Raw genomic sequence first — 57,671 nt, forward strand, 5'->3', positions numbered from 1 at the left:
GATGCGGTAGACACGCCTGCGCGCAGAGGAAGCTGCCGCGCGCGTTGACCTGCTGCATCAGGTCGAAACGCTTCATCGGTGTGTCGAGCGTGCCGCGCAGCCAGATCGCGCTGGCGTTGTTGACCAGGATGTCGATGCCGCCGAAGGCGTCGATGGTCGCGGCCACGGCGGCATGCACCTGCTCCTCCTCGCGGATGTCGCACTTGAGCGCCAGGCCGTGTCCGCCCGCGGCCGTCACGGCCTCGGCGGCGGAATGGATGGTGCCCGGCAGCTTGGGATTGGGCACATCGGACTTCGCCGCGATCACCACGTTGGCGCCGTCGCGCGCGGCGCGCAGCGCGATCGCCAGGCCGATGCCGCGCGAGGCGCCGGTGATGAAAAGGGTCTTGTTGGCTAGGGACATGCGTCGGCGTCCGTTGGCGAGAGTCGGGGAAGCGTACATGCTTTTGCGCATGGCACCGTCGACACCTCGGGTTTTCAAACATCGGCGAAACCATACGTTGACCGTCAACAAAGGACGGATGGAAGGAGCCCAGGTCCTTCGCCATGGGTCGCAAACGCCGGACGCTCATCGCCGGCTGCCATAATCGCCCGCCATGAATGGATGGTTCGACAGTCTCGTCGCATGGATCGGCACGCATCCCCTCGCCGCCGGCCTGGTGATCTTCGCGATCGCGTTCGGTGATTCATTGCTGATCCTCGGCGCTGCGGTGCCGTCGATCCCGTTGCTGTTCGGTGTCGGCGTGCTGATCAGCCTGGGCGAGATCTCCGGTCCCTACGCGGTGCTGTGCGCGGCGCTGGGCGCATTCATGGGCGATGCCGTCAGTTACTGGATTGGCCATCGCTGGGGCCCGAAGCTGCGCGGCGTGTGGCCGTTCTCGCGCTATCCGCAGTTGCTCGATCGCGGCGAGGTGCTGTTCCGCCGCAATTCGACCAAGAGCGTGCTGGTGGCGCGCTTCGTCGGCGCAATCCGGCCGTTCGTGCCGGCGGTGGCGGGGATGCTGCGCATGCCACTGCGGCGCTATGTGCCGGCCAGCCTGCTGGCGGCGCTGCTGTGGTCGATGCTGTTCCTGGCGCCGGGTTGGCTGCTCGGCCATGCCTACGACGCGGTCGCCGCCGTGGCCAATCGCCTGGCGCTGGTGCTGGGCGGGCTGCTGGCGGCGCTGCTGCTGATGTGGGCGGCGGTGCTGTACACGTACCGCTGGTTCGCCGGCCATGCCGATTCACTGCTGGCGCGCGCCCTGCGCTGGACGCGCGCGCACCCGCACCTGGGCCGCTACGCGGGGGCGCTGATCGATCCGAACCGGCCCGAGTCGGCCTCGCTGGCGATCCTGGCGGTATGCCTGCTGGGGATCGGCGTGGCCTGGTTCGCCCTGCTCGGCACGGTGCTGATGGGTAACAACGAGCCGCTGGGCCTGGATCGCGCCGTGTTCGAGACGATGCTGGCGCTGCGCAATCCGCTGGCCGACCGGCTGATGGCCGCGCTGGCCTCGATCGGCGATGCGATGGTGCTGATCCCGGCCATCGCGCTGACGCTGGGCTGGCTGCTGTGGCGCCGGCGCTGGATCGCGGCCGCGCACTGGCTGGCGGCATTGGCGTTCGGGCTGGTGCTGACGGCGTTGCTCGGCGCCGTGGTCGACATGCCCAATCCGCCGACCGCGCCGCGCGGCTTCGGCTTCCCGTCGATCGCGGTGACGATGACCACGATCACCTTCGGCTTCTTCGCCGTGCTGATCGCGCGCGAACTGCCGGGGCGGCAGCGCGTCTGGCCGTATGTACTCTCGGGCGCCGTGGTCGCGGTACTCGGCTTCGCGCGGCTGTACTTCGGCGCGCACTGGCTGAGCGACGTGGTCGGCGGGATGCTGTTCGGCATCGTCTGGCTGCTGGTGCTCGGCATCGCCTATCGCCGGCACGTCGCGCGCTCGTTCTGGATGGGCCCGCCGGCGTGGATCTTCTATCTGACCTTCCTGGCAGCGGCGCTGTGGCACGCGCCGCGCGCGGTGGACCGCGTGCTGGCGCGCTTCACCCCCGGCGCGCCGCACATCGTGATGGACGCCGGGACCTGGTGGAGCACCGGCTGGACCACCCTGCCGGCGGAACGCGAGCGCGAGGCCAACCAGCGCTGGCCGCTCGACCTGCAAGTGGCCGGGCCGCTGGAACCGCTGCAACGGCGCCTGCAGGCCAATGGCTGGGGCGTGCAGCCGCAGGCCGGCTGGCTGGAGACGCTGCACCTGCTCGACGACGACACGCCGCCGGAACTGCAGCCGGTGCTGCCGGCCACGCTGGATGCCGAGGCGGAGGTGTTGCTGCTGCGTCGTCCCGGCAAGGACTCGCACGAGACCAAGGTCCTGCGCCTGTGGCGGGCACCCGCGCGGCTGCGCGACGGCACGCCGTTGTGGATCGGCAGCACGCAGACGCTGCGTTACGCCGAGCCGTTCGGCGTGTTCGGCCTCTGGCTGCCGCAGGCGGCGCCTGTGGGGTATTCCAGCCGCGCGCACGACGAGGTGCGCGCCGCGCTGCGTGATCTGGATGCCATGCAGGCGCCGCATCCCGAGACCGGCATGCCGGTGTTGCGTGTGCGCACGCATGATGGCGAGTAACGGCGGCACCACATCGTCGCCCCAGCGAAAGCTGGGATCCATCGGGACTTTGCCACTTCAGCGCGAAGATCAAAATGGGTCCCAGCTTTCGCTGGGATGACGATCCGGGGGGGCTTCGAATACCGCGCAATGCCCCGCGATGCGTGACGGTCTCAGGACAGCAACGCGAGCAACTGATCCAGCCGCGCGTGCGGATCATCATCCTGCAGCAGCTGCTGCCGCTGCATGTCCGATAACGGCAGCACTTCCGCCAGCCGCCAGCCCACCCATTCCGGATCGTCGAACTGCTCGCGCGAGGCCTGTGCGTATTCGCCGCCGACGCGTTCGAGGATGCGCTGCAGCACCGTGGTCAGCAAGCCGTGTTGCGGCTGCAGGGGGTCTTCTCCGGCGACACCGTCGCGCCATTCCACATCCGCCACCAGCAAGCCGTTGTCGCGCACGCGCGTGCGCCGGACGTGGAAGCGCCGCACGCCGCGCACGCGCAGGGTAAGCAGGCCGTCGTCGTCGGTGCCGAAATCCTCGATCCGCGCCTCGGTGCCGAATGCCGCCGGCGTGGCCGGCGCGCCTGCTTCGTTGCCTTCCAGGATCAGGCAGATGCCGAATCCGCTCGCATTCCGGCCGCATTCGCGCACCAGGTCGAGGTAGCGCGCCTCGAACACGCGCAATCCCAGCGTGGCGCCGGGCAGCAGCACGGTATGCAGGGGGAACAGCGGCAGCGATGCGGTCGTCGGCACCTGCCCCAGTGTACGGATGCGGAGGCGGGAATCCACGCCGGGAAGGTTTCGCCCGCGTAGGGCGGGCCTTGGCCCGCCATGATGATGTGCCTGTTCGCGACGGCGTTCGTTGAAAGCGTCGCTAACGTGAAGAGGGTAATGGCGGGCCAAGGCCCGCCCTACGCGGATTCCCGCAGCACAGCGAGGAAACGCCGCGGGGCACCGTCGAATCCGCCGTTGGACATGAACACGACGTGGTCGCCCGCGCGCACGAGCGTGCGCAAGGCCGCGATCAGCGCATCCACATCGGGCACCGCGACGCCCTGCCCGCGCAACGCGGAGACGACCTTGCCGGCATCCCAGGCGAGTTCCGGCCGGTGCAGGAACACCACGGCATCGGCGCCGTCCAGCGATGGTGCCAGCGCATCGGCGTGCGCGCCGAGCCGCATCGAATTGCTGCGCGGTTCCATCGCTACAACAATCCTGCCGCCCGCGCTTCCCACCTTCGCGCGCAAGCCGGCGAGCGTGGTGGCGATGGCGGTCGGATGATGGGCGAAATCGTCGTACACGGTGACACCCTGCGCGTCACCCAATACTTCCAGCCGGCGCTTGACGCTGCGGAACCCCGCCAGCGCCGGCAGCACCGCCGCCACGTCGACGCCGACCGCATGACAGGCGGCCAACGCGGCCAGTCCGTTCATGACGTTGTGGCGGCCGAGCAGCGGCCAGCGCACCTCGCCGATCTCCACACCCTTGTGCAACACTGTGAAGGCGCTGCCGTCCTCAGCGATCAGGCGCGCGCTCCATTCGTAATCGCCGTCGAGGCCGAAGCGCTCCACCGGCGTCCAGCAGCCCATCGCCAGCACTTCGGCCAGGCGCGCGTCCTCGCCGTTGACGATCAGGCGCCCGCGCGCGGGCACGGTGCGCACCAGGTGATGGAACTGGCGCTGGATCGCCGCGACGTCGGGAAAGATGTCGGCGTGATCGAACTCGAGGTTGTTGAGGATCGCCACCAGCGGCCGGTAGTGCACGAACTTGCTGCGCTTGTCGAAGAACGCGGTGTCGTACTCGTCCGCCTCGACCACGAAGGCCTTGCCGGCGCCCGCGCGCGCGGACACGCCGAAATCCTCGGCCACGCCGCCGATCAGGAAGCCCGGCTCGCGCCCGGCAGCCTGCAGCAGGTAGGTCAGGATCGTGGTGGTCGTGGTCTTGCCGTGGGTGCCGGCGACGGCGAGCGTGTCGCGCCCCGGCAGCACGCGCTCGGCCAGCCACTGTGCGCCCGAGGTGTAGCGCAGGCCGGCGTCGAGCACACACTCGACCGCCGGATTGCCGCGCGAGAGCGCATTGCCGACCACGATCTCGTCGCAGTCTGCGGCGATGTTCCCGGGCAGATAGCCCTGTTTCAGCGCGATGCCGAGCGTTTCCAACTGCGTCGACATCGGCGGGTAGATCGCCTGGTCGGAACCTTCGACATCGAAGCCGAGTTCGCGCGCAAGCGCGGCGACGCCGCCCATGAATGTTCCGGCGATGCCCAGGATGTGGAGTTTCAAGGGTTAGACATTCCCAAGCGGTTGCACGCGTTCTGATGATGGCCGGGCGTTCGCGCCCGCAGCCGACGCCGATAGGGCATCGGCTAAGCGCTGGGGCTTACCCGATTTCCTTCGCCGGCGCGATCGTTTCGACGATCCGGGTGAACACCTCGTCCAGCGACCCGACCCCGTTCACCACCGTGAGCTGGCCATGGGCGCGATAGAACTCGATCACCGGCGCGGTCTTCTCCTCGTACACTTTCAGGCGCGTGCGCACCGATTCGGGAGAGTCATCGGCGCGCCCCTCGGCGGCGGCACGACCGGCGATGCGCTCGACCAGCAAGTCCATCGGCACTTCCAGCTGCACCGCGTAATCCATCGGCTGGCGGATGCGTGTCAGCAGGCCGTCCAGCGCGTCGGCCTGGGCCAGGTTGCGCGGATAACCGTCGAGGATGAAGCCGTTGCGGGTATCCGGGCGGGAGAAACGGTCCTCGAGCATACCGAGCAGGATGTCATCCGAAACCAGTTCGCCGCGGTCCATGACGGCCTTGGCTTGCTGTCCGAGCGGGCTGCCGGCGGCCACTTCCGCGCGCAGCAGATCCCCGGTGGAGATGTGCGGGACCTGCAGATGACCCTTGAGACGTGCCGCCTGCGTGCCCTTGCCGGAACCGGGCGCGCCGAGAAGTACCAATCGCATCGCTTGCTCCAAAAACACTGAATTCAGGTTCGCCGCACGGCGCGCATGGCGCGGCCCCAGGCGAAAACCGTGTCAGCTTACCCGAAATCCCCCTGCAACCTCTCTGGAGCCTGTCTCCGGGCCCGGCCGGCCCCGACGCCATGCCGACAACCCCGCCGGGACGACGAGACATGGAACACGGATGACGGCACACGATCACAGAGATTTGGAGACGCATGATCGCAAGACGCGGACGCGTTGCATGCGTTCGATCTTCGATCTCGTCACAACACTGCAAAGATTCCCGTATGCGCGAAGCGCACGCATCGCGCTTGAACACGTTCTCATCACGCTTGCGAAACAATCCTCTCGTGATGCCGTCGATGCACTCGACGCAACCACCCATCGTTTTCGCGCGTGCAATCACGAGTCTTTCACGGTGGTCGCACGTAAAAAGAAATTACAAATCCCAATACCCTGACGTTTTTGATCGACGTCTCGATGTAAACGGAACGACGAACAAAAATTCGACCGCTTCCGATGTGGAAGCAGGTTGGTATTAGTCAGGAAATCTCGATGCGTCACGCTTCGACGCGATGCTCGCGATTATTGCTCCGGCGCGCCAATGAGCTTTGTCCGGGGAAAACGCGGTTCCGGGAGGGGACAAGCGAGAGGTCGGATTCGGCGGTGCCTGAGGCATGGCCGAGATACTCGGCGTCCATGGACAGGCGCCCGCGTCCGACCGTGACGACGATTCCAGTCTGAGGGGGATACAGCAGATGAGTGGGCTCCATGAAAGCGCCCTGCCTTTGACGACCGCGCAGCGCGGTGTCTGGGTCGGAGAAAAAGTCGGCGCGAGCGATGCCGTGATGAACATCGCAGAAGCCGTGGAGATCTTCGGCGCGATCGATCCGCTGCATTTCCAGCGTGCCCTGCAACAGGTGGCGAGCGAGGTGGAACCGATCCGCCTGCGCATCGTCGAACGCGACGGCAAGCCGCAACAGATCGTGCGTCCCACCTACGATTGGGAATTCCCCTTCATCGACGTCAGCGCCGAAGCCGATCCACGGGCGGCGGCCGAGGCCTGGATGCACGCGGAACTGAGCCGGCCCGTCGACCTGGGGCAGGATCCGCTGTACTTCAGCGCGCTGCTCAAGCTCGCCGAGGACCGCTACTTCTGGTACCACCGCGCGCATCACGCGATCTTCGACGGATACACCGGCAGCATCGTATCGATGCGCGTGGCCGAGCTGTACTCGGCCTATGTCGAGGGCATCGCTCCTCCCCCTTGCGAATTCGGCACGCTGGCCGAACTGGTCGAGGCGGAAACCGCCTATCGCGACTCCGATCGCCTGCGCCGCGACCGCACCTATTGGCACGAACAACTCGCCGGCCTGCCGGAGCCGGCAACGCTCGCGCGCAAATCCGCGCGCAAGGCCGGCAGCCTGTGCCACAGCAGCGGCTACATTCCCGTCGCCACCGCCAACGCACTCGCCGAACTCGGCAAGCGCGTCTCCGCCAGTTCGCCGCAGGTGCTGATCGCGCTGATCGCGGCCTACTACCATCGCGCCACCGGCGTGGACGATCTGGTCTTCGCCATGCCGGTGTCCGGGCGCGTCAATCACACCCTGCGCCGCTGCCCCGGCATGGTGGCCAACGCGGTTCCCATTCGCCTCAACTTCACGCCGGAGATGAGCGCGCTCGACCTGTTCGGACAGGTCTCGCGCACCGTGCGCCAGGCGCTGCGGCATCAGCAGTATCGCTACGAGGACCTGCGTCGCGATCTCGGCCTGGTCGGCCAGGGGCAGCAGATCGCCAGGCTCGGCATCAACATCGAGCCGTTCGATTACCAGATCAGCTTCGGCGGCGTGCCGGCGACCTCGCACAACCTGTCCAACACCACCCAGGAAGACCTGATCGTCTTCGTGTTCGACCGCAACAACGGCAGCGATCTGTGCGTGATGTTCGACGCCAATCCCGCGCTCTATTCGATCGAGGAACTGCACGAGCATCGCCATCGGCTGATGCGCCTGATCGACGCGGTGCTGGCCGATCCCGAGCAGGCGCTGCGGAAGATCGACATCCTCGGCGAAGCCGAACGCCATCGCCTGCTGGTCGAATGGAACGATACCGCCGCGCCAGATGCCGACCTCGACACCAGCCTGCCCGCCATCGTCGCCCGCCATGCGGCCTTGACGCCGGACGCGCCGGCCGTGGTCTTCGGCAGCACGGTGTTGAGCTACCGCGAACTGCACGCACGCAGCGTGCGCGAAGCGCGTCGCCTGCTCGCCGACGGCGTGCTGCCCGGCGACATCGTCGCCGTCGCCCTGCCGCGCAGCGAACAGATGCTGATCGAGCTGCTGGCGATCATGCGCACGGGCGCGGCCTACCTGCCGCTGGATCTCGACGCGCCGGCCGAGCGCGTCGCCATGATGCTCGACGATGCCTCACCGATCGCGCTGATCGCCGAACCCGACACCTGCCAGCGACTGGCCCGGCTCGACATGCTCATGCTCACCCCCGAGGAGGAGAGCGGCATCAAGGGGGGGCTGGCCGACGAGACACTCCCGGGAACATCCCTGATCGAGCCGGATCTCGCGCTGCCCGAGACCACGGCCTACATCCTCTACACCTCCGGCTCCACCGGCCGTCCCAAGGGCGTGGAAGTCAGCCATCGCAATCTCAACAACTTCCTGCTCGGTGCGCAGCATGTGCTCGGCCTGAGCGCGAATGACCGGTTCCTGGCGGTGACGACGATCATCTTCGACATCGCCGCGGTGGAACTATTCCTGCCGTTGCGCGTGGGCGCGCGCACGGTCATCGCAAGCTACGAGGCCGTGCGCAGCCCGCCATTGCTCGCGCGCCTGATCCAGGAGAGCCGCGCCACCTATCTGCAGACCACGCCGTCCTTGTGGCGCGTGCTGCTGACCTGCCCGCAGATGGAGCTGGACGACATCCACGTGGTGGTCGGCGGCGAGGCGCTGAGCTCCGACCTGGCCATCAAGCTCAAGCGCGAAGCCGCGCGCGTCACGCAGATCTATGGGCCGACCGAAACCACCATCTGGTCGACGACCTACGAACTGCCCGACGATTCGCTGCAAACGCTCGCCGAAGGCATTCCCGCGCCGATCGGCCGCCCGCTCGTCAACACGCGCCTGTACGTGCTCGACGCCAGCGGACAGCTGGTACCCACCGGCACCATCGGCGAGCTGTACATCGGTGGCAGCGGCGTAGCCAAGGGCTATCTGAATCGTCCGCAGTTGACCGGCGAACGCTTCCTCCCCGACCCCTTCGCCGCCGACGGCAGCCGCATGTATCGCACCGGCGACCTGGTGCGCTGGCGCGACGACGGCCTGATCGAATTCATCGGGCGCGCCGATGGCCAGGTGAAGATCCGCGGCCATCGTGTCGAGCTTGGCGAGATCGAGCATCAGCTGCTCGGCCACATCGCGGTCGGCGAGGCGGTGGTCACGGCGCACCACGATGCCGAGGAAGGCACGCACCTGGCCGCGTATCTGGTGCCGAAGTTCGGTGCCACCGTCGATCCGGATGCGGTGCGCACCCATCTCGCGAAGCATCTTCCTGGGTACATGATTCCCTCCAGCTTCACGCTGCTGGACGTCCTGCCGCTGACGCCGAGCGGCAAGCTCGACCGCAAGGCGCTGCCGGCGCCGGAACGCGTCCGCCGCGCGACCTATGCGCCGCCGGTGACGGACGTGGAGAAACAGCTCGTCGCCCTGTGGCAGGACATCTTCGGTCTGGAACGCGTCGGCATCCACGACAACTTCTTCGAGCTGGGCGGCGATTCGCTCACCGCCGCCGAGATGATCGCGCGTTCCTCGGAGTACTTCTCCGCGGAGCTGCCGCTGGCGAGCTTGTTCGAGGCTTCCACCATCGCGCAGCTGGCCACCTATCTGCAGCGCGCGCAGCACGAGGACGATCCGCTGGCGACGGTGCTGCCGCTACGCGCGTCGCCGCACGAGCGTCCGTTGTTCTGCCTGCATCCGGTGACCGGCCTGAGCTGGGGCTTCTCCAGCCTGCTGCGGCATCTGGACAACGAACTGCCGATCTACGGCCTGCAATCGCACGGCCTGCGCGGCGACGCGGTCTTGCCGGGCAGCATCGAGGAGATCGCCACCCACTATCTCGCACAGATGCGGCAAGTCCAGAAGCACGGGCCGTACCGGTTGCTGGGCTGGTCGATGGGCGGCCTGATCGGTCATGCCATCGCCGCGCAGTTGGAAGCGGAAGGCGAAAGCGTGGAGTTCCTGGCGATGATGGATTCCTATCTTTTCGCCGCCGCGCCCACGATGGATGAAGCACAGGAAATCCAGGCCGCCCTGCACTTCCTCGGCTTCCATTGCCATGCCGAGACGAACCCGCCGCCGCACATGGAAGCGCTGGCCGATCTACTCTATCAGGAATATGGCGTGCACTCGCAACCGCTGGTGCAAGGACTGTTGAAGCGCAACCCGAGGCTGCTCGATCACGTCACCACGGTGACGCGCAACAACCTCGCGCTGGCGCGTCGCTACCGGCCGTCCCGGATCGATGCCAGCGTGGTGTTCTTCCGCGCCACCGACCATCAGCACCACGATGCGATCGACAGCATCCTGCAATACAACCCAGGCGCATGGCGTTCCTACATCGGCGGGCGCTTCGAGGTGCACGAGATCGATTGCCATCACCAGAAGATGCTCGATCCGGTGCCGGCCGCGCGGATCGGTCGTGTCCTGCGACGTCAGTTCAACCATCAGCGCGCGATGGCCGACGTCGCGGCGCCGGTGCTGCCGGAAGTGTCGTGGCAGGAGCCCATCCCGGCTTTCGGCTGACGTCTTCACATTCCAGGCAACGACATGACCGCACCGATCGCGATCTTCACCGTCGGCACGCAGGGCGATATCCGCCCTTGCGTGGCGCTGGGCCTCGGGCTGCAGCGTGCCGGCTTCCCGGTGCGCATCGTCACCGACAAGAGCTTCGAGCCGCTCGTGCGCAACAACGGGCTGGACTTCTTTCCACTGACCGCCGATTTCCAACAACTGCTGGAAGCCGATCGCAGCATTGCCGACAAGGGCCTGGATCTGCGCCAGATGGCGCGAATCTTCCGCGACAGCTACGCCAACTGGGCCAAGGACTGGGTGGCACAGGGACAGGCGGCGATCGAAGGCGCCAGCCTGATCGTCGGTGTCGGCAACGTCACCCTGCTCGCCAAATCATTGGCCGAGGCACACGCACTCCCGTTCATCAGCATGCAGTTGCAGCCGTCGCTGATGCCGTCGGGAATCCTGGCGCCGATGGTCCTGGCCGGCTCCGGACGCAAACTGCCGGCGAGCGTCAACGTGAGCATCTACCACCTGCTGCGCGTGCTGGTGTGGCGGGTGATGAAGCCGGCCATCAACGATATCGTGCGTCCGCAACTGGGGCTGACTCCGCACCCCTGGTACGGACCTTATTTCCATCGCGGCCGCGAACTCCTCAACCGCGTGATCTACGGATTCAGCCGCCACGTGGTGCCACGGCCCGCCGACTGGCCGCATACGGCGCAGATCGCAGGTTACTGGTTCCTGCAGGAGCCGCAGTGGCAACCTTCCGAAGCGTTGCGGAATTTCCTCGACGCCGGCCCCAAGCCGGTCTACATCGGCTTCGGCAGCATGGTGAGCAGCAACGCCACCGCCTTCACCGACACCGTGCTCGAAGGCGTGCGCAGGAGTGGCCAGCGCGCGGTGCTGGCGACCGGGTGGGGCGGGCTGGAGGGCGAGGAAGGTCCGCAGGACGAGAAGACCTTCTTCATCCGCAGCGCGCCGCATGACTGGCTGTTCCCGCACATGTCGGCGGCCGTGCATCACGGTGGTGCCGGCACGTCCGCGGCGGCCGCACGCGCGGGGATTCCTTCGGTGATTGTGCCCTTCTACGGCGACCAGCCGTTCTGGGCGCGCAGCCTGCACAACCAGGGCGTGGCGCCGCCCGCGCTCGATCGCCAGCACCTGCACCCGGAAACACTGGCCGAGGCGCTGACGGAAACCGCGCGCCCCATCATGCAGGACGCCGCGCAACTGCTCGGCCGCCGCATCCGCGCCGAGGATGGCGTGGCCGAGGCGATCCGCTACCTGCGCACCTGGGGACTGCTGCGCCGCGGCACGGCGGTGCTGCAACGGAGCGCCGCATGAAGCTCGGCTGGCGCAACTTGACGGGCGGACTGGGCGTGACTGCCTTGTTGCTGGGCAAGGCGGCGCTGGCGCGCCGGCCGGCTCCGCTCACCCTGCACGAACGCCTGGCCATGCTGCCCAGCGAAGGGGCCCCGGTGGACGCCGAGGTGACCATCCGCTGGAACTCGCACCAGGTGCCTTTCATCGAAGCCGCCAGCGACACCGATCTGATGGCCGCGCTCGGCGCGGTGCATGCTCATTTGCGACTGGGCCAGATGGAACTGGCGCGGCGTATCGCCTTTGGCCGCGTCTCCGAGATGATCGGTTCGATGGGCGTGGAGGTGGATCGCGCGCTGCGCCTGTTCGATTTCGGCCGCGCATTGCCGCAGATCCTGGACGCGATGTCGGAGGAGGAGCGCGGCCTGGCCGAGCATTTCGTCGCCGGCATCAACCACGTGCTGCTGAACAGCCGCGAAAAGCCACTCGAGTTCGAGTTGCTGCGCATGAAAGTCGAACCCTGGACGCTGGTGGACCTGCTCACCTATCAGCGGCTGACCTGCACCGACCTCAGCTGGATGATCTGGATGCGGCTGCTGCCGTTGCGCGAACGCCTGCCGTCCGAGGTCTGGCAGGCGCTATGGCCGCGACTGCTGACCGGCGGCATGCCGGCCGCGGCGACCGCCAGTTGGCATGAGCTGGATGGCCGCGCGGTCACCACGATGCTGCGCGGCGGCAGCAACTCGGTGGCCGTGGCGGCGCGGCGCAGTCGCAGCGGCGCGGCGCTGATCGCCAGCGATCCGCACCTCTCCCTGCAACTACCCAATGTCTGGTTGATCGCCGGCATGCGTTCGCCCGGATTCCACTGCGTCGGGCTGATGATGCCCGGGCTGCCGTCCATGCCGCTGGGCCGCAATCCCTGGATCGCCTGGGGCGGCACCAGCCTGCACGCGCAGAGCAGCGACCTGTTCGACGTTTCCACCCTTCCGGCGGGCGCGATCCGCGAACGCGAGACCATCGTCCACGTGCGCGGCGGCCGGTCGCGTCGCCTGCGTCTGCGCGAAAGCGAGTTGGGCCCGATCGTCTCCGACGGCATCCTGTTGTCCTGCAAGCAGCCGCTGGCCCTGCGCTGGATGGGCCATCACCCCAGCAACGAACTGGGCGCCTTGCTCGGCGTGGCACGGGCACGCGATTTCGAGTCCTTCCACCAGGCGCTGCAAGGCTACGGCGTCTCTGGCGTCAACTTCGTGTTCGCCGGCCACGATGGCCGGGTTGCACACGTCCTGGGCGCGCATCTGCCACGTCGCACCTCGGTGCCGCCAGCGGATCTCGTGCTACCCGCGCAAGCCGCCGCCCAATGGAATCAAATCGAGAACACCGCCAACCTGCCGACGCGCATCGATCCGCAGGAAGGCTTCGTGGTTTCGGCCAATCAACGCCCGCATCGGAGCGAGTTTCCGGTCGGCTATTTCTTCGCATCCAACGACCGCGCCGACCGCCTGGCCGCCCTGCTCGACCGCGACCGGCCGCTGGCCGCAGAGGATATGTACCTGATCCAGCGCGACGTTTCCGGAACAGGCAGCCTGCGTCTGCGCGAACACCTGGCGGCGGCCTTGCCGGCGCGAGTCCGCAATCCGGGACAGCAACGCCTGCTGGATGCCCTGCGGCAATGGGATGGCGAATACGGTCGCGAGTCCGCGGGCGCCCTCGCCTTTGAACTGCTGCTGGCGGGGACGGCCCGGGGCCTGGGCAATCGCCACCTGCTGCCGGCCTATCAAACCGTATGGACGACCCGCTCGTTGCTGCTGGAAGACCTGAAGGTGGCGAGCGGCCCCGAATTACGCCGCGCGACCCGGCGCGCGTTGCCGGTCGCGGCACGACAGCTGCGTCAGCACAAACGCTGGGGCGCGGTGCATCGCGTCCGGTTGAAGCACATGCTCGGCAGCCTGCCGGGACTGGGGCGCAGGCTGCATGCACCCGCCTTCGAGGGCGAAGGCGGCAACAACACCGTGCAGAAGAGTGCCCACCCACTGCAGGCCGGCGCGCACGAAGCCGATTTCGGCTCCTGCGCACGACATGTCTCGGACCTTTCGGACCTGGACGCCAACGAGTTCGCATTGCTCGGCGGCCAGGATGGATGGGCCGGCAGCGCCAACTATCTCGACCAGATCGCCCTGTGGCGGCGCGGCGAATACATCCGGGTCCCGATGCGTGAATCCAGCGTGCGCGCCGCATTTCCCCACACAACCGTGTTACGGCCGGCCGCGCTGCGCCAGGCGGGACAGGCATGAGACGGCCCCTTACCCTGCCGGAACGCGTGATGTATCAGGACGGGCGCGCTCCCATCGCGATCGTGCTGCCGATCGAAATCCACGGACAGCTCTCCGAGGAACGGCTGCACAACGCGCTGGCGGGATTGCAGGCCAAGCACCTGCTGCTGCGCTGCCTGATCGAATACAAGGATGGACGCCCCTGGTTCGAGGAGCAGGAATCCCCGCCGCCGATTCCGCTGCGCATCCTCGCGCGCAAGAACTCGGATGATTGGGTGCGCGAATGCGGCAACGAGGAAGCACGCCTGTTCGACGCCGGCGCCCCGCTCGTCCGCCTCACCTGGCTGCGCGGCGAGGATGCGAGCGAATTGCTGCTGACCTGCCATCACTGCCTTTGCGATGGCGCATCGGTGGTGACGCTGCTGCGCGAACTGCTGCTGTTGCACGACACGCCCGAACACGACATCGGGCGCGACGATTCGCTGCACACCTATGCGGAACTGCTGCCGGACGCGGTGCTGCAGGATCGTGGCCTGCAACGCCGGATACGCTGGCTGGCGACGCTGCTTCGGCTCGTGATCCGGATTTTCCCTGCCGGACGCGCGCTGGCCTACAACAACAGATACACGCTGCGCTGGACACTGGATCAATCCACGTTGCAGGCGCTGAACCAACGCTGCGAGGCCGAGGGCATCAGCGTGTTCGGCGCGCTGAGCGTGGCGCTCATCCTGGGCTTTCGCGATGTGTGCGGGGCGCGCGGCGTCAAGAAATTCACCGTGCCGGTGGATGCGCGCAAATTCCTGCCGAAGTTGCAGGCCGATCACCTGTTCCTGATCGCCCCGACCATCGACGTGACGCTGGAGACGCCCGAGGCCGACAAGATCACCGAAGCGGGTTTCTGGAACCTCGGGCGCGCGCTCAAAGCGGACATGTGGCAAAAAATCGGCCGGCTCGGCGCGAAGTTCTACCGGCATCTGCTGGGCATGGAATATCTGCACGCGGTCTACGCCAAGATGATCGCGCTAGCCGCGTCGCGCCCAGCGGCGTGCAATGTCAGCCTCAGCTATCTCGGTCGCCTGGACATGACGCAGGATCGCCGCGATTTCCGGATCGTGGCGGTGCACAGCCCCTCGGCGGCACTGACACCCGCGCCCTTGATCATGATCAGCCGCTTCGCGGGGACCCTGGATTTTTCATTCGTCGCCGACGAGCAATGCCTGCCCCGCTCGCAGGCCATCGCCATCCGGGACATGGCGATGAAGATACTTCACGATTGCGCGCAGCTGCCAGCCGAAGCCGAGTCCAGGATCGAACCGGCGGCCACGCCGTCGCTTCCGGTTCCGATGGAGGTGACCGCATGAGCGCGAACAGCTTCGGCCTGATCTTCGTCCTCTATCATCCGTCCGAGGAATTCCTGCATAACCTGCGGAAAGCCCTGGCGGTGTGTCCGAACGTGGTCGCGGTCGACAATTCGTCGGAAGCCGACACCGGCCTGCATGACACGCTGCGGCGCGACGGCGCCACCGTGATCTTCAACCGCAATCGCGGCGGCCTCGCCGGCGCCTACAACCGCGGCGCGGAAATCCTGCTGGCGAAAGACTGCGACGTGATCTTCCTGCTCGACCAGGATTCGGACATCGATGCGTCCTTCTTCGAGAAGATGATGCAGGCATGTTCCGGGCTCGACACCGACACCTTCCTGGTCGGCCCGAAGATCCACGAGATCAACCTCGGCAAATGCATGCCGGTGTTTCCGCCCGGACCTCGCTTCCCCAAGCCCAGGCGCATCGATCACGAGACCGAAGGCCTCTTCCCCACGTTGTTCATCATCTCCTCCGGTTCGGCCATTTCGGCGCAGGCCTACCGCAAGCTGGGCGCCTTCCGCGAGGACTATTTCATCGAGTACATCGACATCGAATACGGCCTGCGCGCCTCCAGCCACGATGTTCCCGTCTACATGAACGCCGCCGTCACCATGCGCCAGACCACCGGCCACATCGTGCGCCACGGCAAGCTGTTCACCACGCACCACCCGGCCTGGCGCCGCTACTACGGCGCGCGTAACGCGGTTCATGCGCTGGCGCTGTACAAATCGAAGTGGGGCCTGCATTGGCTGACCGGCTTGCTGGCTTTCCACCAGGCGCTCTGCGTCCTGCTGTTCGAACCGCAGAAGCTGCGGAAGATCACCGCGATCCTGGTCGGTTATCTGGATGGGCTGTTCGGCAGACTCGGCCCCTTCGAAAGCAGGCATCCGAGGATCTTCTCGTTCTGCACGGGCGCCGCGCCGGAAAAGCCCGCCCCCGACAGCGCCCCGACGATCACGGTCGAGTCTTCGCAGACAAACGAAACATGAAACGAAAACTCTCCACGATCGAGCGCCTGATCGACGGCAACCTCTGCTGGCGCATTGCCCTCGAAGGCGATCTCACCGCAGAACAGCTGCGCGCATCCCTCGACAAGGTGCAGCGCAAGCACCCGGCGCTGCGAATGCTGATCCGCGAAGCGGGTGGCGAACTCTTCTACGAGCTCGAGGCCGCGCGGCAGATTCCGTTGCGCGTGGTCGAATGGGTCTCCGCGGAGCATCGTGCCCAGGAATGCGAAACCGAAGCCTATGCGCCATTCCCGCCCGGCCAGCCGCAGCTGCGCATGGTCTGGTTGCGGCGCGCGCACGAGGTTCCCGGCGTGCGCGACGAGTTGCTCCTCACCAGCCCGCACCGCGTCTGCGACGGCATGAGCATGTTCATCATCCTCCGTGAACTGCTGCAGGGATTGCACTCGGATCAGGAATTGATTCCTTATCCCGCTCCCACCATCCAGGACATCATCGGCGGCTTCCACGACAAGCATGCCTGGAAACGAAAGCTGCTGGCGCGTGCGATCAATGCGCTGTTCGCGCTCATTCCGTCTTCCCGGCGTCCGCTCGTGAATCGCGAGCATCGCCTGGAATGGGCAATGAGCCATGACAACTCGGAGCGCCTGAGACGACGCTGCAAGAGTGAAGGTGTCCTGCTCCATGCCGCGATGCTGGTCGCGCTGGGCGAGGCCCTGTCCGTGCTCGGCAAGCGCGCGCCCGAATGGATCGAGAGTCCGGTCGACGCCAGGCGCGGACGGCTGCCCATGCTGAAGGACGACATGCTGTTCTTCGGCGGCGGCTCCTTCAAGGTCTCCGCGCGACAGGACACCGGGCGCGACTTCTGGCAGCGCGCGCGGGACACCGGCGAGGTGATGGGCCGGAAGATCGAACAGGACATCGCCGACATTCCCGGCAAATACCAGTTCTGCGAAATGCTGGTGCCGCCACCGGCCGGAAAGTTGCGTTCGATCGTGCGCCTGGGCGATGCGGTGAGCCGCACCGGCTGCTGGAACCAGATCACGTTCTCCAATCTGGGCAATGTCGCGCTCGACGACGCGGCTTCTCCGCTGGTGGTGAAAGACTTCAGCCTCTACGCGCACTCGTTCACGATCAGGACGCTCGGCATCATCGTCTATGGCCTGCATGGCCAGCTGCGTTTCGTCTACACCGGCAGCGAGACCTGCCTGGACCTTGGACAGGCCGAAGCGCTGGGGCGCGCGTTCATCGCTTCGCTGGACAGATGTGTCGCCGACAGTGATGCCGTCCAGCGCGAATCCCCGGCGCGGGAATCCCTGAGCCTGGGAACCGGCACGCCAACGCTCGGCATGACCAGCCACCACCGCGAGCAGGCGAAGTCACCAGAACTTCTCTCGTGATCCTAAACATGCTTTTACAAAGCACGCTTTTACAAAGCATGCTCCTACAAGGCACGTCCTTACGAAGCACGTTCTTACGAAGCACGTCCTTACTAAGCACGAACTTGTTAAGATCGCCGCTCTCACTCCTGGCGCGGCTTTCCGGTTCCGGGCCGCGCACCGGCTCCTAGCCGCGCCCAAACGCGCGGTTCCAGGTGGACCGGCCATTCGGGGCCGCGATGCACGCCTCGCAGGCGAATAGCCAGGCCCCCACCTCATGTCTTCCGGAACCCTGCTCTACGCCCAGTCCGGCGGCGTCACCGCCGTCATCAACGCCACCGCCTCCGCCGTCATCACCGAGGCGCGCGCCCGCAAGGTGAAGGTGCTCGCCGCGCGCAACGGCATCCTTGGTGCGCTGCGCGAGGAGCTGATCGATACCTCGAAGGAATCCGCCGCCGCGATCCGCGCGCTCGCGCACACGCCCGGCGGCGCCTTCGGCAGCTGCCGCGTCAAGCTCAAGTCGCTGGAAGCCGATCGCGCCCGCTACGAACGCCTGCTGGCAGTGCTGAAGGCGCACGACGTGCGCTACTTCCTCTACAACGGCGGCAACGATTCGGCCGATACCGCCAACAAAGTGTCGAAGCTGGCCGCCGAGTTCAACTATCCGCTGACCTGCATCGGCGTGCCGAAGACGGTGGACAACGACCTCGCCGTCACCGACTGCTGCCCCGGTTTCGGTTCCGCGGCGAAGTACACCGCAGTCTCCGTGCGCGAGTGCGCGCTCGATGTCGCCGCAATGGCCGAGACCTCGACCAAGGTGTTCGTGTACGAGGCGATGGGACGCCACGCCGGCTGGCTCGCCGCCGCCGCGGGCCTCGCCGGCAAGACGGCCGACGATGCGCCGCATCTGATCCTGTTTCCCGAACGTCCCTACGACGAAGCCGATTTCCTCGCGCAGGTGCAGAAGATCGTGGCGAAGGTCGGCTACTGCGTCGTGGTCGCGAGCGAAGGCATCCAGACCGCCGATGGCCGGTTCGTCGCCGACGCGGGCGGTGGCAAGGACTCCTTCGGCCACACGCAGCTGGGCGGCGTCGCCTCGTTCCTCGCCGGCCGCGTGAAGGACAAGCTGGGCCTGAAGGTGCACTGGACCCTGCCCGACTACCTGCAACGCTCCGCGCGCCACATCGCCTCCAAGACCGATCTCGACCAGGCCATGGCCGTTGGCAAGGCCGCGGTGCAGTTCGCGCTCAAGGGCATGAACGCGACGATGCCGGTGATCAAGCGCACCTCCGATGCGCCCTATCGCTGGAAGATCGAAGCCGCGCCGCTCGACAAGGTGGCCAATCACGAGAAGAAGATGCCGGCGAACTTCGTCCGCAAGGACGGCTACGGCATCACCCCGGCCGCGCGCAAATACCTGGAACCGCTGATCCGTGGCGAGGCGCCGCCGCCCTACGGGCGCGACGGCATTCCGAACTACGTCGTCTTGAAAAATGTCGCGGTGCGGCAGAAGCTGCCGGCCTGGGAGGGATAGGCGTTCGCGAGTTCGGGATCCCTCGATCCAAGCACGAGGCGGAAATGACAGACTCCGGGCACCTTCGCATGCTCACCCGCTACAAGGCGTGGGCGAACGATCTCATTTACGGCGCGCTGTCGGAAATTCCGGATGCCGAACTGACCAAGCCGCGGCAGATCTTCTTCGGCAACATCCTGCGCACGCTCAACCACGTCTACCTGATGGACCTGGTGTGGAAATCCCATCTCGAAGGCGTTCCCCATGGCCTCACGACGCGCAACCCGGAGACGTCCCCGCCGTTCGCGCAGGTGCGCGAGGCCCAGAAACACATCGACGCCTGGTACACGGGCTATGCCGAAACGCTGCAAGGAGATGCCGGCGAGGAAGTCGTCGAATTCACCTTCATCGGTGGCGGCACGGGAGCGATGAGCCGCCGCGACATCGTGCTGCATGTGGTGAACCACGGCACCTACCATCGCGGCCACATCGCGGCGATGATGTATCAGGTTCCGTGCTTTCCGCCGACGAGCGACCTGCCCGTATTCCTGCGCGAGACCGGATTACAGGCGCAGGGCCTCGCCACACCTTGACCTTGCACCCGAGGTCCTGATGCCGAAGCCATCGATGCACCCGGAGAACGGTTGATGGAGAAGTGGATTCTGCTCGGTCTGGCCCCGGTCTTCCTGGCGCTGATCGTCTGGGAGGCCTTGTACTGGCGCCGCCGCCAGCCGGAGAACTACAGCCTGAAGGATGTCGCCTCCAACGCGGTCCTGGCGCTCATGCACCAGGCGTCCGACGCCGTTGCCTGGACGGTGGTGATCGGCCTCTTCTATCTCGTCTACCAATACCGCGTGTTCGATCTGCCGCCGGCCTCGGTCTGGACGGTCGCCGCGTTGTTCGTCGCCCAGGATTTCTTCTACTACTGGTTCCACCGCGCCAGCCATCGCATCCGCTGGATGTGGGCCTCACATGTCACCCATCACTCTTCCGAGCGACTGAATTTCTCCACCGCGTTCCGGCAAAGCCTCACTTATCCGATCTCGGGCATGTGGCTGTTCTGGCTGCCGCTGGCCTGGCTCGGCTTCGATCCGACCCACATCATCGCGGTGGTGGCGATCAATCTCGCCTTCCAGTTCTTCGTGCACACGCAGGCGGTCGGCAAGCTCGGCTGGCTCGAATATGTGTTCAACACGCCTTCGCACCATCGCGTCCATCACGCACGTAATCCGAAGTACATCGATCGCAACTACGCCGGCGTGCTGATCATCTGGGACAAGCTGTTCGGCACCTACGTCGACGAGGATCCGGCCGTGCCGTGCGAATACGGCATCATCGGCCAGATCCACAGCCATAATCCGATCACCCTGACCTTCCACGAATGGATCGCGATGTTCCGCGATGCGACACGCGTGGGTGGCTTGCGCGGCGCGTTCTGGCAACTGTTCTGCCCACCGGAACAAGCGGACTCCCACAGGCGGCGCCAAGCCGCTTCGTGACGGCGTTTCCGATGCATTCCGTTGTTCCTGCGCCGGCTTGCGGCGCGAACATGCTCACATCACGCGGCGGCTCTTTGTCGGATCATCGAGATGGATGACGAAGCCACCTGGATCGCGGCTCAACGACAGAAGCAGTTCCAGGGTCGTACATCTCCGTCAGCGGCACATCGCCCACGCACGCTTCTCCGGAAATCGATACCATCCCCCTACTCACACTGCGACGACCAAACGAAGAGGTCTCCATGCGCAATGTCCTCTGGTTGCTGATGATTTCGTCCGCGCTCTCCATCGCACCTTCGGTGTTTGCCGCGGACAAGCAGGCGCAACCCGAATGCGCCAGCAATTTCTCCAGTTCTGGCAACTATATTCGCGGCAAACAGTTCACCACCCACGCCCTCCTGCCAGACGTGCGTGCGGAGGCGGCCTACAAGGGCGCCTACGAGTTCATCGACAAAAAAGGCGGGTATTTGACCGTCAGGGGCGACAAGAAGGCCGGTGCCATCTACGCCTCGCACTCGGTGACCATGTCCGTCAGAACCGCCCCGCTCCACGTCACGATCACGCCGGAAGGCAAGGGCAGCAAGATCAACATCACATTTTCGATCAGCACCGGGATGCTGACTTCGAAAAAATCAGTCCGCGAGCAGTTCTGCAAGATCACCAACGCGGCGGCTGGCGGTTAGCGGCGGCGGCCGTCGCCTGCGATCACTGCACGGAATAGTAAAGTGCCAGCGCTGTCCCGAAGCAGGACAGCGCCGTTGAACCCGCTCAGCACTTACTCGTGCGTCTTGATCGGGTGGCAGGAAGGTGCCGACAGCGTCGGCGCGGACAACAGGACGCCCGGCATCATGCGGGCGGTGCAATCGAACTTTCTGCCCTTCGTCGTCGTTGCGACGTAGCTGATGTCCTGTCCGCCCAGCGAATCGGCAGTCCCCGCGCGCACATTGCTCACGGTCAGCTCGTCAGAGGAGGCCAGGCCCAGAATCTTGGCGGTTTCGGTCTGGAGCGGAACGATGGCCTGGTCAGTCGTCATCGTGGCACACCCGGTCACCAACACGGCGACGAGAATCGCGGCATGGATAAGCTTCGTCTTCATTGAGTAACGATCCTAGTTTTATGGTTGTCCTACGCGGAGCCCATTAACCTGCGCAAGCACGGTTTCCAATAAGGCCCCATCCCCGTACGCTCGCCAGGCGGGAGCGCGGTTTGCCAGTTAATCCAGCAAACTCGCGTTCGAGTATGGTCAATGCCCTAACGGGTGTCAACGAAAACACAACACTTGATTCCCGCGCTCCGCGGGCTTGCCAGCCTCGCGTGAATTCGACGCAGGACAGCCTCAATGCACGATCACCATCACGGTCTTCAAGATCCTCACGGCCAGTGATTACCGTGCCCCGCAACTATGGGCAAGCCTTGCCCTCGACCCCCATCTCGGCCGCGAACATCGGCACCGCCGGAAGCTTGCCGGCGGCGGCGGTCTTCTTCGCCTCTTCGAGATAGATGCGCGACTGGCCCTGGCCGTCGAGTTTCTGGGTCTGGTCAACCGAACGGCGCCAGATGCGGACCACGGCCTGCTGCGAGGGACAGGCGGCGCTGGGAATACGGATCAGGTCGTTGAACTTCCAGCCGTCGGCTTCCGAAGGCTTCGCCTTGGCGGCATCGACGAGGCGCGCGCGCGGCTGGCAAGTCGGGCTGATCCGCACCACGGAGAATTTGTACGGCTCGGCGGCCTGGCCGGTGAACACGCCCTCGATGCGAGCGCAGGTTTCTGGAATCTGGCGCACGGTATGCACCACGCCATTGGCTTGCGGAGTGGCTTCAGGCCGCTTGATCTCGGGCACCGGATCGGCAGCCGCGGCAGGCAGCACGGTCAGCAGCAGACAAGGAAGGAGCAGTCGACGCATGGGAGACTCCAGGAGCATGGATGGCAAAACAAGCTGGCGGGCAAGGCTGGCACGAGACGCCTGAATCGGCGCCCACACCCGGGACGCATTGCGATCGGCCCAGGCGCCGTCGACAGTGGGCCACCGGAACACGGCTCTTCACTACGACAGTCCCAATTCACCTCGCCTGCGCCGCACCGCAACATGGGATGCGGCTACGCTATGCCATAGTCCTGTGGTTGTTTCTTTGGCATTCATCTCCGGGGAGGGTTTCATGCTCGAGCAGTACGGTTTGTGGCTGGCGCTGGCGTGCGCCATCGTCGCGATTCTCTACGGCGTGTTCTCGGCGGGCTGGATCAACCGCCAGCCGGCCGGCAACGAACGGATGCAGGAAATCGCAGGCGCGATCCAGGAAGGCGCGCGTGCTTATCTCAACCGGCAGTACACCACTATTTCAATCGCCGGCGCCGTGCTGTTCGTGGTGATCGGTTTCGCACTGAGCTGGTACACGGCGATCGGTTTCCTGATCGGCGCCGTGCTCTCGGGCGCGGCCGGCTACATCGGCATGAACGTTTCGGTGCGCGCCAACGTGCGCACCGCCGAAGCCGCGCGCAAGGGCATGGGACCTGCGATGGACGTGGCGTTCCGCGGCGGCGCGATCACCGGCATGCTGGTGGTCGGGCTCGGCCTGCTCGGTGTGGCGGGCTATTGGCTGATCCTGGCCAAGCTTGGCGTGACTGGCGAAGCCGCGCTGCACGCGCTGGTCGGCCTCGCGTTCGGTTCATCGCTGATCTCGATCTTCGCGCGCCTGGGCGGCGGCATCTTCACCAAGGGCGCCGACGTTGGCGCCGATCTGGTGGGCAAGGTCGAAGCCGGCATCCCGGAAGACGATCCGCGCAACCCGGCCGTGATCGCGGACAACGTCGGTGACAACGTCGGCGATTGCGCCGGCATGGCGGCCGATCTGTTCGAAACCTACGCGGTGACAGTGATCGCGACAATGCTGCTCGGCGGCCTGATGGCCGAACAAGTCGGCGCCAACGCCGTGCTGTATCCGTTGGTGCTGGGCGGCGTATCGATCATCGCTTCGATCATTGGCGCGTTCTTCGTGAAAGTGAAAACCGGCGGTTCGATCATGGGCGCGCTCTACAAGGGCGTGATCATTTCCGGCGTGCTGGCCGCGATCGCGTTCTATCCGATCACCACGCAGCTGATGGCCGATTCCCCGACCGGCGCCACCAACCTGTACTGGTGCGGCCTGATCGGTCTGGCACTGACCGGCGTGATCGTGTGGATCACTGAGTACTACACCGGCACGCAGTACAAGCCGGTGCAGCACATCGCTGCCGCGTCCACCACCGGCCACGGCACCAACATCATCGCCGGCCTCGGCGTGTCGATGAAGTCGACGGCGATGCCGGTGATCGCGGTGTGTCTGGCGATCTGGGGCGCCTACGCGCTCGCGGGCCTGTACGGCATCGCCATCGCCGCGACGGCGATGCTGTCGATGGCCGGCATGATCGTCGCGCTCGACGCCTACGGCCCGATCACCGACAACGCCGGCGGCATCGCCGAGATGGCGGAACTGCCGTCGGAAGTGCGCGATGTCACCGATCCGCTCGATGCGGTCGGCAACACCACCAAGGCGGTGACCAAGGGCTACGCGATCGGTTCGGCCGCGCTCGCCGCGCTCGTGCTGTTCGCCGACTACACGCACAACCTGCAGGCCGCCAATCCGGGCGTGACCTTCGCCTTCGACCTCTCCGACCACATGGTGATCATCGGCCTGCTGATCGGCGGCCTGATCCCCTACCTGTTCGGCGCGATGGCGATGGAAGCGGTCGGCCGCGCGGCCGGTGCGGTGGTGGAGGAAGTGCGGCGTCAGTTCCGCGAGATCCCCGGCATCATGGAAGGCACCGGCAAGCCGCAGTACGACAAGGCCGTGGACATGCTGACCAAGTCGGCGATCAAGGAGATGATCCTGCCATCGCTGTTGCCGGTTGCCGTGCCGATCGTGGTTGGCCTGCTGCTCGGTCCGAAGGCGCTGGGCGGTCTGCTGATCGGCACGATCGTGACTGGCCTGTTCGTCGCGATCTCGATGACCACTGGCGGCGGCGCCTGGGACAACGCCAAGAAGTACATCGAGGACGGGCACCACGGCGGCAAGGGCTCCGAGGCGCACAAGGCCGCGGTGACCGGCGATACCGTCGGCGATCCCTACAAGGACACGGCCGGCCCGGCGATCAATCCGCTGATCAAGATCATCAACATCGTGGCACTGCTGCTGGTGCCGCTGCTGCACGTTTGATCGAGATTGGTTTTGGAAAGAAGAAAACGGCGACCTCTGGCCGCCGTTTTCATTCCAGAGATGCCGTTTTCGACTGATCGCATCCCGCTTCAGTACAACGGTGTTCCGGCATCGTAGGCGTCGACGAACGCTTGCCAGTCCAGATCCGCCTGCGCGGCATAGTCGAACGCGAACGCAACCAGTTCCGCCTTCAGACCGCTGACGCTGGTGATGGCCTCGGTGACTTGCTTGTCGATGCTGTAGCTGACGACGCTGCTGTCGTAATCCTGATCGGCCAGGGCATGCGCGGATGCCAGCGCCTGGCCGAGATAGGTCGCGGCGGTGTTCAATTTATCGGCGCTGGTGAGCAGGGCCGGATCGAAATCTTCCTGATACGGCGACTTCTCGTGCACGTAGTAAGGCCGGCCGGCGACGGTCGTATAGCCGATCAGCACGTCGGCCTTGATGAGCTGGGCCTTGGCGGTGCGTGCCACGCGATTGCCTTCGTTGTCGTCGTAGGCGGAAGCCGGCAGCCGACCGTTGGCGGCCGTGGCGACGGCGCTGCCCGCTTCCTGTTTCCATTCCAGGATGACGTCGTCACTCGTGCTCGTCGAAGGACCTTCCACGAGCACGTAATAGCGCAGCCTGCCAAGACTGCCGACGCCGGAATCGAGCTTCTGGTGTATGTCCTTCACTGTGTAGAAACTCGCCGCATAGCGCTTCGAGGATGCAATCGAATTGATATAGGCGCCGGCTGCTCCGCTGATATCGCTGTAGGTCTGCGCGGACACGCTCACCAGATTGGACAGATTCTGGAACACGCGCCGGCTGCCGCTGAGCGTCGTGTATTTCGACAACAGACTGGAACGGGATTTGCCATCGGCATCGGCGATGGTGTCGTCGACCACACCGGTGGTGTTGCCCTTCACCAGTTGGAAATCCAGCTCGGCGCCGCTACCCTTGAACTCCGACATCTTGCTGGCGTAAGCACCGACCATCGTATTGATGGCCGTGGTGATCGCACTGTCGCTCAGGCTGTTCTCGCGGCCGGCCAGCACCATGCTGGCGGCGAGGCGGCGCAGATCCCAGACGTATTGGCCGAGATAGCCTTCGTCGTGATCGGCCGCCTTGAACACGGCCGTGCCATCGGCATTGCGCGATGCGTCGAAATTGCCGAGATGGGCGTCGCCGCCGATCCATGTGTATCCGGTTTGCGCCGTGGCATAGGCGGAGGCCGGCCGGGTCAGCATGTCCTCGTAGAAGAGGTGGGCGGTGCCGCGATAGAACGCATACGGATCGAGCGCCATCTTCGCCATCTTGGCGTCCAGCTCGTTGGCGGCCGTGACGGCATAGGGATGGTTGTAGGCGTAGACCTGCTGGACCACCCAGCTATCGCGAGCGGTGGCGGCCGATGCGGAGGTCGCGAAACCGCCGGCGAGCATGCCGGCCAGGAGCAAGGCGGGAACCGGGAAACGAACCATCGTGAGCGCACCTGTCGTCGGAAACGCACACTGCGACAGGCCAAGATGGCGAATGCATTAAAACCACATGACAAATCATGCGGCGCGCGAAACAAGGTTTGCGCGAAACCGCGTCAGCCCAGCCGCAACCGCACGCCGCCCTGATTTTCCGCGCTTATTTCTCGAACGACGCCGAAGCCACGTCGTACCAGGACGTGCACAGCACCTGTTGGGACTCGGCGACGGCGAAGGAAGCCATCCACACCGATTCACCCTCGACTGCCTGGAAATCCGTTGACGAGAAAGGCGCCACACCCAGACACCAGCGCAGGCGCTTGGGTGCGTTGTCCACGGGCAGGGCAAATTCGAACTCGCCTGTGAGCGAGGCGCCAGGTTCCACGCGCGCGGCCAGCGGTGTCGGCGGCACGGTCGGCGCCGGTTGCGGCAACGGCAAGGCACGATGGCTGAGCGTGACATCCTCGCCCTCGGCGGCGAACAGCGGCGCGGCGATCTCGCCCTGCACGAGCTGCTTGGTCATCACCGCATGGCGATTGCCGCGATCGAACACCATCAGGGGCGTCTTGCTTTCATTATGCAGGCGATAGCGCACATGCAGTGCGCGCGCGGAAGCTGCGTACTCGAACGTGGCCTCGAGGCTGGCGCCCTCGCCGCTCACCACCGTCTGGCTTGCCTTGGCTGACATCGTGGCTCCGTCTGGTTTGGAATCCGGTGTGGTGCCCTGTTGCGCGAACGCCGGCTGCGCAAGGCCGAGGGCGAGCGCCAGGACCGCGGCGTGGTGCAATCTGATCATGTTGGTGCGATGCATGCAGGTGATTCTCCAATAAAAAGAGCGGTGCATGTTGACCATGCACCGCCCCGGTCCCGCTCCCCTGGTCAAACAACGGTTGTGCTTACAGCGTGTAGCTCGGACGCAGCTCCAGCCCCAGTTCCGTGCGCATGCCGTTCTCGGTCAGCGCATCGGGGTTGTGGGGGGTGGCCGGCGTGTTCGGATTGCCGTCGAAATCGAAGGGCTTGGCACTGGTCTCCAATCCCACGGCCTGGCGCTCGGCATTCGGCACCTGTCCGTTGTCCGGACCTTCTCCGCGATACGTGCCCGGCTGGAAGGTGCCGTTGACGCCGTTATAGGCGTGCGACATCTCGTGGTAGAGCACCACCACCGGCGCCGGGAACTCGTTCATGTGGAACGAGGGGTTGTAGCTGATCTGCACGTCCGAGCCCTGCCCGGCCTTGCCGTTGCTGATCTCGGCGTTGCCGCGGCCCAGCGTCTGCGCATAGCCGTTCTGCTCGTTGGCCAGCTCGCGGATGGTGACGGTGTTGCCGTTGGCGGCGGCCTTGTCGAACTCGGCCAGCATCTGCTGTCCGTTCGGCGAGCTGCGCAGGAACTCGATCTCCGCTTCGACGCGTTGACGGAATGCGTCGGAACCTTCGACCTTGACGCCCTGCGTGCCCAGCTTGGCGTTGAGTTCGACATTGACCACGACCTGGCCGTTGTCGCGCTGGCCCTGGGCGAAGTTGATGATGTCGGTGGCCTTCTGCGCGTAGATCTTGTCGTTGGTGGTGGCGCCCTCGACGGTATCGGTGCCGTCGCCGGTGTAGAAGCGGCTGCCGTCGGTGCCCGCGCGCAGGGTGTCGTCGCCCTGGCCGCCGGACAGGATGTTCTTGCCCGCGCCGCCGTCGAGGCCGTCGCTGCCCTTGCCGCCTTCGATGAAATCGACGCCGTCGGCGCCGGCCAGCGTGTCGTCGCCGTCGCCGCCGTAGACCACGTCGTTGCCGGCACCGGCATCGACCTTGTCGTTGCCCGTGTTGCCGAACACGTCGTCGCGACCCGCGCCGGTGCTGATGGTGTCGTTGCCGGCACCCGCATCGATGCGATCCTCGCCCGCGCCGGTGGTGATGGTGTCGTCACCGGCGCCGCTGTCGACGACGATGTTGACCTTCACGTTCGGCGCGACATTGATGACGTCGTTGCCGGCGCCGGTGCGCAGGGTCAACTCCTGGCCCTGGGCCAGACGGGTTTCGTATTTCTCGCCGTTGACGGAAACATCGAGCGTGCCGTCGTCGCGCTGGGTGACCTGGACATCGTCGTTGCCGGTGCCCTGGGTGGTCACCACGAGCTGGTTGCTGCTGACGTAGGTCCGGCCGAGGCCGGCGTCGGCCAGCGTCTGCTCGCGGGTGATCTGGGCCTGCTGGCCCTGCGCCAGCTGCGCGGTCTTGATTTCCTTGCCGTCCGGCGTCTGGCCGGAAGGCAGACGGGTGCCGGTGGCGCCGCCATCGATCGCGATCGCATCGCCGGTGGCTGCCTTCGGTTCCTGCGGGGCCGTCTCGGGTGCCGTCAGGGTCGGATTACCGCTCAGGGCATCCTGCTGGGCCGGGTTGTCCCAGTATCCGTTGGCCTTGGTCTCCGGTGGCGGCGGGGGAGGCGGCGGTGGCGGTGGGGGCGGCGGTGGCAGATCGATGCTCATGGATCGGTATCCCCTTTTCTTGGGTCATCAGAATCGAATGAAGGTCTAGATATACGGAGCCGTATGTACCCGGCCAAGCTGGGGCGTTCCCTAACTCGGGTTGACCCTATGTCGTGTAGACAGGTGGATGCTGCGTTGCAGCAGGAGTCGGTAGAATGTGGCTTCTGCGGGCTGGACTTCGCCGCCATCCATGGCGGTGCATATCTGGCTTCGGAACCCCCGGCCCGGCCATCCATGGCCGGGCGTTCGGGGCTAAACCGGTGCCGATAGGGCACCGGTTTGGCCCCTCACCCTCTTCCATCGATTCGGAGTCAGCACGCAATGGGCCTGGACCACGTCCCCACCGGCAACAACCCGCCGGACGAAGTCAACGTCATCATCGAGATCCCCAAGGACGCCGAACCGGTCAAGTACGAGGTCGACAAGGCCAGCGGCGCGATCTTCGTCGACCGCATCCTGTCCACGCCGATGCGCTATCCGTGCAACTACGGCTACGTCCCGCACACGCTGTGCGGCGACGGCGATCCGGCCGACGTGCTGGTGGTGCTGCCGCTGCCGCTGATCCCGGGTTCGGTGATCCGCGTGCGTCCGGTCGGCGTGCTGCGCATGAAGGACGAGGCCGGCAGCGACGAGAAGATCCTGGCTGTGCCGGTCAGCAAGGTGTTCGCGGGCTACGCCCACATCGAGGACATCCACCAGGTGACGCCGCACTGGCTGGAGCGCATCGGCCACTTCTTCGAGCACTACAAGGATCTCGAGAAGGGCAAGTGGGTGAAGCTCGACGGCTGGGGCGATGCCGCCGAGGCGAAGCAGATCCTGCTCGAATCCATCGAGCGCTACGGCACCACGACCGAGAAGCCGCGCTTCTGAGACCGGGACGGCCCTCATGGCGACGCACGCGACTCAGCAATACGCGACCCGGAAAACCGAGAGCGCTCCCGACTGGCTCGACCGGGACGGCGTGAAGCTCTACACGATCTCCACGCACGGCGGTCCCGTCGATCAATCGCCATACCTGGAACGTCTCGCCCGCATCAAGGCGGACCGAGCCATCGACTGGCCTTCCACGCCGGCCTTCGCGATCCTCCACGACGGCGCCAGCATGCGTTATCTCGTGCTGGGCTGGTGGGGCAACGACAACGAACTGTTCACCTCGGTGTCGGTCGAGACCGACACCGGCTGGGTGGAGGATTCCGCACGCTTTTCGTTCTGCCTGTGGGACATGGAAGTGATGTGGTTCGAACGGAATGCTTTCGTCGACACCCTTTATTGCGCCTCGCCGGATCTCGCCGGTTATCGCGCGAGACGTTTCTCGAACGCATAGCAAGCGTTCCGGCCAAGCAGGAGAAAGGCGCGTGCTGCAACTCAGACCCACCTGCGAACACTGCAACAAGCCGCTGCCTCCGGATTCGCTGGAAGCGCGCATCTGCAGTTACGAGTGCACGTTCTGCGCCGATTGCGTCGAGCATCTCCTCGGCGACATCTGCCCGAACTGCGGCGGCGGCTTCGCGCCCCGGCCGATCCGGCCAGTGAAGGATTGGAAAGACGGCAATTGCCTCGAAAGCAATCCTGCCAGCACGGAAATACGACATCGGCCGGTGGACCTGGAGGCGCATGCGCGGCTGCGTGCGGCGATCGGGATACTTCCAGCGCACAAGCGCTAAAGCGAGTAGTTATCACTTGTCTCGTTTGATGATTTTCGATTGCCATCCTTGGCGCGGCGATACCGGTTTCGGAACGCCCTGCCTGTCGCCGCGCTGACGGCGCGGCTCCAAGTCCATGGCCGGGCGCTCCCCAAGACTGCGCGGCAATGCCGCGCAAAGCGGGTCTTGGCCCGGTCCCTAGGGTTTCCACCAATGTTGCGCGGGAACGACACGCACTAGTCTTGCGTCGACTCCACCCGGAACGCAGCCGATGTCCGTTTCGTCCGTCTCCGCCGCCACCTGGTCGCCGGCCTACGATCTGTACAACGCGCAGCCGGCACCGCCTGTCGCCCAGCCCGAACCGCCGCTTCCTCTCGATCAGGTCCCCGGCGGCGGCCTGGAGGCGCACGAACAGGCTGGCAGCCATCTGATCGAGCGGCACGTCGGCAAGACCGAGCAGGACCTGCTCGATCGCCTGGAACGCGAGAACATCAGCGCCTCGTCGAGCTTCCGCGACCTGCCATCCGCCGAACATTTCGTCGCCGCCACCATCGCCGAGAACCAGGACAAGATCGACGCCTGGGTGGACGGCAAGGGCGGCAACCGTCTCGTGCTGAGTGAGAGCTTCGACGCCGAAACCGGCATCTCGATCAAGCGCGGCGATACGGAAGCCACCGACGTGCATTCGGTGAAGATCGTGCTGGAACGTTCGGACAAGCTCGGGATCGGCTATAGAATCGTGACCGGTTATCCGACCACGCCCTGATCGCGAAGCCGGCCCCGGCTTTTAACAAGCCGGCTTCGAACGAGCACCGCCGAATGAGCACCCGCTTCCAATGAGCAATTACCCAGCGCTGGAAAACTTTCTCGCCGCCTATTTCCACCAGGACTGGCGCATGGAGCACGAGACGCCCGGCGCGGTGGTCGCCTATTACCTCGATAGCGAAGATGAGGAACAGGTCGCCGAAGTGCGCGACGACCTCGCGCGCCTGTCCGCGCGCGACCTCGACGAAACCGCCCTCGCACAGCAGCTGCGCGATCTTGGCAGCGAATACGACCCGACCCTCGACGGCGCCACCTGGCGCGGCTGGCTCGCCGGGTTGCGTGCCGATTTTGGTTGATTTGTCTCGGTTGATCCGCCTCGGTTGATCAACCTCGGCTGATCAGGCACCCATCGTCATCCGGGATCGCGTGATCCCGGATTGCGCTTGCCACGCAATAGACCCGCCAAGCGCGCTACCACCACGGCCAGATACATCACGCCGTTCCACTGCGCTACCACTATCACGATGCGCGAGAGCGGCGTCATCGGCAGGATGTCGCCGAGACCGGTGGCGGAGAAATTGGTGCCACTCAGGAACAGCAGCTCCACCCAGGTGCGCACCGGTTGCGCGTTCTGCAGCGGCGCGGAGAACGCGTTCGGCTGGAACAGCTGGCACGCCATGAACACCCAGGCATAGGCCTCGACGAACAGCATGAAGGTGGCGCCGGCCGCCCACATCTCGTCGGTCGTGGTCTGCTCGTCGCTCATCATGTAGGCGATCATCGACACCGCCGCGTAGAAGAACGCCGCGGCGTAGCCGACGCTGCCGATCACGCCCAATGCGAAACTGCCGGTCGCCTGATGCAGCGCCCACGCAATGATGCCCACCGCGGCCAGCGTACCCGCGATCCAGCCGGGACGCGGCGAGCGATGCACCATCCACACGGCTACCGCCAGCACGGCGGCACTGACCGCGGTGGAAGCCACCTGCCCCACGGCGTGATCACCGATGAACGGATACGACAGCAGCGCCAGCAGCTGCACCACCAGCAGCGCCATCGAAGGCGAGCGACGCAGCCGCACCAGGGCGCGCATCAGCTGCATCGCCGACTCCTCCCCCGCAAGACTTGTGAGCTACTGCCGGCGGCAGCCGTCACTTCTTCACCGGCGTGACAGGCTCGTTGGACCCGGCGCGATACGGATAGCGCAGGAAGATCTCACTGATCGCGCGATCCACGTCCTGCGCACGCTCCTGCGGCGGCTTGCGGGTGACGCGGCCGATGGCATCGCCCGTCCATACCAGGCGGTTGCGCGCGGAGTCGACCAGATCGACGGTGAGCGTGCCCTCGCGATACTGGGTGACCTGCGTTTCGTCGTACCAGAACGGCACGGCGAAGTACGAGCGGCGGCGATAGCTGTAGAAATACTGGAAGTCGGTGCGCGGCGTGGTCCAGACGTCGGTCTTCTCGCGCACGATGCCCTGGAAGTTCACGCGCAGGTCGGGCGACTTCTCGTCGTAGCTGTAACCGCGCGCTTCCATCTCACGGCGCACGTCGGTCTTAATGCGATCGGTGAGGAAGGTGGAATAGCCCGTCTCCTCCATCGCGATGGGCTGGTAGAACGCCCAGGTCTTGTAGCGGGAGAAGTCCGCCTCGGGATCGTAGTCGGTACGAACGGTGGGGCCGGTGGCACAGCTGGCCAGGAGGGCGACCGCGCAGACCGCCAGCAGCCACCTCAGGATGTGATGCGACTTCGTCATGGACGGTCTCCGTCTGGATTTGGAGCGCACGCTAGCACGCCGCCCGAGGGGATCGATTAACGCCATAGATATGACAGGGCGCCGGGCATCCGGCCAGTCCATCGCACGAGGTGCCGGTCACTCCCGGCATGCCTTCCCTGCCCGCCACCGCCCGCCCCGCCCTCTCCCGCTTCGCGGGAGAGGGGCTTGCTCCCCTACTCGACGCGATAGACCTCGGCGCCGGCGGCACGGAACTCCGCCGACTTCTCCGCCATCCCCGAGGTCAGCGCAGCTTGCTCGTCCACCCCGTGCTCGGCAGCGTAGTCCCGCACGTCCTGCGTGATCTTCATCGAGCAGAAATGCGGGCCGCACATCGAGCAGAAGTGCGCGAGCTTGTGCGCGTCCTTCGGCAAGGTCTCGTCGTGGAATTCCTTCGCCTTCTCCGGATCGAGCCCGAGATGGAACTGGTCTTCCCACCGGAACTCGAAGCGCGCCTTCGACAACGCGTTGTCGCGCACCTGCGCGCCGGGATGGCCCTTGGCCAGATCGGCCGCGTGCGCTGCGATCTTGTAGGCCATGATGCCGTCGCGCACGTCCTGCCGGTTGGGCAGGCCGAGATGTTCCTTCGGCGTCACGTAGCAGAGCATCGCCGTGCCGTACCAGCCGATCATCGCCGCGCCGATCGCCGAGGTGATGTGGTCGTAGCCCGGCGCGATGTCGGTGGTCAGCGGCCCGAGCGTGTAGAACGGCGCCTCGCCGCACTCGGCCAGCTGCTTGTCCATGTTCTCCTTGATCAACTGCATCGGCACATGGCCGGGGCCTTCGATCATGGTCTGCGCGTCGTGCTTCCACGCGATCTTGGTCAGCTCGCCCAGCGTTTCCAGTTCACCGAACTGCGCGGCGTCGTTGGCATCGGCGATGCAGCCCGGACGCAGGCCGTCGCCGAGCGAGAAGGCCACGTCATAGGCCTTCATGATCTCGCAGATGTCCTCGAAATGCGTGTAGAGGAAATTCTCCTTGTGATGCGCGAGGCACCACTTGGCGAGGATCGAACCACCGCGCGAAACGATGCCGGTGACGCGCTTCGCCGTCAGCGGCACGTAGCGCAGCAGCACACCGGCATGGATGGTGAAGTAATCCACACCCTGCTCCGCCTGTTCGATCAGCGTGTCGCGGAAGATGTCCCAGGTCAGTTCCTCGGCACGTCCGTCGACCTTCTCCAACGCCTGGTAGATCGGCACCGTGCCGATCGGCACCGGCGAGTTGCGGACGATCCACTCGCGCGTCTCGTGGATGTGCTTGCCGGTGGACAGGTCCATCACCGTGTCGCCGCCCCAGCGGATCGCCCAGACCAGCTTCTCCACCTCTTCGGCGATGCCGGAACTGACGGCGCTGTTGCCGATGTTCGCGTTGATCTTGGTGAGGAAGTTGCGGCCGATGATCATCGGCTCGCTTTCCGGATGGTTGATGTTGTTGGGCAGGATGGCGCGGCCGCGCGCGATCTCGTCGCGCACGAATTCCGGCGTGATCAGCGTCTGGATGCTCGCACCGAAGGACTGGCCCGGATGCTGCGTCAGCAATCCGGCGTCGCGCACTGCCTCTAGGCGCTGGTTCTCGCGGATCGCGACGAACTCCATCTCCGGCGTGACGATGCCACGCTTGGCGTAATGCATCTGGCTGACATTGGCACCGGCCTTGGCGCGGCGCGGCAATCTGCGGTTCGGGAAGCGCACTGCGGCGAGTTTGGCGTCGTGCTCGCGACCACGGCCGAATTCGGAACTGAGCTGCGGCAACGCTTCGGTGTCACCGCGCGCCTCGATCCACCCGGCGCGCAGCGGCGCGAGGCCCGAGGCCAGATCGATGTGGATGTCCGGATCGGTATACGGACCGGAGGTGTCGTACACGGTGACCGGCGGGTTGTCCTCGCCGCCGAACATCGTCGGCGTGCGCGTCAGCGCGATCTCGCGCATGGGCACGCGCAGATCGGCGAGCGAGCCCTGGACAAAAATCTTGCGCGAACCGGGAATCGGCCGGGTCACGGATTCGGAAAGCTGCTCGGTCTGCTGCAGCAGTGTGGAAGGTACGGCATTCATAGTGCTTTCGCCCTGGCTTTATGGAAAGTCCGCACAGGGATGTACGGGCTTTTTGCGAAGGGACTCGCACAAAATCTTGCGAGCCGGGACGAAACGGAGCCGCATGTGCGCAACGTTCCTGCGGAACCTGGCGCCCTGCGAAGCTTCCCTACGCCGGTGTCAACCGGTATTGGCATGAATGCCCAGGTTCGAAGGGTCTGTCTCAACCACGTCGCCGTGGTACCCCCGCTTCACCTCGCATTGAACCACGTTGCCGCTCCGGCGCCAACCACACCGGGGACGGTCCTGCGATGCTGCGTTCCGATATTGCGCGACGTGCAACTTTCCCGCCGGCCGGGCGCATACTCGCCTATACGGTGCGCTTACAAAAACGAAAGTATCTTGCCGCGGATGGTTGAACACGTGAGCCAGGACGACTCCCCCGTCTACGATCTCCTCATCGTCGGTGGCGGCATCAACGGCACCGCCATCGCCCGCGACGCCGCCGGCCGCGGCCTGTCGGTCCTGCTGTGCGAAGGCGACGACATCGCCTCGCATACCTCCAGCGCCAGCACCAAGCTGATCCACGGCGGCCTGCGCTATCTCGAACAATTCGAGTTCGCCCTGGTCGGCAAGGCCCTGGCCGAGCGCAAGCGATTGCTGCGCGCCGCCCCGCACATCATCTGGCCGCTGCGCTTCGTCCTGCCGCACCAGCCGCATTTGCGGCCGGTGTGGATGATCCGCATCGGCCTGTTCCTCTACGACCGCCTCGGCGGCCGGCGCGGGCGCGGCCTGCCCGGCTCGCGCTCGATCAACCTGCGCAAGCACGTCGCCGGCCGGCCGCTGCAGGACACCTTCGTGCGCGGCTTCGTCTATTCCGACGCCTGGGTGCAGGACGCGCGGCTGGCGGTGCTCAACGCGATGGACGCTGCCGAACGCGGCGCGCGCATCCTGACCCGCACGCGCTGCGTGACGGCGCGACGCGACCACGACGGATGGGTGGCGGAACTCCGCCTCGCCGACGGCGGCATGCAACTGGTCCGCGGACGCGGGCTGGTCAACGCCACAGGGCCGTGGGCGGCGCATTTCCTCGACGAGGTCGCGCACGTGCGGCATCGGCACAATCTGCGGCTGATCAAGGGCAGCCACATCGTCGTGCCGAAGATGTTCGCGCACGATCACGCCTACATCTTCCAGCAGCCGGACCGGCGCATCGTGTTCGCGATCCCCTACGAGCGCGACTTCACCCTGATCGGCACCACCGACGTCGAATTCAAGGACGATCCCGCCGCGCCGCGCATCGCCGACGACGAGACCGCGTACCTGTGCGAGGCCGCATCGCGTTATTTCAGGCAGACGCTGAAACCGCAGGATGTGGTCTGGAGCTACAGCGGCGTGCGTCCGCTGCTCGACGATGAAAACGGGTCGGCCTCGGAAGTCACCCGCGATTACCTGCTCACGCTCGATCGCGACGGTGCGCCGCTGCTCAACGTGTTCGGCGGCAAGATCACCACCGCGCGCAAGCTGGCGGAAGAAGCGCTCGACACGCTGCAGCCCGTGCTCGGCCACACCAGACCGGCCTGGACCGGCGATGCGACGCTGCCGGGCGGCGACCTGCCCGACAGCGATTTCACCACCTTCCACGAGGAATTCGCGCGCCGCCGGCCGTGGCTGCCGGATGCGCTGGCGTTGCGCCTGTGTCGCAACTACGGCACGCGCGCGCTGCGCATCGTCGGTTACGCCTCGCGCCTGGAAGACCTCGGCGCGCACTTCGGCAGCGACCTCTACGCGGCAGAAGTGGATTACCTGATCGAAGCCGAATGGGCGCGCACCGTCGAGGACATCCTCTGGCGCCGCTCGAAACTCGGCCTGCACGTCGACCGTACCGGCATCGAACGCCTGCAAGCGTATCTGCAAGAACAAATAAGAAAATAGAAACTGCCTTCTTGAAAACCCCGCGCATGACGTGCGGACTGTCGCGGAGGGATCCGCACGGGAGGACAACATGGCATCACCGGGCTTGCAGTACCTCAGCGAGTTCGTCTCCACGGCGGTCTTGATCCTGCTCGGCGACGGCGTCGTTGCTGGCGTATTGCTTGGCCGATCGAAAGCGGCGAACGCTGGCTGGAGCGTCATCACCTGGGCCTGGGGCCTTGCGGTGCTGATAGGCATCTTCATCGCCGGCCCGATCAGCGGCGCGATCATGAACCCGGCTCTGACCATCGCGCTCGCCTCGATCGACAAGCTCTCCTGGGATCTCGTGCCCGGCTTCATCGCCGCGCAGATGGGCGGCGCATTCGCCGGCGCCGTGCTGGTGTATCTCACCTATCTCGCGCACTGGCGCGATACCGACGACCCCGCGCTCAAGCTCGGCGTGTTCTGCACCGCGCCGGCCATCCGCAACCTGCCTGCCAACGTGCTCACCGAGATCATCGGCACCTTCGTGTTGGTGTTCGTCGTGCTCGCCGTCGGCACCAACACATTGGCGCCGGGACTCGGGCCGCTCGGCGTCGGCCTGCTGGTCGTGGTGATCGGCATGTCGCTGGGCGGGCCGACCGGCTATGCGATCAATCCGGCGCGCGACCTTGGCCCGCGCATCGCGCACGCACTGCTGCCGATTCCCGGCAAGGGCGGCTCCGACTGGGGCTATGCCTGGGTGCCGGTGATCGGCCCGATCATTGGTGCGCTGCTCGGTGCGCTGCTGTTCAAGGTCATGTACACCTGATTTCATGATTTCCATCGTCGTTCCCGCAGGACGGGACGGCCCGCAAGCGGAGACTCTCGTGGACAAACCCTACATCCTCGCCATCGACCAGGGCACCACCAGCTCGCGCGCGATCCTGTTCGATCACAGCGGTTCGATCGTTGGCGTCGCGCAACGCGAATTCGAACAGATCTTCCCGCGCCCTGGCTGGGTGGAGCACAACCCGCGCGAGATCCTCGCCAGCGTGCAGACCACCGCGATCGAGGTGCTGACCAAGGCGCAGATCAGCCCCGAGCAAGTCGCGGGCATCGGCATCACCAATCAGCGCGAGACCACGGTGGTCTGGGACAAGAACACCGGACAAGCGATCCACAACGCCATCGTCTGGCAATCGCGCCAGACCGCCGGCATCTGCGACCAGCTGAAAGTGGAGGGTTACGAAGACCTGGTGCGCGAGCGCACCGGCCTGCTCATCGATGCTTATTTTTCCGGCACCAAGGTCAAGTGGATTCTCGATCACGTCGAGGGCGCGCGCGAACGCGCCGCGCGCGGCGAGCTGCTGTTCGGCACCATCGACAGCTGGCTGATCTGGAACCTGTCGGAGAACAAGACCCACGTCACCGACTACACCAACGCCTCGCGCACGCTGATGTACGACATCCACAAGCGGCAGTGGGACCCGGAACTGCTGCGCATGCTCGACGTGCCCGAAGCGATGCTGCCCGAAGTGCGTTCCAGCAGCGAGGTCTACGCGCGCACCGGCTCGCGCCATTTCTTTGCCAACGGCATTCCGATCTGCGGCGTCGCCGGCGATCAGCAGGCGGCGCTGTTCGGCCAGGCCTGCTTCGAACAGGGCATGGCGAAAAACACCTACGGTACCGGCTGCTTCCTGTTGATGAACACCGGCGAGAAGGCGGTGCGCTCCAAGAACGGGCTGCTCACCACCATCGCCTGGGGCCTCGACGGCAAGGTGGAATACGCGCTGGAAGGCGCGATCTTCGTCGCCGGCTCGGCGGTGCAATGGCTGCGCGACGGCCTGCGCATGATCGGCAAATCCGGCGATTCCGAGGACTATGCCGAACGCGCCCGCGGCAATGAGGGCGTGTACTTCGTACCGGCGTTCGTCGGCCTCGGCGCGCCGTACTGGCGCAGCGACGTGCGCGGCGCGATGTTCGGCCTCACCCGCGGCACCAGCAAGGAGCATTTCATCCGCGCCGTGATCGAATCGATGGCCTACCAGACCCGCGACGTGCTCGATGCGATGCAGAGCGATGCGAATATCAAGCTGGCCGGCCTGCGTGCCGATGGCGGCGCGATCGCCAACGGCTTCCTTGGCCAGTTCCAGAGCGACATCTTGAATATCGCGGTGGAACGACCGCGCGTCAGCGAAACGACCGCGCTCGGCGCCGCTTATCTGGCCGGACTCGCGGTCGGCTTCTGGGAAAATCGCGAGCAGATCGCGCAGCAATGGCAAGTGGATCGCAGATTCGAGCCGCAGATGATCGAATCCGAACGCGAATCGCTCTACGCCGGCTGGAAGCGCGCGGTCGAAGCCACGCTCGGTTTCCGCGTCGAGCATAGTTGAGTGGAATCGGCGGTTCCGGCGGAGTCACCAAATTTCACAAAATCGGCTTCTCATTCTTGCTCGTCATCCCGGCGAAAGCCGGGATCCAGCTTTTATTCGCAGAGTAAATTCCTTGGGAACAAAACTGGACCCCGGCTTTCGCCGGGGTGACGGGCGTTCTGCCAGATGCTTTTCATCTCATCGCCTTCTTCCGATCGTCGAAAAGAAGCCTTGATTCGCATCACTGTCATTAAAATGAATTCGATACCGAGACGGTAATTTTCTTCGTTTTCTTCGCGCTGCGTACACATCACATGCGTCGGAATGCATCACAGCAACATTGCATTCCGCAACAACAAGAAGAAAACACGCTGTATGAAACATCCCCCGCCGACACGGCTTGCCCTGCTAGCCGTTTGCAGTTCTTTCGTTCTCGCGAACATCGCCAACGCCCAGGAAGCTCCCAAATCCGGCAAGGACTGGCTGTTCGGCGACTGGAACGGCAAACGCACCGAACTGCAGGAAAAAGGCATCACGTTCAACTTCGGCCACATCGCCGAATTTGCCACCAACACCAGCGGCGGCGAACAGGAACTCAGCCGCTACACCGATCAGTGGACGCTCGGCGCCACGCTTGATCTCGACAAGCTCTGGGGCGTCCCCAACGCGACGTTCCGCATCAACATCACCGATCGCAACGGCGACAACCTCAGCGACGACGCCGGCCTCGGCACCTTGCAGCAGGTGCAGGAAGTCTACGGACGCGGCCAGACCTGGCGCTGGACCGAGGTTTACTACCAGCAGACCTACGCCAACGACAAGCTCGATTGGAAGATCGGCCGGCTCCCGGTCGGCGAGGATTTCGCCAGCTTCTCCTGCGACTTCATGAACCTCAGTTTCTGCGGCTCCAGTCCCGGCAACATCGGCTCCGGCAGCTACTGGTACAACTGGCCGGTCAGTCAGTGGGCGACGCGGCTGAAGTTCAACTTCGGCGATCAAGGCTATGTGCAAGTCGGCGCATATCAGCTCAACCCTGGCTATCTGCGCAAGGGCAACGAAGCCCGCTTCGACAGCCCCGAAGGCACTATCGGCACTTTGTATCCGCTGGAAGCCGCCTGGACGCCGAAGTTCGGCGCGCGGGCGCTGGCCGGCAGCTACAAACTCGGCGTGTGGTACGCCGATGCCGAACTCGACGATGTACTGCTCGACACCGATGGCAACGCGCTCTCCGTCAGCGGCGGCAACCCCTTGCAGCGCAGCAGCGGCTACGGCGGCTATTTCATGGCGCAGCAGACCGTGTTCCACCCCGATGGCGATGACGGGCATCGCGGCCTGGACCTGTTCTTCCATTACGCGCAGGCCGATCGTCGCACCGCGGCGTTCGATCGCCAGCTCAGGCTCGGCCTGTTCTACAACGGCCCCTTCGCCACCCGGCCCGATGACGAGATCGGTTTCGCCGTCGCCAGCAACCGCGTCAACGATCGCGCGCGCGCTGGTATCGCGTTCGCCAACGCCGCCGGCCTGCCGGTGCGGCCGCTGCCGCATACCGAATACGTCGGCGAACTGTTCTACGGCGTGCAGCTGACGCCTTTCCTCGCGCTGCGACCGAACATCCAATACATCCGCGATGCCGGCGGCATCAACAGCGCGAAGGACATCTGGGTCGTCGGCATGAAGACCTCGCTGGCCTTCTGATTCTGATCACGCTTTGAGTTAGCGGGGGGTCCGCAGCCGGAGACGCCGTCAGGCGTCTTCCGGCACCTTCACCCGGAACCAGGCCGCGTACAGCGCAGGCAGGAACAACAGCGTCAGCAGCGTCGCCACCAGCAAGCCACCCATGATCGCCACCGCCATCGGCCCGAAGAAGGCGCTGCGCGAGAGCGGGATCATCGCCAGGATCGCCGCCAGCGCGGTCAGCACGATCGGACGGAAGCGTCGCACCGTCGCATCGACGATCGCGCGCCACGGTTCGTGACCGTCACTGCGGTCCTGCTCGATCTGATCGACCAGGATCACCGAGTTGCGCATGATCATGCCGGCCAGCGCGATCGTGCCAAGCATCGCCACGAACCCGAACGGCACGCGGAACACCAGCAGAAATAGCGTCACGCCGATCAGCCCGAGCGGCGCGGTCAGCAGCACCATGAAACTGCGCGAGAAGCTGCGCAGCTGCAGCATCAGCAGCGTGAACACCACGAACACGAACAGCGGCACGCCGGCGTTGATCGATTTCTGGCCGCGCGCGGAATCCTCGACGCTGCCGCCAACCTCGATCGAATAGCCATAAGGCAGCGCCGCGCGCAACCCGTCCAGCGTCGGCGAAATCTGTCCGGCCACCGTCGCCGGCTGGGTGCCGTCGTAGATGTCGGCGCGCACGGTCATGGTCGGCTTGCGATCGCGGTGCCAGATGATGCCTTCCTCGAAACCGTAGTCGAGCGTGGCGATCTGGGTGAGCGGAACACTGCGGCCGTTCGAAGTCGGCACCGACAGGCTGCCGAGCATGTCCAACTGGATGCGCTCGGTATCCGGGCCTCGCACCAGGATCTCGATCAGGCGATTGCCTTCGCGATACGTGCTGACATGCGAACCCGACAGCGAGCTGGACAGGAACTGCGACAACTGCGCCGAGCTGACGCCAAGCGCGCGCGCCCGCTCCTGGTCGACGTGCAGCGACACCAGCTTGCCCGGTTCGTCCCAGTCGAGATTGACGTTGGTGACGTGCGGATTGGTGCGCATCTTCTCGCGCACCTGGTAGGCGATCTTGCGCACCTGGTCGATGTGCTCGCCGGAGACGCGGAACTGCACCGGATAACCGACCGGCGGGCCGTTCTCCAGACGCGTGACGCGCAGTTGCAACTCGGGGAAGCGCGCCACCACGTCATGGATGATCCAGCTGCGGATCGCCTCGCGCGCCTTCAGGTCCTTCGGCACCAGCACGAACTGGGCGAAATTCGCCGACGGCAATTGCTGATCGAGCGGCAGGTAGAAGCGCGGCGAGCCGGTGCCGACGTAGGACACGTAGTTTTCGAGATCGGACCGCTGCTTCAGCATCGCTTCGAACCGCTCGGCCTGCGTGGCGGTGGCGCGCAGCGAGCTGCCTTCGGCCAGCTCCATGTCCACCATCAGCTCCGGCCGCGTCGAATCCGGGAAGAACTGCTGCGGCACGAAACGGAACAGGAACAGCGAGCCGAGGAAGGCCGCCACGGTCACGATGATCACGAAACGACGATGGCGCACGCACCAGGTCACCCAGCCACGGAAGCGCACGTAGAACTTGCTCGCGTAGGGATCGTGGTCGTGGCCGTCGTGCGGTGCCGGCGTCACGACATCGGCCAGCGCCGCATGCCGCGCGCGCAGCCGCTCGGCCCAGCGTGTACGCAGTGCATGCCAGCGCGCCGCCAGCGAGCCCGGCTTCAGTGCCGCTGCGTGGCCATGGTCCGGCAGCAGCTTGTCGCCCAGGAACGGAATGAACATCACCGCGGCGATCCACGACACCACCAGCGCGATCGTCACCACCTCGAACAGCGAACGTGTGTACTCGCCGGTGCCCGACGCGGCGGTCGCGATCGGCAGGAAGCCCGCCGCCGTGATCAGCGTGCCGGTCAGCATCGGGAAGGCGGTGCTGTCCCAGGCGAACGCGGCGGCGCGGAGGCGATCGAAGCCCTGCTCCATCTTGATCGCCATCATCTCCACCGCGATGATCGCGTCGTCCACCAGCAGGCCCAGCGCCAGCACCAGCGCGCCCAGCGAGATCTTGTGCAGACCGACGCCGAAGAAATCCATCACCGCGAAGGTCATCGCCAGCACCAGCGGGATTGACACCGCCACCACCAGACCAGTGCGCAACCCGAGTGAGAAGAAACTCACCAGCAGCACGATCGCCACCGCTTCGGCCAGCACGCGCACGAACTCGCCGACGGATTCCTCCACCGCCGCAGGCTGGTCGGACACCTTGCGCAGCTGCATGCCGGCCGGCAGCGTTTCCTGCAGCTTCGCGAATTCCGTCTCCAGCGTCTTGCCGAGCTTGAGGATATCGCCGCCCTGGCGCATCGACACGCCGATGCCGATTGCATCCTCGCCCATGAAGCGCATGCGCGGTTGCGGCGGATCGGAGAAGCCGCGCCGCACTTCGGCGACGTCGCCCAAGCGGAAGGTGCGATCGCCGACTCGGATCGGGAATTGACGGATCTGGTCGACGGTCTTGAACTGGCCGTCCACGCGCAGCGGCACGCGCGTGCTGCCGGTCTCGAAGAAGCCAGCCGAGACCAGCGCGTTCTGCTGGTCCAGCGCATCCTGCACCGCCTGCATCGGCACACCGAGCGTGGCGAGCTTGACGTTGGACAGCTCGATCCAGATCTTCTCGTCCTGCACGCCGATCAGTTCGATCTTGGCGACATCGGGCTGGTCCTGCAGCGCCAGCTGCACGCGGTCGGCGTAGTCGCGCAGCACCGCGTAATCGAAGCCCTGGCCGGTGAGCGCGTAGATGTTGCCGAAGGTGTCGCCGAACTCGTCATTGAAGAACGGGCCGATGACGTCGCTGGGCATCTCCGAGCGGATGTCGCCGATCTTCTTGCGCACCTGGTACCACAAGGGCGCGATGTCCTTCGAACGCATCGAATCCTTCGCAACGAACATCACCTGCGACTGGCCGGGGCGCGAGTACGAACGGATGTACTCGTACTGGCCGGTCTCCATCAGCTTCTTCTCGATGCGTTCGGTGACCTCGCGCGAGACCTGCTCGGCGGTGGCGCCCGGCCACATCGTCTGCACCACCATCACCTTGAAGGTGAAGGCCGGGTCCTCGCTGCGACCCAGCCGCAGATACGAGAACGCACCGATGAGACCCATCACCAGCATCGCGTAGATGACCAGGCTGCGATGACGCAGCGCCCACTCGGAGAGATTGAAGCGCATGGCGGCGGTTACCGGATGACCGGACGGTTGTCGCGATCCACCGCCTGCACCTTCTGCCCGGCGCGCAGCAGATGGCCGCCCGCCGCCACGATCCAGTCATCCGGCTTCAGGCCACTGCGCACCGGCACGCGCTCCTGTCCGAACGGGCCGGTCTGCACGGGTTGCAGCTTCAGCGTATTGGTCTTGGGATCGACCACGAACACCGCGGTGCCGTTGCCCGAACGCTGCACGGCCGCGAGCGGCACGCTCATGCCGCCGAGCGCGTCGTGCGGCAGGTAGATGCGCGCGCTCTGGCCGAGTTCGAGCGTGCCGGGCGGCGCATCGACGGTGACGCGCGTAGCATAGGTGCGCGAGGCGGCATCGGCGGCAGGCGCGATTTCGCGCACGCGTCCCGGCCAGCGCTTGCCCGGCTGCGACCACACTTCCACCTGCACTGCCTGACCCGGCTTGAACGTGGCGATGGCGCCTTCCGGCACTGCGAACAACACTTCGCGCACACCGTCGGCGGCGAGCCCGAACACCTGCTGCCCCGCGGCGACCACCTGTCCCGCTTCGGCGCTGCGCGTGGCGATCACCCCAGCGCTCGGCGCGCGCAGCTGGCTGTAGGCGGCCTGGTTGCGGGCGACGAGCAGATTGGCGCGTGCGGAGTTGACCTGTTCCTGCGCGGCCTTGGCGGCGGCGTCCTGGGCATCGAGATTGGAGCGGCTGACCAGCTGATCCTTCGCGAGCTTCTGGAAGCGCAGCTGGTCGGCGCGGGCTCGTCCGTATTCCGCCTCGGCCGCGACCAGTTGTGCCTGCGCCGCGCGCGCCTGGGCTTCGAGATCGCCCGGATCGAGCACCGCCAGCACCTGCCCGGCTTCGACATGCGCACCGACATCGACGCGGCGCTCGATCAGCTTGCCGCCGACGCGGAACGACAGCGCGCTCTCCTCGCGCGCCCGCACTTCGCCTGCGAAGGCCGAGACGCCGTCGACGGCGCCCGTGGGCCGTGTCACCAGCACGGGGCGTGGTGCCTCTTCCACTGCGGCACCATTGCCGCAAGAGGAAAGCACCAATGGGAGAACGGCAAGGGAGAGCGTCGCGGCGATACGGGTCCGGCTGCGCATGTGGCGGGCCTCGGCGGTAATTAGTGCACTTGTCGGTACTGTAAATTTATCAAACCGCTCAGTCCAGTTATTTCTTCACAGTAACGTGACGCGCTTCTAACGGGCCCCGGCTGTGGATTCAACTTTGAGGACACTCGCCTGAATCTCATGATTTTCTGCGACTGAAATGCCTCTTCAGGCCCGCGAGACGCGGCCAGGCCCTCTCCGCTTTTGATGCACTCGCACAATCCATGTTGCGATGCAGGGCCGGAATTGACAGTTGACGCCGCCCGCGACCAGCGCGCAGCGTATCGATGCGGGGCTTCGCGGTCTCCGACTCACGCAAGTCGGCCGGAACTCCTCGGCTCCGCATCACGTTGCAACGTCGAAATTCGGAACCGGTTCGATCCCGGTAGCCAGGGAAAGCCGCGACCGAAATCATGTGCTTTTGAACCTCAAAAAGGAGAGTAGGGTTATGCAACAGAATGACGACGTCGTGGCCGGCTGGCTCAGCGGTTCGGACAGCTTTGACGGCCTCGATAATCCGGCCGGCCCCCTCTACATCGAAGGCCAGGCCGCCACCGAAGCGGCGCTGACGCACCAGGGCATGAAGGCGACCCGACTCGCCTGCGGCTCTTTCCTCGTCGGGCGTAGCACCTGCAGTGTCGGCGGAGGCTGCGCCTGCTGCTGAGTTGAACCGTAGTTGAAGTCGTAACCGCTGCGCAGCCCGGCTTCAGGCCTGACTGCGCAGCGTCCAGGCTTCTTCCGTCGATCACCGACAAGGATTTCGAACGAGCGATGAGCGAGTCCACTCCGCCCGAAGCTTTCGCACCCGCCATCGACCACTTCACCAATTCCGCGCGCGCGGCGCTCGACGCCCGGCTCGCGCAGCTCTCGCCCGCGCTCGATCCCGGCGAACTGGACATCGCCCGCACCGCCGGCGGCGATGCGCTGCGCTTCAACGCCTGGCTCAAGCTCAGCCGCGTGCTGCTGCTGGAACTGCATGCGGCCAAGCGCGCGGGAGAACTGACCGCCGAGGACGACGGCGCCCGCTTCCGCCAGTTCATCGAACAGACACTGCGCCCCGAATTCGGCGCGCATCTGGATCGCCGCTATCCGCCACTGCGGCGGCGATTGCAGCGCGCGCTCGATCAGCAGTGCAACGCGATCGCGGCCCTGCTCGAACGTTTCGTCGACGATCGTCCCACGCTGGAACGCCTGCTCGGCCAGCCAGCGGGACGGTTGCGCGCGCTCTCGCTCGGCCAGGGCGATCTGCACGCCGGCGGTCAGACCGTGGCGCGGCTGTCGTTGCAGGGCGGCAATGTCATGTACAAGCCGCGCTCGCTGCGCATCGACGCCGTGCTCGATGGCTTTCTCGCCGCGGTGCTCGGTGACGAGGCAAACCGCATCCACGTCCCCGCCGTGATCGATCGCGGCGAATACGGCTGGGCCGCGTTCGCCGCGCACCGCTACTGCGAGGACGATGCCGAATTCCAGACTTTTTACACCGGTCTCGGACACTGGCTGGCCGTGCTGCGCCTGATCGGCGGCACCGATATCCATCTGGAAAACCTGATCGCGGTCGGTCCGGTTCCGGTGGTGATCGATGCCGAAAGCCTGTTCGAGGTCGCGCCACCACCGCTGTCCTCCGGTTACGGACAGGCCTTCGACGCCGCGCAGATGCTGATCCGCAATTCGGTGCTGCGCACCGGCATCGTGCCGTTCCGCACCGAAGCGCTCGGGTTCGAGGGCGTCGACATGTCCGCCGCCGGTGCCCTGCCCGACCAACAGCCGCAGGTCCGCGCACCCGCGCTGGTTGGCGAAGGCACCACGCAGGCGCGGCTCGCGGTGATCGATGTCGAAGTGTCCAGCGCGCAGAACCACCCCAGCCCGCACCCGAACGTGGCGCAGTACTGGGATCGCATCAGCGACGGCTTCCTGGATCTCACCGAACGCCTCCGCGGCATGGATGCGCAAGGCACGCTCGACCCCATGCTCGCGGCGTTCGAAGGCTGCCGCGTGCGCGACATCCGCCGCACCACGCGCGCCTACCAGGAAATCGGGCGCATGCTCTGGCATCCGGCCTCGCTGCACGACGAGGCCGCCGCTATCGAGCGCGCGCGCAGCCTGTTCGAGCGCAATGCCGAGCTCATCCCCGACGCGCCTTCCGATCCGCGGGAGATCATGGGCGAGATCGACGATCTGCGTTACGGCGACGTGCCGATCTTCACCGAGCCGCTGAGCCGTCGCCGCATCGACACGGTGCTCGCCGACTGGCGCGCGATGCGGCTGGACCTGGAAGAGCTCACCATCCGCAGCGCCCTGGTGGCCACCGACCTCAACCGGCGCATCCGCGAACGCGAGGAGGAACGCAGCGGCTATCTCTACGTCGCCCGCCATTCGCATGCGAACGACCTGGAAGCACGCCGGCGCAAGCTCGCCGCCAACGCGGTCGAACGCCTGCTGCGGCTGGCCGTGCATGGTCAGGACGGCTCCTCGACCTGGATCACTCCGGAAATCAGCCGCAGCGGCTGGATAGTGCAGCCGGTGCACGCCGACGTCTATTTCGGCCTCAGCGGCGCCACGGTGGCGCTGGCCGGCTACCTGCACGAAGTGGAAAACGGACGCGCGGATGAGGTGGACGGCACCGCGCGCGCACTCGACGGCGCCCTGCAGGTGATGCGCGCGATGGAAGCGAAGGACCAGCCCGAGACCGTGGGCGGCTTCTCCGGCTACGGCGCGCAAATCTGGTCGTGGCTGAGCCTCTCCGACCTGTGCCGGCGCGAGGACATGCTGGCCAGCGCGGTCGCGCGCGCCGAGGCGCTGGAGCGCAAAGGCTTCGATGGCGACGATCAGCTGGACGTCATCGACGGCGCCGCCGGCACCATCGTGCCTTTGCTGGGACTGGCCGAAGCGACCGGCGACGCGCGCTGGCGACAACTGGCCGCCGGCGCCGCGCGCCGGCTCGAAGCCACCGCGATCATCGATGCGCAGGGCGCGCGCTGGCCCTCCCCGGCATCCGACGTCCCTTCGATCGGATTCGCCCACGGCGCCACCGGCGTGGCCTGGGCGCTGGCGCGTCTGGTGTTGTCGGGCGCCGGCGAGGAAGCCGACCGCGTGCGCTGGCGCGCGCTGTCGGACGCGGCGTTCGCGTTCCAGGAATCCTTCTTCGACGAAGCCCTCGGCAATTGGATCGACGCGCGCGAGCAGGAGCTGGCCTACAACTTCCACACCTGGTGCCATGGCAGCGTCGGCATCGGCCTGGCCGCGTGCGATCTGTATCTGCGCACGCGCAGTCCGCGCCATCTGCAAACGCTGCGCCGGGCTGTCATCGCGGCGCGCGGCAAGTGGGGTTCCAGCCATACGCTCTGCCACGGTGACCTGTCGCTGCGGGAACTGTTCGTGCGGGCCGCCGCGATCGATCCCGATGGATGCGCCATCGATGTGGACGAGTCGACCGCGCAGATCGTCTCCTCCATCGAGGAACACGGCGGCATGGTCGGCGGACTCACCCGCGCCGCCTTCACACCGGGCCTGATGACCGGCCTCTCCGGCGCGATCCACGGCCTCAATCGCATGCATCCGGACTGCACGCTGGCCTCGCCGTTGTTGCAGGAGCATCGGCGTCAGGCGGCGTGATCGGGCACAAGATCTTGCAAGTAATGCATGGAGAACATCGGCGCACATCCGTGCGCCGATGTTCTTGTTGATGCGAGCCCGGATCGAAAATCCCGGACAAGCATCCGGCTACGATTACTGGACAGTCACGGTGACAGTGGCGGTTGCCGTTCCACCCTGGCCATCACTGATGGTGTAGGTGAACTTCGTGCTGCCGAAGTGGTTGCGCGGCGGCACATAAAGCACGCTGTTGCCGAAGATGGACACGGCCCCATGCGATGGCTGCGTCACCGAGACCAGACTGATGGAATCGCCATCCGGATCGCTGTCGTTGGCCAGCACGGACAACAGCACGGGCTGCCTTCTCCGGATCACGACAGCATCGTCGACCGCCACCGGCGGCTGGTTGTGCTGGACAGTCGAGGTGACCGACACCACCGCGTCGGCCGTCGCACGACCGTAGCTGACGCGATAGGTGTATTGATCCACACCTTCGAAACCCGCGTCCGGCACATACGTCGCCTCGGCACCGATCAACATCACCGCGCCGTGCTGCGGCGCCTCGACGAGGCTGTATTCCAGGGCACCGCCGTTGCCGATCGAACCTTGCAGCGTGGTGGTGACCGGCGCCCTGTCAACGCTGCCGGTGGAGATCCCCTCGGCCCTGAGCGGCGCGTACATCTGCACATATCGCACGCCGCCCGCCACGGACGCCATCACCAGCGAACCATCGCGCGAAAGCTTGATGCGGCCCTGGTTGAAGGCGCCATTGCCCGTATGGGTGAAGCTGTTCTCGAAGTCCAGGCTGCCGGTCTGCGTGAAGGTGTTCATGTCGTAGACCTTCACCTCCTGCGTCCCCGCCCACGGGAAGTACGCGATCTTCTCGACGGGATGGTAGGCCGCCGCGATGGGCTGCGGTCCCGCGTATTGTCCAAGCGTCGCGATCTTCTGGTAGGCGTCGTTGTAAACGAACGTCCCGCCGTAAGTCGGAATCGCAAACTGGCTGCCTAGCCGATCCGTCGCGATTTCGAAGTTCGACCAACCCGTGCCGTTGTCGTACCACTGCCTGCGCACCACTTCCTTCGTCGGCACGTCGAACAAGCCCCAGCGTCCATCGGAGATGTTCGATTCCGCGAAAGCGATCGTCTGGGCGTCCCCGCTCGCCGACAGCATCGTGTTCTGCTGGATGGTCGCCAGCACGGTGGCCGTGCCGCTGGCCGGATCGAATTGCCGCAGTGGCACGCCTCCCGATCCCTGGAACATCGACGAGGCCAGGAGCGAACCGTCGGCGGCATACGTCACGGTCCAGGTGCCGCCTTCGTAAAAACCGAGAGGCGCCGTGAGCTTGCTCGCCGCCAGGGAATCCAGATTGACCAGGTGCACCCAGTTCGCCCCCCCGGAAAAACTGCGATCGGCCACCGCCAGCGTGTTGCCGTCCGGCGACAAATCGGCACCGCTCAACTGCCCGCCCAGGATGATCGGCGACAGGAATGTCTGAGTCTGCACTTCGTAGCGCAATACCTTGTCCTGATCGGTGATGTAGATGAGCCCGCGCTTCGCGTCATGCACCATGTCTTTCCTGTCCGCCGCAGGAATCAATGTTCCTTCGGCATTCGCATGGCCGATGCACAACGCAACACAGACGACCATTGCCTTCATGGCATATTTCAATGACATACCTTGCCCCTTGACGATTGATGGTAAGACCCGAGGATTTCGCCGACCCCACTCCTCGAATCGCGCTAAAGCACCGTTGTGCGAAACCCGGATTTTCCGGGTGTTTTTTGAAAGCGAGATGAGCGTGCGCCACCAGCCCTCGGGTCAAGAGATGCAGAACCAGCGTCGTGGCGCACGATGCATAGTTGAACAGGTCATCGTCTCCCCGATTGAGAATGCATGACGTTGCGTCATGCACATCATTCAATCAGCAAGGATGATGGTTTTGAGATCGTCAGTCTCAAACGATGAATGACAAATCTGGCAAGCAGACACGGGAGTTCGATGCCTGTCGCACGACCTTGATGATCATCTTCAGTGATGACATCGAATCCAGCCCTGGAGGGAGATGAAAGCGGACTGCTCGATCGGCGGGCAAGTCGCCACAGGTTCCCCCACCGCCAGGCCGGCCTTGACGGCCCATGCCGCGATCCGGTAATGCTTATGCCCATGACCGCCGTCCCCGCCATCGCCAGCCTCGCCCTCCGGCCTTCCGGTCCGGTCGCGGCCGCGACGACGATTACCACCACGACCACCACCTCACCCGAGGTGCGGACGGGCGTGTCCACCTGATCGACCACGCCACTCCGCACCCGGATCGGGTGCGGGGCGGCAGCCTCCCCCGAAACGCGGCGCGGAGCCCAACCTGGAGCTCCACCGATGTCGTCGTCTTCGAAAGAAAATCCCAATGCCGTCCTTGGCGAAGCTTCACAGGCTCCGGAACCGCCGGCCCGGCCATCCTTGGCCGGGCGTTCGTCGCCGCAGCCGATGCCGATAGGACATCGGCTGGACGCGGCTCCTCACCCTCCCCACTGTCACGTCCACAAGTTCGGCGGCAGCAGCCTCGCCGACGCCGCGCACATGCGCGCCCTGCCCGACTTGATCGAGGATGGCGCCGGCACCCGCTTCATCGTCGTCTCGGCGATGCAGGGCACCACCAACGCACTGGTCGCGCTCGGCACCGCCGCCAGCGAACGCCAGGACTGGACCGCCGCCTGGCAGGCGCTGCTGCAGCGTCATCTCGATACCGCGCAGGCATTGGCACCCACCGATGCCGCCCTGCGGGAAGCACTGGAAGCCGACTTCGCGGGACTGCGCGAAGACCTCGCCACGCTGGCGGCCGGCACAATGGACGTGGAAACCGTGCTCGCGCGCGTGCACGGGCTCGGCGAAATCTGCTCCTCGCGCCTGGTGCAGGCCGCGCTCGGCAGCGAACAATGGCAACGGCTCGACGCGCGCGACGTACTGGTCGTCCATCCGGGCGAGATGGGCGCCGGCGTCGACTGGGACGCCAGCCGCCGCAACTTCACGCAATGGCGCGCGAAGAACGACGGCCGCGACACGGTCGTCACCGGCTTCGTCGCGCGCGACGCGCGCGGACGCGATACCACGCTCGGCCGCAACGGCAGCGACTACTCCGCGGCGATCTTCGCCAACCTCGCCGACGCCAGCACGCTGACCATCTGGACCGACGTCGACGGTGTGCTCTCCGCCGATCCGCGGCTGGTGCCGGACGCGGTCTGCCTGCCGAGGCTGTCCTACGCCGAGGCCTGCGAACTGGCCTACTTCGGCGCCAAGGTGCTGCATCCGCAGACATTGGCGCCCGTGCAATGGCGCGGCATTCCGCTGCACATCCGCAATACGCTGCGACCGGAGGCGCCCGGCACCTGGATCGTGGCGCAATCCAGTTCCGCCGACGAAACCACGAACGGTTCGCCGGTGAAAGGCCTGAGCCTGATCGACGGGCTCGCCGTGCTCGAACTGGTCGGCAACGGCATGATCGGCGTGCCGGGTTCGGCACAGCGCCTGTTCGCCGCGCTGCACGAAGCCGGCGTGTCAGTGACGATGATCTCGCAGGGTTCGTCCGAACACTCGATCTGCTGCCTCGTGCGCGCCGCGCAGGCCGAGCGTGGGCGCAAAGCGATCCTGGCCGCGTTCGCCGGCGAGATGGCCGATGCGCAGACGCAGGGCGTCAACATCACCTATGACATCGTCGTGCTTGCGGCGGTCGGCGACGGCATGGTCGGCACGCCGGGCGTGGCCGCGCGCCTGCTCGGCGGCCTCGCGCAGGCGCGCGTGAACGTGCGCGCGATCGCGCAGGGCGCAAGCGAACGCAACATCTCGGTGGCGGTTGCGCAGGCCGACGCCACGCGCGCGTTGCGCGCCGCGCATGCAGCGTTCTGGCTGTCACCGCAGACGATCTCCGTCGGCGTGATCGGACCGGGACAAGTCGGACGCGCCCTGCTCTCGCAATTGGCGTCGACGCTGCCACGCCTGCGCGCGCAATCGAACGTCGATCTGCGCCTGCACGCGATCGCCGACAGCAAACACATGCTGCTTTCGCAAAGCGCGCTCGATCCGGCCACGGCGCACGAAGCACTCAAGCAAGGCGAAGCCGGCGTGCCGGTCGATCTGGACGCCTTCGCCGCACATGTCCGCGCCGAGCATTTGCCGCATGCCTTGATCGTCGACTGTAGCGCCAGCGATGTCGTGGCGGCGAAGTACGAACAATGGTTGGCGGCGGGCATCCACGTCGTCACGCCCAACAAGCATGCCGGCAGCGGCGACTGGACGCGCTATGCCGCAATCCAGGCGGCGCAGCGCAACGGCGGACGCTTCCTCTACGAAGCCACCGTCGGCGCGGGCCTGCCGGTCATCCTCACCTTGCGCAATCTGCTCGACACCGGCGACGTGCTGCACGAGGTCGACGGCATGTTCTCCGGCACCCTGGCCTGGCTGTTCAACAGCTATGACGGCAGCCGCCCGTTTTCCGCTCTGGTGCGCGAGGCTCGGGAGCTCGGCTACACCGAGCCCGATCCGCGCGACGATCTCTCCGGCCTCGATGTCGCGCGCAAGCTGGTGATCCTGGCGCGCGAGGCGGGCCGCGAGCTGTCGGTCGAAAACGTGGTCGTCGAAAGCCTCGTGCCGGAACATCTGCAGCAGGTGAATCTCGACGAATTCCTGGCGCGTCTGGAGGAACTCGACACTCCGATGCAGGCGCGACTGGACGCCGCGCACGCGCAGGGCCTCGGGCTGCGCCACCTCGCCAAGCTCGATCGCGATGGCCGTGCCACCGTCGGCGTGGTCGGATTACCGCCGGAACATGCCTGCCGCAAGACGCGCCTCACCGACAACCTGGTGCAGTTCCGCAGCGAACGCTACTCGGAGAACACGCTGGTGGTGCAAGGACCGGGAGCCGGGCCGCAGGTGACAGCGGCGGGGGTGTTCGGCGATGTCTTGATGATCGCGCAGTCTCTCGGTTCGCGCGCATGATGGAGATTCGTCATTCCGGCGAAAGCCGGAATCCATTTTGCTTTTTGTTTCACCGCAAAATCAGGAACAAGATCAAAATGGGTCCCAGCTTTCGCTGGGATGACGAGTAGAAATCAACCGCCTGGCGTACCTTCCCTTCAGAACCTCTTGCCTTTCTCGATGCCCTCAACTCTCCAAGCCCGCGCCTTCGCCCCCGCCAGCGTCGGCAACATCGGCGTCGGTTTCGACCTGCTCGGCCACGCCATCGTCGGCCCGCGCGATGTCGCGATCGTGCGCCGCATCGACGAGCCCGTCGTGCGCGTCGATGCCATCCGCGGCGACGTGCCTGGTGTCGATGTGTTGCCGTTGCAAGCCGAGCACAACACGGCCGGCCGCGCGTTGATCTCGATGCGCGAAACCTTGCAACTGCCTTACGGACTGGCTTTGGAACTGGAGAAAGGCATCGCGCTCGGCTCCGGCCTCGGCGGTTCGGCCGCGTCCTGCGTGGCCGCAGTGGTGGCCGCGAACGCGGTGCTCGATGCGCCGCTCGAACGCGATGCGCTGTACGACTTCGCGCTCGACGGCGAATCGGTATCCAGTGGCAGCCGTCATGGCGACAACGTCGCGCCGATGCTGCTCGGCGGCGTGGCGATGGCGACGCCGACGCGCATGATCGCGCTCACCGCGCCCGACTGGCTGTATTGCGTGGCGGTGCATCCGGACCAGGTGCTGGAAACGCGGCGCGCGCGCGCCGTGCTGTCCGAGCCGTACTCGCTGCATGAGATCGTCGGGCAGACCACGCACCTGGCTTTGTTCCTCACCGGCCTGCAGCGCGGCGATGCCGGCCTGATCCGCGAAGGCCTGCACGACCTGCTGGTGGAACCGCGCCGCGCGTCGCTGATTCCCGGATTCGCGCAAGTGAAAGCCGCCGCGCTCGATCACGGCGCGCTCGGCGCCAGCATTTCCGGCGGCGGGCCGAGTGTGTTCGCCTGGTTCGCCTCCAAGGCCGAGGCCGAGGCCGCCGCGCCTGCGATGCGTGGCGGCTTCGTCGATGCGGGTTTCGATGCACGTGCCTACGTGTCGCCAGTCAACGCGCCGCGCGCGGAAGTCCTCGATGACCGATGATCTCTCTCCCGTCATTGCTGCTTTCGCAGGAATGACGGCTGTAACGATGTCGCCCGGAGCAATGCCATGAAGTTCGTCAGTACGCGCGGGCAAACGCCACCCACCGCCATCGACGATGCACTGAGCGCGGGCCTTGCTCCGGATGGTGGCCTCTACGTGCCCGAGCACATCCCCGCGCTCGCGTCGACGCGGCCTTTCCCCACGCTTGCGGAAACCGCGAACGCGGTGCTGGCGCCTTACTTCACCGATTCGAAGCTGTGCGATCGGCTCGCCGACATCTGCACGCACGCCTTCTCGTTCGAAGCGCCGCTGCGGCCGTTGAAGAACCCGGGTACTGCTTCTGAGCAGGATGCTACTGAACGGAATTTCCTGCTGGAGCTGTTCCACGGCCCCACCGCCGCCTTCAAGGATTACGCCGCGCGCTTCCTCGCCGAAGCCCTGTCCGGCCTGCGCGCTCCGAATGCGCCGGTCACCACGATCCTGGTCGCCACCTCCGGCGACACTGGCGCAGCGGTGGCGGCTGCGTTCCACCGGCGGCCCGGCTTCGAGGTCGTGATCCTCTACCCGGACGGCAAGGTCTCGCCGCGACAGGCGCATGGCCTCGGCTGCTGGGGCGACAACGTGCGCGCGTTCCGCGTCGACGGCAGCTTCGACGACTGCCAGCGCCTGGCCAAGCAGGCGCTGTCGGATGTCGAATTGCGCAGTGCGGTGTCGCTGAGTTCGGCCAACAGCATCAGCCTTGGCCGCCTGTTGCCGCAGGCGGCCTACTACGCGCATGCGGCCTCGCATCACGCGGCCAGGCACGGCGAGCCACTGAATTTCATCGTGCCCACGGGCAATCTCGGCAACGCCTGCGCCGCGCTGGTGGCGCAGCGCATGGGCGCGCCGATCGGCGAGACCCGGCTCGCCACCAACGCCAACGACACCCTGCCGCGCTATTTCGCAGGCGATGAATACGCGCCGCAACCGACCCGCGCCACGCTTGCCAACGCCATGGACGTAGGCGCCCCCAGCAATTTCGAGCGGCTGCGCCACTGGTATCGCGACGATGCTGAATTGCGGCACGCGATCCGCGCGCAGGGTGTCGACGACGCCACCATCCGCGCCACGATCGCCGCCGCGCCAACGCGTCACGGCATCGTGCCCTGTCCGCATACCGCGACCGGCCTGTTCCTGCTCGAGCAGCTGCGCGCGCAAGGAGACACGCGTTCCTGGGCCGTGGTGGCGACGGCACATCCGGCCAAGTTCGAAAGCATCGTCGAGCCTTTGGTGGGACATGCGGTGGAACCACCCCCGGCATTGGCCGAATCGCTGGCACGCCCCGCTTCCGCCGAAGCACTGCCCGCCGATTACGCAGCCCTTCACGCAATACTTACAGCCGCAACCAATTGAGTCCTTCCTGATGCGTAAGGAAGAAAAAATGCGACATGGCGAAAAGTTCTAACTGAAACTGTTGACAAGCCCTCGCGGGGCATGTTTCTCTCACATCCATGACGCAGCGCAACAACCATCCGCAAGCCCTCCAGGCCACGTCGCCCGACGTGCTGAAGAGCTTGCTGCTGCCAACGCTGCCGATCGCCGCGCCTGCTCTTGCAAGCATTCTTCTTGTACTCGTACTTATTACCGTCCAAACAGGCGCGGGAATCGGGTTTGCGTAAGTAAAAGCACAAACCCAAGGTCGAAAGAACCTAAACCCCGCGCCCCAAAAGGCGCGGGGTTTTTCGTTTCTAGGCTTGGGTTCCGAAATCTGAAAGTCCGCACAGGGATGCGCGGGTTTCTGCGATGGATTCGCATCAACGGAACACTGGTTCGTGAGAAGCAACGCCATCAAACAAGGCCCCGCCCACGCCCCCGCCCGCGCGATGCTGCGCGCGACCGGGCTGGACGATGCCGCCATCGCCAAACCCTTCGTCGGCGTGATCCACACCTGGTCCGACGTCTCGCCATGCAACATCACGCTGCGCGATCTGGCCCAGGACGTGCGCAAGGGCGTGCTGGACGCCGGCGGCACGCCGATAGAGTTCAACACCATTGCCGTCACCGACGGCATCGCGATGGGCTCGGACGGCATGCGCGCCTCGCTGGCCTCGCGCGAAACCATCGCCGATTCGATCGAACTGGCAGTCACTGGCCATTGCCTGGATGCGATGGTGCTGCTGGTCGGCTGCGACAAGACCATCCCCGCTGCCGCGATGGCCGCCGCGCGCCTCGATATCCCCACGGTGATCCTGTACGGCGGCACGATCATGCCGGGCCGCTGCCCGTCCAAGAACGGTGCGAGCGACGACAAGCCGCTCACCGTGCAGGACGTGTTCGAAGCGGTCGGCGCGCATTCGGCCGGTCGCATCGACGACGACGAACTGCATCGCATCGAATCCCACGCCTGTCCCGGCGCCGGCGCCTGCGGCGGCCAGTTCACCGCCAACACGATGGCGATGGTGCTCACCTTCCTCGGCCTGTCGCCGCTGGGAGCCAACGACATTCCGGCGATCCACGCCGAGAAACCAGCCGCTGCCCGCGCATGTGGCGAGCTGGTGATGGCGCAAATGCGCGATGGCGGCCCGAGACCGCGCGACCTTCTCTCTCTCGCTGCGCTGCGCAACGCTGCGCGCGCGGTCTCGGCCACCGCCGGTTCCACCAATGCGGCACTGCATCTGCTGGCGATCGCGCACGAAGCCGGCGTGCCCTTCGATCTGGAGGAATTCGAGGCGGC

Annotated in this window: 46 protein-coding genes (2 of these 46 only partly in view); 31 read left to right on the plus strand and 15 right to left on the minus strand. The window is 65.7% G+C overall.

The features are described from left to right. Positions 1–403, minus strand: partial view of an SDR family oxidoreductase gene (locus AC1RNP_RS09955; RefSeq protein WP_493051095.1) — the 5' end (the start) only. The gene continues 413 nt to the left of window position 1, outside the view; only the first 403 of its 816 coding nucleotides appear in the window; the start codon lies at positions 401–403; its stop codon lies off the left edge, out of view. 193 nt (positions 404–596) lie between these two features. Here AC1RNP_RS09955 and AC1RNP_RS09960 point away from each other — a divergent pair, with 193 nt between their 5' ends. Further along, the gene (locus AC1RNP_RS09960; RefSeq protein ID WP_493051096.1) at positions 597–2,600 is read left to right on the plus strand and encodes a bifunctional DedA family/phosphatase PAP2 family protein; all 2,004 of its coding nucleotides are present in this window, start codon (positions 597–599) and stop codon (positions 2,598–2,600) included. A 152-nt stretch (positions 2,601–2,752) separates the two neighbouring features. Here the strand turns inward: AC1RNP_RS09960 and AC1RNP_RS09965 are convergent, their stop codons facing one another. The 3 genes from AC1RNP_RS09965 to AC1RNP_RS09975 all read right to left on the minus strand — a co-directional run bounded on the left by AC1RNP_RS09965 (position 2,753) and on the right by AC1RNP_RS09975 (position 5,539). Beyond that, a complete protein-coding gene (locus AC1RNP_RS09965; protein WP_493051298.1) occupies positions 2,753–3,334 on the minus strand; it encodes an LON peptidase substrate-binding domain-containing protein in 582 nt (193 codons plus the stop codon). A gap of 158 nt (positions 3,335–3,492) precedes the next feature. Then, positions 3,493–4,863 (minus strand): UDP-N-acetylmuramate:L-alanyl-gamma-D-glutamyl-meso-diaminopimelate ligase, encoded by a 1,371-nt coding sequence (mpl, locus tag AC1RNP_RS09970; RefSeq protein WP_493051097.1) that lies wholly within the window; start codon positions 4,861–4,863, stop codon positions 3,493–3,495. A 97-nt stretch (positions 4,864–4,960) separates the two neighbouring features. Then, entirely contained in the window at positions 4,961–5,539 is a 579-nt protein-coding gene (locus AC1RNP_RS09975; protein ID WP_493051098.1) for an adenylate kinase, read from the minus strand. 241 nt (positions 5,540–5,780) lie between these two features. On the opposite strand from AC1RNP_RS09975, the gene AC1RNP_RS09980 reads away from it, so the two are divergent. The 11 genes from AC1RNP_RS09980 (at position 5,781) to AC1RNP_RS10030 (ending at position 21,334) form a co-directional block, all read left to right on the plus strand. Then, complete coding sequence (locus AC1RNP_RS09980) at positions 5,781–5,999, plus strand: hypothetical protein (protein ID WP_493051099.1); 219 nt, start codon at positions 5,781–5,783, stop codon at positions 5,997–5,999. A gap of 298 nt (positions 6,000–6,297) precedes the next feature. Then, positions 6,298–10,350 (plus strand): amino acid adenylation domain-containing protein, encoded by a 4,053-nt coding sequence (locus AC1RNP_RS09985; protein ID WP_493051100.1) that lies wholly within the window; start codon positions 6,298–6,300, stop codon positions 10,348–10,350. Positions 10,351–10,374: 24 nt separating this feature from the next. Next, complete coding sequence (locus tag AC1RNP_RS09990) at positions 10,375–11,685, plus strand: glycosyltransferase (RefSeq protein ID WP_493051101.1); 1,311 nt, start codon at positions 10,375–10,377, stop codon at positions 11,683–11,685. Beyond that, a complete protein-coding gene (locus AC1RNP_RS09995; RefSeq protein WP_493051102.1) occupies positions 11,682–13,952 on the plus strand; it encodes a penicillin acylase family protein in 2,271 nt (756 codons plus the stop codon). The genes AC1RNP_RS09990 and AC1RNP_RS09995 overlap by 4 nt, the downstream gene beginning before the upstream one ends. Further along, positions 13,949–15,292, plus strand: a complete 1,344-nt coding sequence (locus tag AC1RNP_RS10000) for a condensation domain-containing protein (RefSeq protein WP_493051103.1) — start codon at positions 13,949–13,951, stop codon at positions 15,290–15,292. The genes AC1RNP_RS09995 and AC1RNP_RS10000 overlap by 4 nt, the downstream gene beginning before the upstream one ends. Next, positions 15,289–16,284 (plus strand): glycosyltransferase family 2 protein, encoded by a 996-nt coding sequence (locus AC1RNP_RS10005; RefSeq protein ID WP_493051104.1) that lies wholly within the window; start codon positions 15,289–15,291, stop codon positions 16,282–16,284. Before AC1RNP_RS10000 ends, AC1RNP_RS10005 begins: the two co-directional genes overlap by 4 nt. Continuing rightward, positions 16,281–17,660: a condensation domain-containing protein gene (locus AC1RNP_RS10010; protein ID WP_493051105.1), complete on the plus strand. Its 1,380-nt coding sequence runs from the start codon at positions 16,281–16,283 to the stop codon at positions 17,658–17,660. Before AC1RNP_RS10005 ends, AC1RNP_RS10010 begins: the two co-directional genes overlap by 4 nt. Positions 17,661–17,916: 256 nt before the next feature. Further along, positions 17,917–19,173, plus strand: coding sequence for a 6-phosphofructokinase (locus AC1RNP_RS10015; RefSeq protein ID WP_226467910.1), 1,257 nt, complete (start codon positions 17,917–17,919; stop codon positions 19,171–19,173). 44 nt (positions 19,174–19,217) lie between these two features. Next, positions 19,218–19,745, plus strand: coding sequence for a DinB family protein (locus tag AC1RNP_RS10020; RefSeq protein WP_493051106.1), 528 nt, complete (start codon positions 19,218–19,220; stop codon positions 19,743–19,745). A gap of 54 nt (positions 19,746–19,799) precedes the next feature. After that, positions 19,800–20,651, plus strand: a complete 852-nt coding sequence (locus tag AC1RNP_RS10025) for a sterol desaturase family protein (RefSeq protein WP_493051107.1) — start codon at positions 19,800–19,802, stop codon at positions 20,649–20,651. A gap of 242 nt (positions 20,652–20,893) precedes the next feature. After that, a complete protein-coding gene (locus AC1RNP_RS10030; protein WP_493051108.1) occupies positions 20,894–21,334 on the plus strand; it encodes a hypothetical protein in 441 nt (146 codons plus the stop codon). 92 nt (positions 21,335–21,426) lie between these two features. On the opposite strand, the gene AC1RNP_RS10035 is transcribed toward AC1RNP_RS10030, so the two are convergent. Continuing rightward, positions 21,427–21,747 (minus strand): hypothetical protein, encoded by a 321-nt coding sequence (locus AC1RNP_RS10035; protein WP_493051109.1) that lies wholly within the window; start codon positions 21,745–21,747, stop codon positions 21,427–21,429. A 304-nt stretch (positions 21,748–22,051) separates the two neighbouring features. Continuing rightward, positions 22,052–22,555 carry a hypothetical protein gene (locus AC1RNP_RS10040; RefSeq protein ID WP_493051110.1) on the minus strand — a complete coding sequence of 168 codons (504 nt, stop codon included), beginning with the start codon at positions 22,553–22,555 and terminating at the stop codon, positions 22,052–22,054. A gap of 253 nt (positions 22,556–22,808) precedes the next feature. Here AC1RNP_RS10040 and AC1RNP_RS10045 point away from each other — a divergent pair, with 253 nt between their 5' ends. Beyond that, positions 22,809–24,842, plus strand: a complete 2,034-nt coding sequence (locus AC1RNP_RS10045) for a sodium-translocating pyrophosphatase (protein WP_493051111.1) — start codon at positions 22,809–22,811, stop codon at positions 24,840–24,842. A gap of 89 nt (positions 24,843–24,931) precedes the next feature. Here the strand turns inward: AC1RNP_RS10045 and AC1RNP_RS10050 are convergent, their stop codons facing one another. The 3 genes from AC1RNP_RS10050 to AC1RNP_RS10060 form a co-directional block, all read right to left on the minus strand. Next, positions 24,932–26,302, minus strand: a complete 1,371-nt coding sequence (locus tag AC1RNP_RS10050) for a DUF2252 domain-containing protein (RefSeq protein WP_493051112.1) — start codon at positions 26,300–26,302, stop codon at positions 24,932–24,934. 154 nt (positions 26,303–26,456) lie between these two features. After that, positions 26,457–27,092 carry a hypothetical protein gene (locus tag AC1RNP_RS10055; protein WP_493051113.1) on the minus strand — a complete coding sequence of 212 codons (636 nt, stop codon included), beginning with the start codon at positions 27,090–27,092 and terminating at the stop codon, positions 26,457–26,459. Positions 27,093–27,192: 100 nt separating this feature from the next. Then, positions 27,193–28,764 (minus strand): M91 family zinc metallopeptidase, encoded by a 1,572-nt coding sequence (locus AC1RNP_RS10060; RefSeq protein WP_493051114.1) that lies wholly within the window; start codon positions 28,762–28,764, stop codon positions 27,193–27,195. 321 nt (positions 28,765–29,085) lie between these two features. Here AC1RNP_RS10060 and ppa point away from each other — a divergent pair, with 321 nt between their 5' ends. The 5 genes from ppa (at position 29,086) to AC1RNP_RS10085 (ending at position 31,528) form a co-directional block, all read left to right on the plus strand. Next, the gene (gene ppa, locus AC1RNP_RS10065; RefSeq protein ID WP_493051115.1) at positions 29,086–29,634 is read left to right on the plus strand and encodes an inorganic diphosphatase; all 549 of its coding nucleotides are present in this window, start codon (positions 29,086–29,088) and stop codon (positions 29,632–29,634) included. A gap of 16 nt (positions 29,635–29,650) precedes the next feature. Next, positions 29,651–30,088 (plus strand): hypothetical protein, encoded by a 438-nt coding sequence (locus AC1RNP_RS10070; protein ID WP_493051116.1) that lies wholly within the window; start codon positions 29,651–29,653, stop codon positions 30,086–30,088. A gap of 31 nt (positions 30,089–30,119) precedes the next feature. After that, positions 30,120–30,428 (plus strand): DUF1272 domain-containing protein, encoded by a 309-nt coding sequence (locus AC1RNP_RS10075; protein ID WP_493051117.1) that lies wholly within the window; start codon positions 30,120–30,122, stop codon positions 30,426–30,428. Positions 30,429–30,678: 250 nt separating this feature from the next. After that, positions 30,679–31,173 (plus strand): RNase A-like domain-containing protein, encoded by a 495-nt coding sequence (locus tag AC1RNP_RS10080; protein ID WP_493051118.1) that lies wholly within the window; start codon positions 30,679–30,681, stop codon positions 31,171–31,173. A gap of 70 nt (positions 31,174–31,243) precedes the next feature. Continuing rightward, positions 31,244–31,528 carry a contact-dependent growth inhibition system immunity protein gene (locus tag AC1RNP_RS10085; protein ID WP_493051119.1) on the plus strand — a complete coding sequence of 95 codons (285 nt, stop codon included), beginning with the start codon at positions 31,244–31,246 and terminating at the stop codon, positions 31,526–31,528. Positions 31,529–31,584: 56 nt separating this feature from the next. Here the strand turns inward: AC1RNP_RS10085 and AC1RNP_RS10090 are convergent, their stop codons facing one another. The 3 genes from AC1RNP_RS10090 to thiC form a co-directional block, all read right to left on the minus strand. Beyond that, positions 31,585–32,274 (minus strand): ion channel, encoded by a 690-nt coding sequence (locus tag AC1RNP_RS10090; protein ID WP_493051120.1) that lies wholly within the window; start codon positions 32,272–32,274, stop codon positions 31,585–31,587. A gap of 49 nt (positions 32,275–32,323) precedes the next feature. Beyond that, entirely contained in the window at positions 32,324–32,929 is a 606-nt protein-coding gene (locus AC1RNP_RS10095; RefSeq protein WP_493051121.1) for a DUF4136 domain-containing protein, read from the minus strand. Positions 32,930–33,123: 194 nt separating this feature from the next. After that, entirely contained in the window at positions 33,124–35,001 is a 1,878-nt protein-coding gene (thiC, locus tag AC1RNP_RS10100; RefSeq protein ID WP_493051122.1) for a phosphomethylpyrimidine synthase ThiC, read from the minus strand. 402 nt (positions 35,002–35,403) lie between these two features. Between thiC and glpD the strand changes: the two genes are divergently transcribed. The 4 genes from glpD to AC1RNP_RS10120 all read left to right on the plus strand — a co-directional run bounded on the left by glpD (position 35,404) and on the right by AC1RNP_RS10120 (position 40,943). Further along, complete coding sequence (gene glpD, locus AC1RNP_RS10105) at positions 35,404–36,915, plus strand: glycerol-3-phosphate dehydrogenase (RefSeq protein WP_493051123.1); 1,512 nt, start codon at positions 35,404–35,406, stop codon at positions 36,913–36,915. A gap of 70 nt (positions 36,916–36,985) precedes the next feature. After that, positions 36,986–37,705: an MIP/aquaporin family protein gene (locus AC1RNP_RS10110; protein WP_493051124.1), complete on the plus strand. Its 720-nt coding sequence runs from the start codon at positions 36,986–36,988 to the stop codon at positions 37,703–37,705. 58 nt (positions 37,706–37,763) lie between these two features. Continuing rightward, the gene (gene glpK, locus AC1RNP_RS10115) at positions 37,764–39,269 is read left to right on the plus strand and encodes a glycerol kinase GlpK (RefSeq protein ID WP_493051125.1); all 1,506 of its coding nucleotides are present in this window, start codon (positions 37,764–37,766) and stop codon (positions 39,267–39,269) included. A gap of 354 nt (positions 39,270–39,623) precedes the next feature. After that, the gene (locus AC1RNP_RS10120) at positions 39,624–40,943 is read left to right on the plus strand and encodes a carbohydrate porin (RefSeq protein WP_493051126.1); all 1,320 of its coding nucleotides are present in this window, start codon (positions 39,624–39,626) and stop codon (positions 40,941–40,943) included. Positions 40,944–40,991: 48 nt separating this feature from the next. Here AC1RNP_RS10120 and AC1RNP_RS10125 read toward each other — a convergent pair whose 3' ends face one another. Together AC1RNP_RS10125 and AC1RNP_RS10130 are read right to left on the minus strand one after the other, a co-directional pair. Then, positions 40,992–44,162, minus strand: coding sequence for an efflux RND transporter permease subunit (locus tag AC1RNP_RS10125; protein WP_493051127.1), 3,171 nt, complete (start codon positions 44,160–44,162; stop codon positions 40,992–40,994). A gap of 8 nt (positions 44,163–44,170) precedes the next feature. After that, on the minus strand, positions 44,171–45,268 hold the full coding sequence (locus AC1RNP_RS10130; RefSeq protein ID WP_493051128.1) for an efflux RND transporter periplasmic adaptor subunit: 1,098 nt from the start codon (positions 45,266–45,268) through the stop codon (positions 44,171–44,173). A gap of 454 nt (positions 45,269–45,722) precedes the next feature. Between AC1RNP_RS10130 and AC1RNP_RS10135 the strand changes: the two genes are divergently transcribed. Continuing rightward, a complete protein-coding gene (locus AC1RNP_RS10135) occupies positions 45,723–45,938 on the plus strand; it encodes a DUF6229 family protein (protein ID WP_493051129.1) in 216 nt (71 codons plus the stop codon). Positions 45,939–46,045: 107 nt separating this feature from the next. Then, positions 46,046–48,886, plus strand: coding sequence for a type 2 lanthipeptide synthetase LanM family protein (locus tag AC1RNP_RS10140; RefSeq protein ID WP_493051130.1), 2,841 nt, complete (start codon positions 46,046–46,048; stop codon positions 48,884–48,886). Positions 48,887–49,000: 114 nt separating this feature from the next. On the opposite strand, the gene AC1RNP_RS10145 is transcribed toward AC1RNP_RS10140, so the two are convergent. Next, positions 49,001–50,437, minus strand: a complete 1,437-nt coding sequence (locus AC1RNP_RS10145) for an Ig-like domain-containing protein (protein WP_493051131.1) — start codon at positions 50,435–50,437, stop codon at positions 49,001–49,003. On the opposite strand from AC1RNP_RS10145, the gene AC1RNP_RS10150 reads away from it, so the two are divergent. From AC1RNP_RS10150 to ilvD, 7 genes are all read left to right on the plus strand, one after another. Next, positions 50,436–50,765: a hypothetical protein gene (locus AC1RNP_RS10150; RefSeq protein WP_493051132.1), complete on the plus strand. Its 330-nt coding sequence runs from the start codon at positions 50,436–50,438 to the stop codon at positions 50,763–50,765. The genes AC1RNP_RS10145 and AC1RNP_RS10150 overlap by 2 nt on opposite strands. Positions 50,766–51,031: 266 nt before the next feature. Further along, complete coding sequence (locus tag AC1RNP_RS10155) at positions 51,032–51,154, plus strand: hypothetical protein (protein ID WP_493051133.1); 123 nt, start codon at positions 51,032–51,034, stop codon at positions 51,152–51,154. A 195-nt stretch (positions 51,155–51,349) separates the two neighbouring features. Next, positions 51,350–53,854 carry a bifunctional aspartate kinase/homoserine dehydrogenase I gene (thrA, locus tag AC1RNP_RS10160; RefSeq protein WP_493051134.1) on the plus strand — a complete coding sequence of 835 codons (2,505 nt, stop codon included), beginning with the start codon at positions 51,350–51,352 and terminating at the stop codon, positions 53,852–53,854. A gap of 159 nt (positions 53,855–54,013) precedes the next feature. Next, entirely contained in the window at positions 54,014–54,958 is a 945-nt protein-coding gene (locus AC1RNP_RS10165; RefSeq protein WP_493051135.1) for a homoserine kinase, read from the plus strand. Between the two features lie 66 nt (positions 54,959–55,024). Beyond that, positions 55,025–56,350: a threonine synthase gene (gene thrC / locus AC1RNP_RS10170; protein WP_493051136.1), complete on the plus strand. Its 1,326-nt coding sequence runs from the start codon at positions 55,025–55,027 to the stop codon at positions 56,348–56,350. Positions 56,351–56,448: 98 nt separating this feature from the next. Further along, entirely contained in the window at positions 56,449–56,616 is a 168-nt protein-coding gene (locus AC1RNP_RS10175; protein WP_493051137.1) for a hypothetical protein, read from the plus strand. Positions 56,617–56,769: 153 nt separating this feature from the next. Further along, positions 56,770–57,671, plus strand: partial view of a dihydroxy-acid dehydratase gene (gene ilvD / locus AC1RNP_RS10180; protein ID WP_493051138.1) — the 5' portion only. 847 nt of this gene lie beyond the right edge of the window; the window shows 902 of its 1,749 coding nt (coding positions 1–902); its start codon is at positions 56,770–56,772; its stop codon lies beyond the right edge, outside the window.

The organism is Luteimonas sp. GW821-FHT14E02 (assembly GCF_058803905.1).

Coding starts and splice junctions, on each gene's coding strand:
- AC1RNP_RS10175 (WP_493051137.1), top strand. CDS start 56,449: ATGACGCAGCGCAACAACCATCCGCAAGCCCTCCAGGCCACGTCGCCC.
- AC1RNP_RS09995 (WP_493051102.1), top strand. CDS start 11,682: ATGAAGCTCGGCTGGCGCAACTTGACGGGCGGACTGGGCGTGACTGCC.
- thiC (WP_493051122.1), bottom strand. CDS start 35,001: ATGAATGCCGTACCTTCCACACTGCTGCAGCAGACCGAGCAGCTTTCC.
- AC1RNP_RS10020 (WP_493051106.1), top strand. CDS start 19,218: ATGACAGACTCCGGGCACCTTCGCATGCTCACCCGCTACAAGGCGTGG.
- AC1RNP_RS10120 (WP_493051126.1), top strand. CDS start 39,624: ATGAAACATCCCCCGCCGACACGGCTTGCCCTGCTAGCCGTTTGCAGT.
- AC1RNP_RS09980 (WP_493051099.1), top strand. CDS start 5,781: ATGCGTTCGATCTTCGATCTCGTCACAACACTGCAAAGATTCCCGTAT.
- AC1RNP_RS10150 (WP_493051132.1), top strand. CDS start 50,436: ATGTCTTTCCTGTCCGCCGCAGGAATCAATGTTCCTTCGGCATTCGCA.
- AC1RNP_RS10090 (WP_493051120.1), bottom strand. CDS start 32,274: ATGCAGCTGATGCGCGCCCTGGTGCGGCTGCGTCGCTCGCCTTCGATG.
- AC1RNP_RS10040 (WP_493051110.1), bottom strand. CDS start 22,555: ATGCGTCGACTGCTCCTTCCTTGTCTGCTGCTGACCGTGCTGCCTGCC.
- AC1RNP_RS10050 (WP_493051112.1), bottom strand. CDS start 26,302: ATGGTTCGTTTCCCGGTTCCCGCCTTGCTCCTGGCCGGCATGCTCGCC.
- AC1RNP_RS10005 (WP_493051104.1), top strand. CDS start 15,289: ATGAGCGCGAACAGCTTCGGCCTGATCTTCGTCCTCTATCATCCGTCC.
- AC1RNP_RS10025 (WP_493051107.1), top strand. CDS start 19,800: ATGGAGAAGTGGATTCTGCTCGGTCTGGCCCCGGTCTTCCTGGCGCTG.
- AC1RNP_RS10165 (WP_493051135.1), top strand. CDS start 54,014: ATGCCCTCAACTCTCCAAGCCCGCGCCTTCGCCCCCGCCAGCGTCGGC.
- AC1RNP_RS10080 (WP_493051118.1), top strand. CDS start 30,679: ATGTCCGTTTCGTCCGTCTCCGCCGCCACCTGGTCGCCGGCCTACGAT.
- ppa (WP_493051115.1), top strand. CDS start 29,086: ATGGGCCTGGACCACGTCCCCACCGGCAACAACCCGCCGGACGAAGTC.
- AC1RNP_RS10085 (WP_493051119.1), top strand. CDS start 31,244: ATGAGCAATTACCCAGCGCTGGAAAACTTTCTCGCCGCCTATTTCCAC.
- AC1RNP_RS10055 (WP_493051113.1), bottom strand. CDS start 27,092: ATGATCAGATTGCACCACGCCGCGGTCCTGGCGCTCGCCCTCGGCCTT.
- AC1RNP_RS10000 (WP_493051103.1), top strand. CDS start 13,949: ATGAGACGGCCCCTTACCCTGCCGGAACGCGTGATGTATCAGGACGGG.
- AC1RNP_RS09960 (WP_493051096.1), top strand. CDS start 597: ATGAATGGATGGTTCGACAGTCTCGTCGCATGGATCGGCACGCATCCC.
- AC1RNP_RS10130 (WP_493051128.1), bottom strand. CDS start 45,268: ATGCGCAGCCGGACCCGTATCGCCGCGACGCTCTCCCTTGCCGTTCTC.
- AC1RNP_RS10110 (WP_493051124.1), top strand. CDS start 36,986: ATGGCATCACCGGGCTTGCAGTACCTCAGCGAGTTCGTCTCCACGGCG.
- AC1RNP_RS10015 (WP_226467910.1), top strand. CDS start 17,917: ATGTCTTCCGGAACCCTGCTCTACGCCCAGTCCGGCGGCGTCACCGCC.
- AC1RNP_RS10070 (WP_493051116.1), top strand. CDS start 29,651: ATGGCGACGCACGCGACTCAGCAATACGCGACCCGGAAAACCGAGAGC.
- AC1RNP_RS10030 (WP_493051108.1), top strand. CDS start 20,894: ATGCGCAATGTCCTCTGGTTGCTGATGATTTCGTCCGCGCTCTCCATC.
- AC1RNP_RS10145 (WP_493051131.1), bottom strand. CDS start 50,437: ATGGTGCATGACGCGAAGCGCGGGCTCATCTACATCACCGATCAGGAC.
- AC1RNP_RS10045 (WP_493051111.1), top strand. CDS start 22,809: ATGCTCGAGCAGTACGGTTTGTGGCTGGCGCTGGCGTGCGCCATCGTC.
- AC1RNP_RS09985 (WP_493051100.1), top strand. CDS start 6,298: ATGAGTGGGCTCCATGAAAGCGCCCTGCCTTTGACGACCGCGCAGCGC.
- AC1RNP_RS10095 (WP_493051121.1), bottom strand. CDS start 32,929: ATGACGAAGTCGCATCACATCCTGAGGTGGCTGCTGGCGGTCTGCGCG.
- AC1RNP_RS10010 (WP_493051105.1), top strand. CDS start 16,281: ATGAAACGAAAACTCTCCACGATCGAGCGCCTGATCGACGGCAACCTC.
- AC1RNP_RS10155 (WP_493051133.1), top strand. CDS start 51,032: ATGACCGCCGTCCCCGCCATCGCCAGCCTCGCCCTCCGGCCTTCCGGT.
- thrC (WP_493051136.1), top strand. CDS start 55,025: ATGAAGTTCGTCAGTACGCGCGGGCAAACGCCACCCACCGCCATCGAC.
- AC1RNP_RS10035 (WP_493051109.1), bottom strand. CDS start 21,747: ATGAAGACGAAGCTTATCCATGCCGCGATTCTCGTCGCCGTGTTGGTG.
- AC1RNP_RS09990 (WP_493051101.1), top strand. CDS start 10,375: ATGACCGCACCGATCGCGATCTTCACCGTCGGCACGCAGGGCGATATC.
- AC1RNP_RS09975 (WP_493051098.1), bottom strand. CDS start 5,539: ATGCGATTGGTACTTCTCGGCGCGCCCGGTTCCGGCAAGGGCACGCAG.
- AC1RNP_RS10125 (WP_493051127.1), bottom strand. CDS start 44,162: ATGCGCTTCAATCTCTCCGAGTGGGCGCTGCGTCATCGCAGCCTGGTC.
- thrA (WP_493051134.1), top strand. CDS start 51,350: ATGCCGATAGGACATCGGCTGGACGCGGCTCCTCACCCTCCCCACTGT.
- AC1RNP_RS10060 (WP_493051114.1), bottom strand. CDS start 28,764: ATGAGCATCGATCTGCCACCGCCGCCCCCACCGCCACCGCCGCCTCCC.
- AC1RNP_RS10140 (WP_493051130.1), top strand. CDS start 46,046: ATGAGCGAGTCCACTCCGCCCGAAGCTTTCGCACCCGCCATCGACCAC.
- AC1RNP_RS10135 (WP_493051129.1), top strand. CDS start 45,723: ATGCAACAGAATGACGACGTCGTGGCCGGCTGGCTCAGCGGTTCGGAC.